This window comes from Nocardia abscessus NBRC 100374 (assembly GCF_000308455.1).
Lineage (GTDB): Bacteria > Actinomycetota > Actinomycetes > Mycobacteriales > Mycobacteriaceae > Nocardia > Nocardia abscessus.
Map to the genome: position 1 here is coordinate 1 of NZ_BAFP01000268.1, position 50,391 is coordinate 50,391.

90 protein-coding genes (1 of these 90 only partly in view) are annotated in these 50,391 nt (G+C 66.0%); 89 read left to right on the forward strand and 1 reads right to left on the reverse strand.

The genetic code is table 11. The features are described 5' to 3' along the window. Positions 1-33: 33 nt before the first annotated feature. Positions 34-1,494: a recombinase family protein gene (locus tag ON19_RS33875; RefSeq protein ID WP_083899837.1), complete on the forward strand. Its 1,461-nt coding sequence runs from the start codon at positions 34-36 to the stop codon at positions 1,492-1,494. Positions 1,495-1,882: 388 nt separating this feature from the next. Beyond that, positions 1,883-2,287: a hypothetical protein gene (locus ON19_RS43055; protein WP_043702405.1), complete on the forward strand. Its 405-nt coding sequence runs from the start codon at positions 1,883-1,885 to the stop codon at positions 2,285-2,287. Here ON19_RS43055 and ON19_RS44900 read toward each other — a convergent pair. Then, on the reverse strand, positions 2,188-2,517 hold the full coding sequence (locus ON19_RS44900; protein ID WP_083899838.1) for a helix-turn-helix domain-containing protein: 330 nt from the start codon (positions 2,515-2,517) through the stop codon (positions 2,188-2,190). The genes ON19_RS43055 and ON19_RS44900 overlap by 100 nt on opposite strands. Positions 2,518-2,694: 177 nt before the next feature. Here ON19_RS44900 and ON19_RS44905 point away from each other — a divergent pair, with 177 nt between their 5' ends. The 87 genes from ON19_RS44905 to ON19_RS39465 all read left to right on the forward strand — a co-directional run. Beyond that, positions 2,695-2,937, forward strand: coding sequence for a helix-turn-helix domain-containing protein (locus ON19_RS44905; RefSeq protein WP_083899839.1), 243 nt, complete (start codon positions 2,695-2,697; stop codon positions 2,935-2,937). Then, entirely contained in the window at positions 2,934-3,098 is a 165-nt protein-coding gene (locus tag ON19_RS42500) for a hypothetical protein (protein ID WP_157229971.1), read from the forward strand. Before ON19_RS44905 ends, ON19_RS42500 begins: the two co-directional genes overlap by 4 nt. Positions 3,099-3,196: 98 nt before the next feature. Continuing rightward, positions 3,197-3,946: a phage antirepressor KilAC domain-containing protein gene (locus ON19_RS33885; RefSeq protein WP_157229972.1), complete on the forward strand. Its 750-nt coding sequence runs from the start codon at positions 3,197-3,199 to the stop codon at positions 3,944-3,946. After that, positions 3,943-4,143 carry a hypothetical protein gene (locus tag ON19_RS33890; protein ID WP_043702410.1) on the forward strand — a complete coding sequence of 67 codons (201 nt, stop codon included), beginning with the start codon at positions 3,943-3,945 and terminating at the stop codon, positions 4,141-4,143. Before ON19_RS33885 ends, ON19_RS33890 begins: the two co-directional genes overlap by 4 nt. Continuing rightward, positions 4,140-4,427 (forward strand): hypothetical protein, encoded by a 288-nt coding sequence (locus tag ON19_RS33895; RefSeq protein WP_043702412.1) that lies wholly within the window; start codon positions 4,140-4,142, stop codon positions 4,425-4,427. Before ON19_RS33890 ends, ON19_RS33895 begins: the two co-directional genes overlap by 4 nt. Before the next feature lie 88 nt (positions 4,428-4,515). Continuing rightward, on the forward strand, positions 4,516-4,977 hold the full coding sequence (locus ON19_RS42505) for a hypothetical protein (protein WP_157229973.1): 462 nt from the start codon (positions 4,516-4,518) through the stop codon (positions 4,975-4,977). Continuing rightward, positions 4,974-5,435 carry a hypothetical protein gene (locus ON19_RS33905; RefSeq protein WP_043702418.1) on the forward strand — a complete coding sequence of 154 codons (462 nt, stop codon included), beginning with the start codon at positions 4,974-4,976 and terminating at the stop codon, positions 5,433-5,435. The genes ON19_RS42505 and ON19_RS33905 overlap by 4 nt, the downstream gene beginning before the upstream one ends. Beyond that, positions 5,432-5,869, forward strand: a complete 438-nt coding sequence (locus ON19_RS33910; RefSeq protein ID WP_043702421.1) for a hypothetical protein — start codon at positions 5,432-5,434, stop codon at positions 5,867-5,869. The genes ON19_RS33905 and ON19_RS33910 overlap by 4 nt, the downstream gene beginning before the upstream one ends. Before the next feature lie 72 nt (positions 5,870-5,941). Beyond that, the gene (locus ON19_RS33915; protein WP_157229974.1) at positions 5,942-6,463 is read left to right on the forward strand and encodes a hypothetical protein; all 522 of its coding nucleotides are present in this window, start codon (positions 5,942-5,944) and stop codon (positions 6,461-6,463) included. Beyond that, positions 6,460-7,065: a hypothetical protein gene (locus tag ON19_RS39435; protein ID WP_051169584.1), complete on the forward strand. Its 606-nt coding sequence runs from the start codon at positions 6,460-6,462 to the stop codon at positions 7,063-7,065. Before ON19_RS33915 ends, ON19_RS39435 begins: the two co-directional genes overlap by 4 nt. After that, the gene (locus ON19_RS33925) at positions 7,062-7,286 is read left to right on the forward strand and encodes a hypothetical protein (RefSeq protein ID WP_043702426.1); all 225 of its coding nucleotides are present in this window, start codon (positions 7,062-7,064) and stop codon (positions 7,284-7,286) included. Before ON19_RS39435 ends, ON19_RS33925 begins: the two co-directional genes overlap by 4 nt. Continuing rightward, positions 7,283-7,447: a hypothetical protein gene (locus tag ON19_RS42510; RefSeq protein ID WP_157229975.1), complete on the forward strand. Its 165-nt coding sequence runs from the start codon at positions 7,283-7,285 to the stop codon at positions 7,445-7,447. The genes ON19_RS33925 and ON19_RS42510 overlap by 4 nt, the downstream gene beginning before the upstream one ends. Continuing rightward, entirely contained in the window at positions 7,444-8,136 is a 693-nt protein-coding gene (locus ON19_RS33930; RefSeq protein ID WP_043702429.1) for a hypothetical protein, read from the forward strand. The genes ON19_RS42510 and ON19_RS33930 overlap by 4 nt, the downstream gene beginning before the upstream one ends. 8 nt (positions 8,137-8,144) lie before the next feature. Further along, positions 8,145-8,357: a toxin-antitoxin system HicB family antitoxin gene (locus ON19_RS33935; protein ID WP_157229976.1), complete on the forward strand. Its 213-nt coding sequence runs from the start codon at positions 8,145-8,147 to the stop codon at positions 8,355-8,357. After that, positions 8,354-8,617 carry a hypothetical protein gene (locus ON19_RS33940; RefSeq protein ID WP_043702433.1) on the forward strand — a complete coding sequence of 88 codons (264 nt, stop codon included), beginning with the start codon at positions 8,354-8,356 and terminating at the stop codon, positions 8,615-8,617. Before ON19_RS33935 ends, ON19_RS33940 begins: the two co-directional genes overlap by 4 nt. Further along, positions 8,607-8,828, forward strand: coding sequence for a hypothetical protein (locus ON19_RS33945; protein WP_043702434.1), 222 nt, complete (start codon positions 8,607-8,609; stop codon positions 8,826-8,828). Before ON19_RS33940 ends, ON19_RS33945 begins: the two co-directional genes overlap by 11 nt. Beyond that, positions 8,815-9,003: a hypothetical protein gene (locus tag ON19_RS33950; protein WP_043702437.1), complete on the forward strand. Its 189-nt coding sequence runs from the start codon at positions 8,815-8,817 to the stop codon at positions 9,001-9,003. The genes ON19_RS33945 and ON19_RS33950 overlap by 14 nt, the downstream gene beginning before the upstream one ends. Further along, positions 8,996-9,178: a hypothetical protein gene (locus ON19_RS33955; RefSeq protein WP_043702440.1), complete on the forward strand. Its 183-nt coding sequence runs from the start codon at positions 8,996-8,998 to the stop codon at positions 9,176-9,178. Before ON19_RS33950 ends, ON19_RS33955 begins: the two co-directional genes overlap by 8 nt. Beyond that, complete coding sequence (locus ON19_RS33960; RefSeq protein ID WP_043702442.1) at positions 9,175-9,390, forward strand: hypothetical protein; 216 nt, start codon at positions 9,175-9,177, stop codon at positions 9,388-9,390. Before ON19_RS33955 ends, ON19_RS33960 begins: the two co-directional genes overlap by 4 nt. Continuing rightward, entirely contained in the window at positions 9,387-9,536 is a 150-nt protein-coding gene (locus ON19_RS42515; RefSeq protein ID WP_157229978.1) for a hypothetical protein, read from the forward strand. The genes ON19_RS33960 and ON19_RS42515 overlap by 4 nt, the downstream gene beginning before the upstream one ends. Beyond that, on the forward strand, positions 9,533-9,895 hold the full coding sequence (locus ON19_RS42520) for a hypothetical protein (RefSeq protein ID WP_043702444.1): 363 nt from the start codon (positions 9,533-9,535) through the stop codon (positions 9,893-9,895). The genes ON19_RS42515 and ON19_RS42520 overlap by 4 nt, the downstream gene beginning before the upstream one ends. Further along, a complete protein-coding gene (locus ON19_RS33970) occupies positions 9,892-10,428 on the forward strand; it encodes a WhiB family transcriptional regulator (protein WP_043702446.1) in 537 nt (178 codons plus the stop codon). Before ON19_RS42520 ends, ON19_RS33970 begins: the two co-directional genes overlap by 4 nt. Further along, complete coding sequence (locus ON19_RS33975; protein WP_043702449.1) at positions 10,425-10,658, forward strand: hypothetical protein; 234 nt, start codon at positions 10,425-10,427, stop codon at positions 10,656-10,658. Before ON19_RS33970 ends, ON19_RS33975 begins: the two co-directional genes overlap by 4 nt. Beyond that, entirely contained in the window at positions 10,655-11,581 is a 927-nt protein-coding gene (locus ON19_RS33980) for a hypothetical protein (RefSeq protein ID WP_063709527.1), read from the forward strand. The genes ON19_RS33975 and ON19_RS33980 overlap by 4 nt, the downstream gene beginning before the upstream one ends. After that, positions 11,578-12,474 (forward strand): ATP-binding protein, encoded by an 897-nt coding sequence (locus ON19_RS33985; protein ID WP_043702451.1) that lies wholly within the window; start codon positions 11,578-11,580, stop codon positions 12,472-12,474. Before ON19_RS33980 ends, ON19_RS33985 begins: the two co-directional genes overlap by 4 nt. Then, positions 12,471-12,824 carry a hypothetical protein gene (locus ON19_RS33990; RefSeq protein WP_043702454.1) on the forward strand — a complete coding sequence of 118 codons (354 nt, stop codon included), beginning with the start codon at positions 12,471-12,473 and terminating at the stop codon, positions 12,822-12,824. The genes ON19_RS33985 and ON19_RS33990 overlap by 4 nt, the downstream gene beginning before the upstream one ends. Further along, complete coding sequence (locus tag ON19_RS44235; RefSeq protein WP_227955067.1) at positions 12,824-13,333, forward strand: HNH endonuclease; 510 nt, start codon at positions 12,824-12,826, stop codon at positions 13,331-13,333. The genes ON19_RS33990 and ON19_RS44235 overlap by 1 nt, the downstream gene beginning before the upstream one ends. Next, positions 13,330-14,349 carry a DNA cytosine methyltransferase gene (locus ON19_RS39440; protein ID WP_063709528.1) on the forward strand — a complete coding sequence of 340 codons (1,020 nt, stop codon included), beginning with the start codon at positions 13,330-13,332 and terminating at the stop codon, positions 14,347-14,349. The genes ON19_RS44235 and ON19_RS39440 overlap by 4 nt, the downstream gene beginning before the upstream one ends. Then, on the forward strand, positions 14,346-14,813 hold the full coding sequence (locus ON19_RS43210; RefSeq protein WP_063709529.1) for an SLOG family protein: 468 nt from the start codon (positions 14,346-14,348) through the stop codon (positions 14,811-14,813). The genes ON19_RS39440 and ON19_RS43210 overlap by 4 nt, the downstream gene beginning before the upstream one ends. A 262-nt stretch (positions 14,814-15,075) precedes the next feature. Beyond that, positions 15,076-15,267 (forward strand): sigma factor-like helix-turn-helix DNA-binding protein, encoded by a 192-nt coding sequence (locus ON19_RS34010; protein ID WP_043702456.1) that lies wholly within the window; start codon positions 15,076-15,078, stop codon positions 15,265-15,267. Next, positions 15,264-16,070 (forward strand): helix-turn-helix domain-containing protein, encoded by an 807-nt coding sequence (locus ON19_RS34015; protein WP_043702459.1) that lies wholly within the window; start codon positions 15,264-15,266, stop codon positions 16,068-16,070. The genes ON19_RS34010 and ON19_RS34015 overlap by 4 nt, the downstream gene beginning before the upstream one ends. Next, the gene (locus tag ON19_RS34020; protein ID WP_051169585.1) at positions 16,058-17,377 is read left to right on the forward strand and encodes an AAA family ATPase; all 1,320 of its coding nucleotides are present in this window, start codon (positions 16,058-16,060) and stop codon (positions 17,375-17,377) included. The genes ON19_RS34015 and ON19_RS34020 overlap by 13 nt, the downstream gene beginning before the upstream one ends. Then, positions 17,374-17,859: a PDDEXK family nuclease gene (locus ON19_RS34025; protein WP_043702462.1), complete on the forward strand. Its 486-nt coding sequence runs from the start codon at positions 17,374-17,376 to the stop codon at positions 17,857-17,859. The genes ON19_RS34020 and ON19_RS34025 overlap by 4 nt, the downstream gene beginning before the upstream one ends. Next, complete coding sequence (locus ON19_RS42525) at positions 17,856-18,152, forward strand: hypothetical protein (protein ID WP_157229979.1); 297 nt, start codon at positions 17,856-17,858, stop codon at positions 18,150-18,152. The genes ON19_RS34025 and ON19_RS42525 overlap by 4 nt, the downstream gene beginning before the upstream one ends. Then, a complete protein-coding gene (locus ON19_RS34030; protein WP_043702464.1) occupies positions 18,149-18,412 on the forward strand; it encodes a hypothetical protein in 264 nt (87 codons plus the stop codon). The genes ON19_RS42525 and ON19_RS34030 overlap by 4 nt, the downstream gene beginning before the upstream one ends. Then, positions 18,409-18,861: a hypothetical protein gene (locus ON19_RS34035; protein ID WP_157229980.1), complete on the forward strand. Its 453-nt coding sequence runs from the start codon at positions 18,409-18,411 to the stop codon at positions 18,859-18,861. Before ON19_RS34030 ends, ON19_RS34035 begins: the two co-directional genes overlap by 4 nt. Beyond that, complete coding sequence (locus tag ON19_RS41065) at positions 18,848-19,408, forward strand: DNA N-6-adenine-methyltransferase (RefSeq protein WP_083899841.1); 561 nt, start codon at positions 18,848-18,850, stop codon at positions 19,406-19,408. The genes ON19_RS34035 and ON19_RS41065 overlap by 14 nt, the downstream gene beginning before the upstream one ends. Further along, positions 19,405-19,536, forward strand: coding sequence for a hypothetical protein (locus ON19_RS44240; RefSeq protein WP_255218443.1), 132 nt, complete (start codon positions 19,405-19,407; stop codon positions 19,534-19,536). The genes ON19_RS41065 and ON19_RS44240 overlap by 4 nt, the downstream gene beginning before the upstream one ends. Next, positions 19,526-19,816 (forward strand): hypothetical protein, encoded by a 291-nt coding sequence (locus tag ON19_RS34040; protein ID WP_043702471.1) that lies wholly within the window; start codon positions 19,526-19,528, stop codon positions 19,814-19,816. Before ON19_RS44240 ends, ON19_RS34040 begins: the two co-directional genes overlap by 11 nt. Continuing rightward, positions 19,813-20,190: a hypothetical protein gene (locus ON19_RS34045; protein ID WP_043702474.1), complete on the forward strand. Its 378-nt coding sequence runs from the start codon at positions 19,813-19,815 to the stop codon at positions 20,188-20,190. The genes ON19_RS34040 and ON19_RS34045 overlap by 4 nt, the downstream gene beginning before the upstream one ends. Continuing rightward, entirely contained in the window at positions 20,177-20,374 is a 198-nt protein-coding gene (locus ON19_RS34050) for a hypothetical protein (protein ID WP_043702477.1), read from the forward strand. The genes ON19_RS34045 and ON19_RS34050 overlap by 14 nt, the downstream gene beginning before the upstream one ends. Then, complete coding sequence (locus tag ON19_RS34055; protein ID WP_043702479.1) at positions 20,371-20,574, forward strand: hypothetical protein; 204 nt, start codon at positions 20,371-20,373, stop codon at positions 20,572-20,574. Before ON19_RS34050 ends, ON19_RS34055 begins: the two co-directional genes overlap by 4 nt. After that, positions 20,571-20,807 carry a hypothetical protein gene (locus ON19_RS34060; protein ID WP_043702481.1) on the forward strand — a complete coding sequence of 79 codons (237 nt, stop codon included), beginning with the start codon at positions 20,571-20,573 and terminating at the stop codon, positions 20,805-20,807. Before ON19_RS34055 ends, ON19_RS34060 begins: the two co-directional genes overlap by 4 nt. Continuing rightward, positions 20,804-21,055 (forward strand): hypothetical protein, encoded by a 252-nt coding sequence (locus ON19_RS34065; RefSeq protein ID WP_043702483.1) that lies wholly within the window; start codon positions 20,804-20,806, stop codon positions 21,053-21,055. Before ON19_RS34060 ends, ON19_RS34065 begins: the two co-directional genes overlap by 4 nt. Continuing rightward, on the forward strand, positions 21,052-21,414 hold the full coding sequence (locus tag ON19_RS34070) for a hypothetical protein (RefSeq protein ID WP_043702485.1): 363 nt from the start codon (positions 21,052-21,054) through the stop codon (positions 21,412-21,414). The genes ON19_RS34065 and ON19_RS34070 overlap by 4 nt, the downstream gene beginning before the upstream one ends. Beyond that, complete coding sequence (locus ON19_RS44245; RefSeq protein ID WP_255218444.1) at positions 21,411-21,542, forward strand: hypothetical protein; 132 nt, start codon at positions 21,411-21,413, stop codon at positions 21,540-21,542. The genes ON19_RS34070 and ON19_RS44245 overlap by 4 nt, the downstream gene beginning before the upstream one ends. Continuing rightward, the gene (locus tag ON19_RS34075; RefSeq protein ID WP_043702488.1) at positions 21,539-21,727 is read left to right on the forward strand and encodes a hypothetical protein; all 189 of its coding nucleotides are present in this window, start codon (positions 21,539-21,541) and stop codon (positions 21,725-21,727) included. Before ON19_RS44245 ends, ON19_RS34075 begins: the two co-directional genes overlap by 4 nt. Then, a complete protein-coding gene (locus ON19_RS34080) occupies positions 21,724-22,116 on the forward strand; it encodes a hypothetical protein (protein ID WP_043702490.1) in 393 nt (130 codons plus the stop codon). The genes ON19_RS34075 and ON19_RS34080 overlap by 4 nt, the downstream gene beginning before the upstream one ends. Continuing rightward, positions 22,113-22,376 (forward strand): ArsR family transcriptional regulator, encoded by a 264-nt coding sequence (locus tag ON19_RS34085; RefSeq protein WP_043702492.1) that lies wholly within the window; start codon positions 22,113-22,115, stop codon positions 22,374-22,376. The genes ON19_RS34080 and ON19_RS34085 overlap by 4 nt, the downstream gene beginning before the upstream one ends. 23 nt (positions 22,377-22,399) lie before the next feature. After that, a complete protein-coding gene (locus tag ON19_RS34090) occupies positions 22,400-22,780 on the forward strand; it encodes a RusA family crossover junction endodeoxyribonuclease (protein ID WP_255218445.1) in 381 nt (126 codons plus the stop codon). Between the two features lie 406 nt (positions 22,781-23,186). Beyond that, the gene (locus ON19_RS34095) at positions 23,187-23,720 is read left to right on the forward strand and encodes a hypothetical protein (protein ID WP_157229981.1); all 534 of its coding nucleotides are present in this window, start codon (positions 23,187-23,189) and stop codon (positions 23,718-23,720) included. Next, positions 23,717-24,097 (forward strand): hypothetical protein, encoded by a 381-nt coding sequence (locus tag ON19_RS34100; RefSeq protein WP_043702499.1) that lies wholly within the window; start codon positions 23,717-23,719, stop codon positions 24,095-24,097. The genes ON19_RS34095 and ON19_RS34100 overlap by 4 nt, the downstream gene beginning before the upstream one ends. Positions 24,098-24,197: 100 nt before the next feature. Further along, positions 24,198-24,623 (forward strand): hypothetical protein, encoded by a 426-nt coding sequence (locus ON19_RS34105; RefSeq protein WP_157229982.1) that lies wholly within the window; start codon positions 24,198-24,200, stop codon positions 24,621-24,623. Further along, positions 24,620-25,060, forward strand: a complete 441-nt coding sequence (locus tag ON19_RS34110; protein WP_157229983.1) for a DUF6221 family protein — start codon at positions 24,620-24,622, stop codon at positions 25,058-25,060. Before ON19_RS34105 ends, ON19_RS34110 begins: the two co-directional genes overlap by 4 nt. Then, a complete protein-coding gene (locus ON19_RS34115; RefSeq protein WP_043702507.1) occupies positions 25,057-25,407 on the forward strand; it encodes a hypothetical protein in 351 nt (116 codons plus the stop codon). The genes ON19_RS34110 and ON19_RS34115 overlap by 4 nt, the downstream gene beginning before the upstream one ends. After that, the gene (locus ON19_RS34120; RefSeq protein WP_043702510.1) at positions 25,404-25,592 is read left to right on the forward strand and encodes a hypothetical protein; all 189 of its coding nucleotides are present in this window, start codon (positions 25,404-25,406) and stop codon (positions 25,590-25,592) included. Before ON19_RS34115 ends, ON19_RS34120 begins: the two co-directional genes overlap by 4 nt. Continuing rightward, on the forward strand, positions 25,589-25,753 hold the full coding sequence (locus ON19_RS42530) for a hypothetical protein (protein ID WP_157229984.1): 165 nt from the start codon (positions 25,589-25,591) through the stop codon (positions 25,751-25,753). Before ON19_RS34120 ends, ON19_RS42530 begins: the two co-directional genes overlap by 4 nt. Beyond that, a complete protein-coding gene (locus tag ON19_RS34125; RefSeq protein ID WP_043702512.1) occupies positions 25,750-26,259 on the forward strand; it encodes a hypothetical protein in 510 nt (169 codons plus the stop codon). Before ON19_RS42530 ends, ON19_RS34125 begins: the two co-directional genes overlap by 4 nt. A gap of 151 nt (positions 26,260-26,410) precedes the next feature. Further along, a complete protein-coding gene (locus ON19_RS39445; protein WP_051169586.1) occupies positions 26,411-27,112 on the forward strand; it encodes a hypothetical protein in 702 nt (233 codons plus the stop codon). 439 nt (positions 27,113-27,551) lie between these two features. Then, entirely contained in the window at positions 27,552-27,779 is a 228-nt protein-coding gene (locus tag ON19_RS34135; RefSeq protein WP_043702514.1) for a hypothetical protein, read from the forward strand. 123 nt (positions 27,780-27,902) lie between these two features. Further along, entirely contained in the window at positions 27,903-28,037 is a 135-nt protein-coding gene (locus tag ON19_RS44250; protein ID WP_255218446.1) for a hypothetical protein, read from the forward strand. Next, positions 28,030-28,674: a hypothetical protein gene (locus tag ON19_RS34145; protein WP_157229985.1), complete on the forward strand. Its 645-nt coding sequence runs from the start codon at positions 28,030-28,032 to the stop codon at positions 28,672-28,674. The genes ON19_RS44250 and ON19_RS34145 overlap by 8 nt, the downstream gene beginning before the upstream one ends. Continuing rightward, positions 28,671-29,054, forward strand: coding sequence for a DUF6221 family protein (locus tag ON19_RS34150; RefSeq protein WP_043702523.1), 384 nt, complete (start codon positions 28,671-28,673; stop codon positions 29,052-29,054). Before ON19_RS34145 ends, ON19_RS34150 begins: the two co-directional genes overlap by 4 nt. Continuing rightward, positions 29,051-29,356, forward strand: coding sequence for a hypothetical protein (locus ON19_RS34155; protein WP_157229986.1), 306 nt, complete (start codon positions 29,051-29,053; stop codon positions 29,354-29,356). Before ON19_RS34150 ends, ON19_RS34155 begins: the two co-directional genes overlap by 4 nt. 182 nt (positions 29,357-29,538) lie before the next feature. Beyond that, positions 29,539-29,868, forward strand: a complete 330-nt coding sequence (locus ON19_RS41070) for an HNH endonuclease (protein WP_083899842.1) — start codon at positions 29,539-29,541, stop codon at positions 29,866-29,868. A gap of 129 nt (positions 29,869-29,997) precedes the next feature. Then, a complete protein-coding gene (locus ON19_RS34170; protein WP_043702529.1) occupies positions 29,998-30,441 on the forward strand; it encodes a phage terminase small subunit in 444 nt (147 codons plus the stop codon). After that, positions 30,442-32,067 (forward strand): terminase large subunit domain-containing protein, encoded by a 1,626-nt coding sequence (locus ON19_RS34175; protein ID WP_043702532.1) that lies wholly within the window; start codon positions 30,442-30,444, stop codon positions 32,065-32,067. An 11-nt stretch (positions 32,068-32,078) separates the two neighbouring features. Beyond that, positions 32,079-33,548: a phage portal protein gene (locus ON19_RS34180; RefSeq protein WP_051169588.1), complete on the forward strand. Its 1,470-nt coding sequence runs from the start codon at positions 32,079-32,081 to the stop codon at positions 33,546-33,548. After that, positions 33,545-34,573, forward strand: coding sequence for a hypothetical protein (locus ON19_RS39450; protein WP_051169589.1), 1,029 nt, complete (start codon positions 33,545-33,547; stop codon positions 34,571-34,573). Before ON19_RS34180 ends, ON19_RS39450 begins: the two co-directional genes overlap by 4 nt. Before the next feature lie 66 nt (positions 34,574-34,639). Further along, positions 34,640-35,335 carry a phasin family protein gene (locus ON19_RS39455; RefSeq protein ID WP_157229987.1) on the forward strand — a complete coding sequence of 232 codons (696 nt, stop codon included), beginning with the start codon at positions 34,640-34,642 and terminating at the stop codon, positions 35,333-35,335. Between the two features lie 15 nt (positions 35,336-35,350). Further along, a complete protein-coding gene (locus ON19_RS43490) occupies positions 35,351-36,088 on the forward strand; it encodes a head decoration protein (RefSeq protein WP_051169591.1) in 738 nt (245 codons plus the stop codon). A gap of 14 nt (positions 36,089-36,102) precedes the next feature. Then, positions 36,103-37,137, forward strand: a complete 1,035-nt coding sequence (locus ON19_RS34205; RefSeq protein ID WP_043702536.1) for a major capsid protein — start codon at positions 36,103-36,105, stop codon at positions 37,135-37,137. Continuing rightward, positions 37,134-37,469 carry a hypothetical protein gene (locus tag ON19_RS34210; RefSeq protein WP_043702539.1) on the forward strand — a complete coding sequence of 112 codons (336 nt, stop codon included), beginning with the start codon at positions 37,134-37,136 and terminating at the stop codon, positions 37,467-37,469. The genes ON19_RS34205 and ON19_RS34210 overlap by 4 nt, the downstream gene beginning before the upstream one ends. Next, complete coding sequence (locus ON19_RS34215) at positions 37,469-37,852, forward strand: hypothetical protein (RefSeq protein ID WP_043702541.1); 384 nt, start codon at positions 37,469-37,471, stop codon at positions 37,850-37,852. Before ON19_RS34210 ends, ON19_RS34215 begins: the two co-directional genes overlap by 1 nt. A gap of 6 nt (positions 37,853-37,858) precedes the next feature. Beyond that, entirely contained in the window at positions 37,859-38,215 is a 357-nt protein-coding gene (locus ON19_RS34220) for a hypothetical protein (RefSeq protein ID WP_043702544.1), read from the forward strand. Continuing rightward, positions 38,215-38,481: a hypothetical protein gene (locus ON19_RS34225; RefSeq protein WP_043702547.1), complete on the forward strand. Its 267-nt coding sequence runs from the start codon at positions 38,215-38,217 to the stop codon at positions 38,479-38,481. The genes ON19_RS34220 and ON19_RS34225 overlap by 1 nt, the downstream gene beginning before the upstream one ends. After that, positions 38,478-38,879 (forward strand): hypothetical protein, encoded by a 402-nt coding sequence (locus tag ON19_RS34230; RefSeq protein WP_043702550.1) that lies wholly within the window; start codon positions 38,478-38,480, stop codon positions 38,877-38,879. The genes ON19_RS34225 and ON19_RS34230 overlap by 4 nt, the downstream gene beginning before the upstream one ends. Positions 38,880-38,947: 68 nt before the next feature. Further along, the gene (locus ON19_RS34235) at positions 38,948-39,532 is read left to right on the forward strand and encodes a phage tail tube protein (protein ID WP_051169592.1); all 585 of its coding nucleotides are present in this window, start codon (positions 38,948-38,950) and stop codon (positions 39,530-39,532) included. 105 nt (positions 39,533-39,637) lie between these two features. Next, positions 39,638-39,949: a hypothetical protein gene (locus tag ON19_RS34240; RefSeq protein ID WP_043702551.1), complete on the forward strand. Its 312-nt coding sequence runs from the start codon at positions 39,638-39,640 to the stop codon at positions 39,947-39,949. A gap of 176 nt (positions 39,950-40,125) precedes the next feature. Then, positions 40,126-40,320, forward strand: a complete 195-nt coding sequence (locus ON19_RS34245) for a DUF5361 domain-containing protein (RefSeq protein ID WP_255218449.1) — start codon at positions 40,126-40,128, stop codon at positions 40,318-40,320. Then, the gene (locus tag ON19_RS34250) at positions 40,317-44,504 is read left to right on the forward strand and encodes a hypothetical protein (protein WP_157229988.1); all 4,188 of its coding nucleotides are present in this window, start codon (positions 40,317-40,319) and stop codon (positions 44,502-44,504) included. The genes ON19_RS34245 and ON19_RS34250 overlap by 4 nt, the downstream gene beginning before the upstream one ends. Then, complete coding sequence (locus tag ON19_RS34255; protein WP_043702559.1) at positions 44,501-44,710, forward strand: hypothetical protein; 210 nt, start codon at positions 44,501-44,503, stop codon at positions 44,708-44,710. The genes ON19_RS34250 and ON19_RS34255 overlap by 4 nt, the downstream gene beginning before the upstream one ends. Beyond that, positions 44,707-45,606, forward strand: a complete 900-nt coding sequence (locus ON19_RS34260; RefSeq protein WP_043702563.1) for a hypothetical protein — start codon at positions 44,707-44,709, stop codon at positions 45,604-45,606. Before ON19_RS34255 ends, ON19_RS34260 begins: the two co-directional genes overlap by 4 nt. Positions 45,607-45,644: 38 nt before the next feature. Continuing rightward, on the forward strand, positions 45,645-47,246 hold the full coding sequence (locus ON19_RS34265; RefSeq protein ID WP_043702565.1) for a Gp37-like protein: 1,602 nt from the start codon (positions 45,645-45,647) through the stop codon (positions 47,244-47,246). Positions 47,247-47,278: 32 nt separating this feature from the next. Then, entirely contained in the window at positions 47,279-48,328 is a 1,050-nt protein-coding gene (locus tag ON19_RS34270; RefSeq protein WP_043702568.1) for a hypothetical protein, read from the forward strand. Next, positions 48,328-49,401, forward strand: a complete 1,074-nt coding sequence (locus tag ON19_RS34275) for a hypothetical protein (RefSeq protein ID WP_043702570.1) — start codon at positions 48,328-48,330, stop codon at positions 49,399-49,401. The genes ON19_RS34270 and ON19_RS34275 overlap by 1 nt, the downstream gene beginning before the upstream one ends. An 8-nt stretch (positions 49,402-49,409) precedes the next feature. Then, on the forward strand, positions 49,410-50,391 hold the 5' portion of the coding sequence (locus ON19_RS39465; RefSeq protein WP_051169593.1) for a hypothetical protein. The gene runs 62 nt beyond the window's last position; 982 of the gene's 1,044 nt are visible here — the first part of the coding sequence; the start codon lies at positions 49,410-49,412; the stop codon falls past the right edge of the window.

Here is a 50,391-nt window from a genome sequence, read left to right on the forward strand (position 1 = left end):
AGATATCTGTCAATAGGGGGGTATTCTCGCTGTGTGACAGAACGAGTACGGGAAGCCAGGCGGGCGCGCCTCGAGGTTGCCGCTCAGCTGCGAGCCGTGATCTACGCGCGGGTGTCGAAGCCTGGTGAGAAGTCGGTCAAGGATCAGGAGAAGGTCGGCCGCCGCGACCTAGCCAACCTCGGCGCGGTGGTCGTGGCTGTGTTCAGTGACAAACTGTCCGCCAGTCGGTATCGCCGCGTCCAGGAGCGGCCGGGGTTCATTCAGACGAAGAACTTCATCGGCGCCGGCAAGGCCGAGTTGCTGTGGACCTTCGCCAACAACCGGGCAGCCAGAGACCTCGACGACTACGTTCCGTTGCGTCGGCTGTGTATCGAGACCGGAACCTTGTGGCGGTACGGCAACCGCACCTACGACCTGTCGAAGCCTGCCGATCGCCGTGCCGCGAACGCGGATGCGATGAGGGCCGAGGAGCAGTCCGACGACATCAGCGAGAACGTCAACCGCGGTGTGCAGGAGGCGCTCGAGGACGGCAAGCCGCACGGGAAGCTACCGAAGGGGTATCGGATCATTCGGGATCCAGACACCGGGAAGTCGCTCAACCGGGAGCCAATCCCCGCTCAGGCGGAGATCATTCGGCTGGCGGCGCAGCGGGTTCTGAACCGGGAGTCGTTGCGGTCGGTGAGCGCTGACCTCGCGCCGCGGTGGGAAGCCGTAGGGGGGAAGGGGAGATTCGACCCACGTTCTCTGCGTGATCTGCTGATCAATCCGACCTACGCCGGGATGCGCACCTACAAGGGCAAGGTGTCCGGGCCGGGTACGTGGGAGGGGATAATCACGCCGGAGCAGCACAAGCGGCTGCGTAGCGAACTGATGCACCCTAGCCGGGTCACGGCGCGGGGATCAGCTCCCGCTCATCTGCTCAGCTACATCGCCCGCTGTGGCGTCTGCAATGCGCACATGGAGGCCAAGGTTCCGTCGCCTGGGGGGCCGAAGACGAAACCGTACTACGGCTGCCCGAAGTGGCATGTGAGCCGTGCGATCGTTCGCGTGAACGTGCATGTGGAGGAGCTGTTGATGCAGCTGTTCGAGCGGCCGGACACGCTGGCGTTGTTCGCTGCGAATGCATCCCACGATGAGGTTTCGATCGATGACGAGCTGGCGACGATCGACCAGCTGCGCACCGAGATCACGGAGTACGTGAAAGACGCGGCCCGGACTCGGATGTCGGCGATCGCGGTTTCGACGTATGTGGAGGAGTTGGAGCGGCAGATCGAGGAGGCGCAGGGGCGTATCAACGCGATGAGCGCCGCTGTGGATCCATTGGTGGCCGACAGCATCGCCCCCGATGCCCGGAGGCGGTGGGCGAGACGCGGCCTCATGCAGAAGCGCGAGATCATCCGTCGCTCGGTGGAAGTGAGGATCGTCCGGGTTGGTAGTCGCGGACCGTACAGCGAGATCGGCGTGGAGGTGCGCCCGCTGTTCGCCGCAGCCTGAACTGCGGGGCGTTACTCACGACACGGTAACGATTCGGACTTTTCGGAATATTAGCTACGGCAGCGTAGTCCGTGAACTACGCATGACCGGTGCATGAATCGCCCTTGACTCAACAGTGCCATATCGTGGGCATTCATGGTCTGGGGTGTAGCCATTACCGTGCGTACCACGAGTCGAACCCTATGGCTTGCTGCATATTTGCCCATGATCATCCCCGTTACCGGCCGGAAATACATGCACGAATCCCTCTGAATCCTCTAGGCTGCCCGACCTGCGCTCATTATGATCTGATGCACGGTTGATAAGTAAACGATCAGGGCAGGGTCTGGTAGCTGAGGGGTGACGATGTGAACACGGATGAGGCAGGCTCGTTAGCAGGGGCAGCCCTATGACCAGCATGGAACCCGAGTTAGGTTCGACGCCAGACGATCTCGCCAGGCTGGTCGGCATCGAAATCTCCCCACCGTGCGGAACGGTTGCCGTGCGGGGCGATTGGTTCATCATCGGTACGGTGATCGTGCACGTGCACGGGAGTCCCGTGGAGGCCGTCCCGCGTGAGGGCATCCGCGACGACGAGAAGCAGTTCCTTTTGGTGATGGCGGAGCGAGTCTGCTTCGCCGGGCGGGCCGCTCTAGCTGGCTGGAAGTACGACTCGAGGGTCGGGTGGGCGACCGACGTGAGAGTGCACCGCGACTATGAAGACCGCCTGCGCCGCCGAAGTTCTTCCATGTGCTCCTCGGAGGGCGGCACGGTATTGGCGATGGCAGGGTCCATCGACCCGTCCGGCAAGTAGACCGGATCGCGCTTCTTCTGCGCCTCGGCGGTGCGCCGAGCTGACGCCATGAATTCCTCTGGGGTCATTCCGAACGCTTGAGCGAGCCTATCGAGCTGCTCCATGTCAATCGCAACGAGTCCTCGCTCCATCCTGCTCAGAGTCGGCCGAGGGATGCCGGCCAGCTCGGCGAGTACCTTCTGGTCGAGCTTCTTCGCCGCGCGCTGTACGCGCACTTCGGTAGCGACCATCAGAGTCAGTTCTCCGACGCCGCGAGGGTTCGTAGCCACCCGTTGAGAGTAGGACAGGGTGTGCCAAATGGAAAAGAGGTCACTTCCAGAGGCGGTAAGGGTGTCCTAGCAGCAACAAGTCGCAAGATTGCGCGCTGCACCCTTGCGAATGTGCCAAATGAGCGTATCGTGATTCATATGGCACATCAGCCCGGCTGGTCTCAACGAGTAGCGACTGGCCTACGAAGCGCAATCACAGCGTCCGGCCTATCGGTCCGCTCTCTCTCTGAGATCACCGGCATTCCTCTCTCGACGCTCAACAGGCGCGTGCGGGGCTTCGCCCCCTGGGACACAGCGCAAATCGAGGCTGTCGCTGAAGCCATTCAGTGCGACCCAAAGGATCTCATACCTTCCGACGACGCGGAAGCGGAGGCGTCGTGAGCAAACCACGTCCCGCCGTCGACCCCGCTATGCAGGCGTGGATCGACGAACAGATGAAGCACTTCCCCCAGGGCTCGATGGCTCCGGCCGTACAGATGCTGCTCGCGTTCGAGCGCTCGGACTGCGACAGAGCCGCCGCACAGAAGGGAGCGGCGGCATGAGCACCCTTGTCCCCGCTCGCGATGCCTCTCCGTTCGACGCGATCAAGCGCACCCGTCCGGACGGCTCGGAGTACTGGTCGGCTCGCGACCTCTGCAAGGTGGTCGAGTACGAGACGTGGCGGAACTTCGCCGCCGCGATCGACCGCGCCAAGATCGCCGCGCAGAACTCCGGAGCGAACCCTGATTCGGAGTTTGTGCAGGTCGGTCAGCTTGTCGACGTCGGCAACCTGGGCAAGCAGGAGCGCGAGGACTACGAACTGTCCCGCTTCGGTGCCTACCTGACGGTGATGAATGGCGACCCCCGCAAGCCCGCAATCGCCGCGGCGCAGGCGTATTTCGCGATCCGCACTCGTGAGGCGGAAGTGACCGAGCTGGAGCCTCGTCGGCAGGCCGAGCTTGTCACGAAGGCGGATCTGGCCCGCATGGTGCTGGAGATCGAGGAGGAGAAGGCGGTCATGGCCGCTGCTCTGGAGTCGGCCGCCCCGGCTGTCGCCTACCACGATCGGTATGTCGCGAACGACGATGCGGCGACGGTGAAGGTGTGGGGAGCGCAGCATGGTCTGACGCAGCCGCAGGCGTTCGCGCTGCTGGTGGACAGGAAGCTGATCTACCGGGTGTTGATCGGTGAGCGCTGGTCGGAGACCGAACAGCGGAAGATCGCCGAGCACGAGTACCGCGCGTACGCCAAGTATCTTGACTGGTTCGACCTGCGTCCCCAGCATGAAGCGCCGCGGCATCACAACGGGCAGGTGCGCCAGACGCTGTATGTCCGCCAGCAGTTCGCGTTGCAGGTCGCCGAGAAGTGCGGACTCTCCGGGCAGCTGCGCCTCGATGGCGGTGCGGCATGAGCGATCAGTTGATCACCGCTACCTGCATGGTCTGCGACACCGGCATTCACTGGTTCGAGTGCCCAACGGGCGGCTGGTGGGCGCACGACGTGCATCCCGCCGACCACCATGACGCCGCGACGCTGGTCGAGGTCGAAGAGGACATGACCAACGACGGCCTGTGGATCACCGTCGGCATCAAGGGCGGTGCGGCATGAACCCGTGGGGCGAGTCGGTTTCCGAGGCGATCGATCCCGAGCGTGAACGCCGAGTCGATGCCATCGTCTGGCGGCGGCTAGGCAAGCGGTTCCGTGAGTGCACGCCGCAGGAGATCCAGCAGCTGATCGCCGTGATCAATGCGGAGGCTGCCGAGGATCATCGCCGCGCGCTCGCGGCCGAACGGACACTCGCCGCCGATCGGGCGATGATCGACCAGTACAACGCCTCCGTTACCGATGGCGTGAACCAGGCGGAGCAGTGGGCGAACGGCGGTGCGTCGTGATCCTCCTCCTGACTCCTGTCGCCGTCGGCTTGATCCTCTCCTTCCCTGTGCATCTTCTCGTCGCTCACGCGATCAAGAGGGGGCGGAGATGAGCCACGTCAACGTGACGAGCTGGTCGGTACGGAAGAGGCACCTCGCCGAGCCGAATGCCGGGTACACGCTGTGCCACACCGTGGCCGTCCGGCCAGGGGATAACTGCGTGGGCCAGCCGCTGAAGCAGTACCACATCAACGCCCTGCCTCTGTGCAAGAAGTGCGAGAAGTCAAGCTCCCTCGGCGCGGTCCCCCCTGCCGCCGAGGGTGGGCGTCCCGGCGGTGATGGCAGCGGACCCCTCGCCGCGCCCCGCCGGGACATGCCCGACGAGCAGACCGCCGCACTGCGGCGCTGGTACGACGCGCTGTTCCTGATCGCGAGTAACCCCTGCTCGAACGGTGATCCGGCAGTGGCCTGCCCGGACGAGTTCGGCGCCGACCGGAAGCGGTGGTGCAGCTACTGCATCGCTGCCGATGCCCTGAATCCCCGCGTGCCCGACGAGGGGGTGCAGCGATGAGCGACCGCGAACACATCGCCGAAACGCTGGCCCGCGCGGCATACACGAAGGGCCGCACCACCGGCCCCGAGTGGGAAACGCTGGACAACGCTTGGCTTCGCGACCACTACCGGGCGATGGGCGAGTACTACGCCGACGCCCTCGCCGAGGCCGGTCACCTTCCGGAGTCCATCGGGTTCCTGTTGCTGGCGAAGCAGGGGAAGAACCTGCGCATCGTCCGGGATCTCACCGGCGCCGCAGGGGCCGAACAGCTTCAAGCGGAGTGCCAGGAGCACGCCGCCGCGAACCCAGAGTGGTACGGGAAGTTCGAGTACCTGACCGCTTCTGTCTCCCTCTGCGCGGCAGCCCCCTCTGCCGCTGCCGAGGGCGGGACGCACCCGGAGGGCTCCGGCGAGCTGCAGAGAACCGCTGTCGAGACCGAGGGTGCGTCCCAATCCGGCGGGGGTGAGCAGCAGTGAGCGACAACGTGAGCCACTTCCCCGGCTCGGATCTCGCTATCCGCACACTCCACGCGGAGATCGAACGCCTGGCGTCCATCGCGTCGCAGGCGTACATCTCCCGTACCCCGCTGCGTATCGAGCACACCACCGACAGTCACCGCTCGGAGATGCAGTGGTGGCACGACGACAACGGCCTGAAGATCTTCACCTGCGACGGCGGGGTCTACGTCTCCTCGACGCTCCAGTTCCAGTACTGGCCGGACTGGTACGCGCTGTCGAACCAGCAGGTTCGGACGATCGCGAACGCACTGTGGTCGGCCGCAGCTTACGTCGAGCCTTCTTCCCCTGATTCCTCACCACAGCCTCACCCGCTGCGTAGTGAGGCTGCACGCCCCGAACCGTCACGTGATGGCGATCTCGGCGGTCCGGGGCGTGCCACCAACTTCCCCTGACAAGGGAAATGGCCGCCGGAGCCCCACTCCGACGACCACCAGAAAACAACACGCGAGAAAGAAGTCTACCCCATGAAGGTCATCCATTCCCCTGCCTGCCAACGGAAGCTGGCGGACTGGTTCCGAGAGCCCTACGACTCCATGCCACGCCGACTGGCCTCTTTCGCCTACGACCACACCGATCTCGAGATCCGCGACCTGCTGTTGACGATCTTCGATGAGGACCCGGCCGACTCCGATGCGGCTGTGGCCGCGCGGGAGCTGTGGCCGCTGCTGCTGCTCCGCGAGCCCCTGCACTCCCCGGAGGAGTTGCGGGACGAACTGGACTCGCTGGCCGGTGAGTACGTGGCGCTGAAGCAGCGGACCGAAGCGTTGGCGGCGCGGTTCCGGGCGCTGGAGCCGTGGTCGGAGATGTGGAACCGCTACCCGCACGACGACCCCGAGTTCGGTGGACTGAACATCGACTGGACCGCGCGGGGGTTGGGGGCCGCTGCGTCGATGCTGGGCGGTTTCGTGGCCGAGAGCATCGAGGACGCGCGCGGGTACGCGGCGAAGATCCGGGTGTACGACGAGTCCGAGGCGGCGGTCCAGTGATCGACGACTACGCGGATTCCTACCGCAACTTCCTCACCTACGCCGCAAAGCTCGAGATGACGATCCTGCACGACGAGGGCCTGTACCGACACCTCCAGTTCGGTACGCGCGGTGCCTGCGGCTGGTTCGAGCTCGTCACCTGGCCGGGCAACCTCGCGATCAATGGCGATATCGGGAACTACGTCTTCGCCCGCCTCGACGACATGTTCGAGTTCTTCTCCGGCAGTAGCGAAGGCTCGATCAACCCGGGCTACTGGGACGAGAAGATCCGCGCGGGCCGGAAGACCATGGTGTTCTCGGATGAGGAGTTCCGTCGCCAGGTTGTCGAGTACTTCTGGGAGCGCCGCGACGACTACGACGGCGAACGGCGGGAGTTGTTCAAGGCGATCCGTGAAGACGTCCTGGAATGCTCCTACTGCATCGAGGACGCTCACGCGAATTTGGAGCGCTTCGAGTACGTGCCGGTGAGTGGCCGGAAGACCTTCCAGTTCCGCGATACGTGGGAGTGGAACCTCCGGGACTGGGACATCCACTACCTGCGCGCCTGCCACGCCATCGTCTGGGGCATCAGCAGGTACCGCGCATTGGCGGTGACCCGATGATCTCCGGCCGCGCAACTCTCGCCTGCATCTCCTACGCGATGTCCCTCGTCGGCCACCCGGGCTTCGACATCGCCCGCGACCTGATGCTGCTGTCGCAGCGGGAGTGGCGGGGGTTCCTCGCCGAGACGGCCGCTACCTATCCGCTGGGTTCTGCGGAGCACGAGGTGGCGGTGGAGTTCCAGCGGCTCATCCGCACCAACGGGGCGGTGATCGCGGCATGAGACTCCCGCATCTTCCTCACCCGCATCTGCCGCAGCTGTGGCATCGCGGCTTGTCCGCTGACGACCTCACCACCTCCGCTGCCGTGGCCCGGTGGGCGGAGTGGACACCGACACACACCTGGATGGCCGAGCACGGCCGGAACGAGGGGGAGACCCGATGACCGAGGAACTGATCGCAGACGCCCAGCGCCTGGCTGAAGACGTCTCGCAGCGCGCCGACTACGGGGGCGTCTTCCAAGCCATCCAGGCCGGGATCGAGCACATCCTCGACTCCCGCGACGAGTGGCGGAGGCTCACCCGTGCGGAGCTGATCGACAACCTGATGGCCGTCCACCACGCCGGACTCACACCGCAGATCTCGGTGGCTGTGGTCGGGCTGGCATCCGACGTGGGGCGTGACCTTCTGCACGAGCGGGGTCGTCTCGCCGCCCGGGTCGCCGAGCTGGAGCGGCAGGTCGAGCAGGCCCGCGAGGGCGGCAAGTTCCTGGGCGAGGCCATCGCAGAGCTGAACGACATCGCCCTCGACGCCACCGGAATGCACGACGCCATCGATGAGAACCGCAACGGCGATTGGCAGGCGGTGTGGGAGAACGTCTCCGACCTGGGCGAGCGGCTTCGGGCGGCTCAGCGGCGGATCGCGGACCTCCAAGCCATGAACTCCGGCGCCGAGCACCGCATCGACGAGTTGGAGTCGGACCTTGTCCGCATCGCCAAGTTAGAGGCCGAGCGGGATTCCGCGCGTGCCCAGTTCGGTCTCCTGTTCGACTTCCTCGCTGAGCGCGGCGCGTCCTTCGACACCGAACGAGGGAAAGTCGTCGCGGTCCGGATGCCCTCGAAGGGGGAGAAGTAGTGGCGTCCATGACTTTCACGGTCCGGATTCCGGAGCAGGAGCACGCAATGCTCACCAGCCTCGCCGCGCTGCAAAAGGTGAGCGTCGCCCAGTTGGCGCGGCAACTCATCGCCGACGGTATGCGGCGGCTGCTGGACCCGGAGGAGATCGAACGGCGCATCGCCGAGGAGAAGGCCGTCCTGTTGGAGGCGGCCAAGCGCATGAGGGAGGGGGAGAAGTGACCGTGTCTGACTCCCTGGATCGGCGCCGCGCTATCGCCGCCCACCTCAACAAGATCCCCACCTCCTGCCCGGCCGATGTGCACGAGTGGACGGAGACCGGGGAGGTCGCGTTCGAGGACGACTACGGCCGGATCACGTTCAGTCCGCAGCCGGACACCTCCAGCGGCGTCTACTGCGCGCTGGCGGCGGCGGTGCACAAGCACGGCTGCTGCTACTGCGGGAAGTTCCGCACCGGGCTGGAGGTGTCCGATGGCCGCTGAGCATCTGCCCTGCGCTTCGACGCAGTACGGATTCGCCTGGGGTCCGGCGGAAGTAACTCGGCTGACAGAGATCGACGGCCGCGTGGTCGTCGGCATCCGCACCGCCACCGGCCAGGAGATCACGGTCTACGTGTCCGCGACCGGCCGTTCCGTTCGGGTGTTCAAGAAGGGCCACGGCGAATTGAAGGCGGTGTCCGATGGCCGCGCGTGAGCCCTGGTTCCGCCCGTACGAGGCCGCCGCCGAGCGCGCCGACCGGCGACATGCCGAGGAGCTGCCGGTGCACGAACTGGCCCTGGCCTCCGCTGCCGAGCACTGGTTCGAGGCCATGACTCCGTTCTCCCTGCTCGACACCGTCGCCGAGGCGATGGGAGACGACGATGCGTGACTACTGGTACGGGCGCATCGAAGCCGTCCAGCGGCGCACCGGGTTCCGGATGCACGTGTGCCTGTACGCCTACTGCACCTGCCTGGACTGCCACACCGACCCGGAGCTGCGTCGCCGGACCGCGATCGACCGCAGTGAACCGCAGGCGCCGAAGGTGATCGGGGGTGCGCTGTGACCTTGCTGAACGAACTGCTCGCCCGCGCCTGGGAGCTGGTCACCATCGGAGTCCTGCTCGGTGTCGGCATCTGCGCAGTCGCCGGCCTCCCGAGCGAATTCTCCGGAGCCCCGGCCGAACCCGAGGACGAGCCCGAGGAGTTCGACGACACCGCTGCATGGGACCGCGGACACGACCAGTGGGTCGACGAGCAAACGGGGGTGTCGTGGTGAGCGTGAAGTTCAAGAACGGCCGCGTCGCGACGGAGGAAGAACTCGACGCCATCGCCAGGGCTTTCGGGTTCATGTCGTGGCAGGAGATGGAGCGCACGTGTCGCTATCGCGATGCCCGGCGCGCACGTGATGGGAGGAAGTCGTGACCGACACCAATCAGCTGATCGTCAACTTCCGCGGCGGCGTGGGGGAGCTGAAGCCCGACAACCCGGAGGAGCAGGCGAAAGCGCGGCTCACCGCGGCGCACTACGCCGAGAACGCCGAGGAGCTGGGGACGTTCCTGGACATGCTCGGTCTGCGTGAGTATCCGGTGAAGAAGCAGAAGCGCCCGAAGCATGTGCCCGGCAATCTGATCCGCAACCCCGGCAACTGCCGGAAATGCGGGGTGAGCATGGTGCCGAAGACCTCCGCCAAGCCTGGAGATGTCCATTACGGGTCTCGTGGGCTTTGCGCGCGCTGCTATGCGGCCTTCCGTCGTGCCGCGAAGAAGAAGGCAGCGAAGTGAGCGGCGAATTGCGGCGCAAAGCCGCCTGCCGGGACATGGGCACCGAGCAGTTCTTCCCGGCCACCGACAGTCAAGCCGCTGAGGCGATCAGGGTGTGCGTGCGCTGCCCGGTCCGGGAGATGTGCGGCAGAGAAGCCGACGACATGGGGGACCGGTACGGCATTCGTGCCGGGTTCCGGATGTGGCTGGAAAGCGACCGCGACAAGCTGCGGGAGTACCTAGGACGGCCGCCTCGGCTCAAGCGGGGCCGGGCGTGCCGCAGTTGTGGGGTTGCGTTCGAGACGCGTTCCCGGCGTCTGCTCTGCCCCTCGTGCTGCGGGCTCGTCCCTGCCGAGGGGCCGCGCGAGAAGGTGCGTGCGATGCAGCGGGCTGGTCTGACGAACCCGGAGATCGCCGAGCTCACGGGGGTGAAGCACGGGTCACTGAACGGCCTGCTCTACGGCAAGGTCGACGGCAAGGCGGTCGCGCACATCGCCAAGGACGCGGCCGAACGGATCATGGCCGCGCCGATCCCGCAGCGAGTGGCGCCATGACCTACATCCACGACTTCGCGGAGTGGCGTTACGCGCTGCCGGACAACGGATTCTCGGAAGCCGTGTTCGAACTCGACCCGGGTGGACGGATCCGCCTGATCGGCAACGAGATCGACCACCAGACCAGAGACCGCTACGGCGTGTTCGGCGCCGACTACTCCGCCGACGACATCGACATCTTGGCCGACCGCCTCAAGGCGATGGCGGCCCGATCGAGGGGAACCCTTTGACCGACTACAAGATCAAGCGCAACTACCTGGATCAGCCGTGGGTGATGCCGCCGGGCAGGGGCCCACTGACCGGGGAATGGCGGGATGGCAAGGACCGCCGGGGGAAGCCGAAGCGCTGGTGGCACTCTCCCGATGCGGTGCCCTATGCCCGCATGTCGGCGATCGCGAAAAGCCTGGACACCAAAGAGGGGCTTGTCGATTGGGCTGCGGCGCAGGCAGCTGTCGGGGTGATGCTCGATCCGGCGGCGCGCTCGGAGATCGTCACGCTGATCAACGAGTACGACGGTGACCCCTGGAACGCCGACGAAGGCGGGGTCGCGCACTCCGGGAAGGACCGACTCAAGGCTGCTGTCGAGCAGGCTCGCACCACGGCCGGGCAGCATGTCGCCGCGTCCGCTGGGTCGGAGTTCCACAAGCTCGGCGAGCTGGTGAACCGCGGGCAGGAACCGCGGCTGGTCCAAGACCACCTGAAGCCGCTGCTGGCCGAGTACAAGGCCGCGGTGGCGCCGATCCGGTTCCTGCGGCAGGAACTGTTCGTCGTCAACGACGAGCTGCGCCGCGCGGGATCGCTGGACTACCTGTTGCAGCTGCCGGACGGCCGTGTGCTGGTGTCGGATTTGAAGACCGGCAAGTGGGATGTGCGCTACCCGATGTCGGTGACGACGCAGATCGCCGGCCTGGCCACCGCCGTGGTCTACGACCAGGAGACGGGGGAGCGGCGGCCGATCCATCCCGACCTGGACACGACCACCGGGCTGTTGGTGCATTTCCCGATCATGCTGCCTGATCCGCGGGTCCGGTTCTACGAACTGGACCTGGAGCTGGGCGTGCGGGCCGCCCGGATCGCCCGTGACATCGAGGACTTGAGGAACGCGTTCAAGCGCAAGGGCGCCGAGCCGCGCCCTTTGGAGGTGCTGGTATGAGCCTGGAATTCGAGGAAGCAACGAAGGAAGCGCAGAAGGCCCGTATCGCTCTCACCGGTCCGGCGGGCAGCGGAAAGACCTTCACCGCCCTAATGCTGGCTCATGGCCTGGGCGAGAACATCGCCGTGATCGACACCGAGCGCGGCAAGGCGTCGCTGTACGTCGGCCGCAACGGGTGGCGGTTCAAGACCATCAAGCCCACCTCCTACTCCCCGCTGTCTCTGGTCGAGCACCTCGGCAAAGCGGAAGGCGCCGGGTTCGACGTCGTCATCATCGACTCCCTCTCGCACTACTGGGAGGGCATCGACGGCATGTTGGAGCAGGTCGACAAGCGCAGCGGGGTCAACAAGTTCACTTCCGGCTGGAAGGTGGTGCGCCCGGAGGAGCGGCGCATGATCGACGCCATCCTCGCCTACCCGGGGCACGTGATCATCACCCTCCGTTCCAAGCAGGAGTACGTGCTGGAAACCAACGACCGCGGCAAGCAGGAGCCGAAGCGTGTCGGGTTGAAACCAGTGCAGCGCGACGGCATCGAGTACGAGTTCGACCTGATCGGCGACATGGATCTGACGAACACGCTCACGGTGTCCAAGTCGCGCATCGAAGGCGTGGAAACGGGCACCGCCTTCGAGAAGCCGAACATGGAACTGGCGGCCACAGTCGCCACATTCCTGGCCGATGGCAAGCAGATCCCGTCGGTGTCGGAGTACCGCAGCCGGGCACTGGAACTCGATTCGGTCGACGATCTGAGGAAGTTGTTCGAGGAAGTCTCGGGCCATCAGCTCGACGGCGCCCCGATGCTGGACGACGGCGGGTTCCCCACGGTGCTGGGTGACTTCATCCGCAAGCGTGCCTCGCAGGTGAAGATGCGCAACCCGGAGGGCGTGGCGTGATCGAACACAACCCGGTTGCCATCGAGAACGCGATCCGCGACTGCGCCAATCGTATTGCGGCGGGCGTGGCCACCTGCGACAAGGCATACACGGCATTCCTCGAAGCTGATCGAGCCTACGACAGGGCGTTCGCCCACGCGTACCTGAACGCCATCGGTGCCGCGCACGAGCGCAAGTACCGCGCCGAGATCAAGACGCAGGCGGAGCGGGAGCGGCGAGACGTGGCCGACGCTGCGTACCGCTTCGCTGACCGCACAGCGCGGGCACTGGAGGCTGAGCTGCGCGCCTGGCAGTCGGTGAACAAGTCGGTGGTCAGCATGTTCGGTGCCGCCGGTCGGGGGGAGTACTGATGACCGTCCACCCCAATCCCCGCAACCTGGTCCGCCAGATGCTGCCGAAGCGCCAACCCCGCACCAAGCGGCCCGCCAAGGCATTGGTCGATTCGGTGATCGCGGAGATCCGCCGCGCGGAGACCACGGTCGCCCAGGGCGCCCGTGTACTCGGCTGCGACCCGGACTCGCTGGGCCGCCGCGTGTGGAAAGAAACGAAGCGCGACGTGTTCGCCCGAGACCTCGGATGCGCGCTGTGTGGCGCGGTAAACCGGCTCGACGCGCAGCATCGCCGCGCCCGCAAGTCCGGTGGCACGTCGGACCCGGCGATCTCGTTCGGGATGGACAACCTGATCACGCTCTGCCGTGAGTGTCACGACCATGCCGAGCAGAACCCGGACTGGGCGCGTGGGCTCGGGCTGCGTCTCGACAACGGTGAAGTCCCCGCTGAGACGAAGGTCTTCCGCCGCGGCCGGTGGGTGCTGCTGTCCGATGACGGCCGTGTCGAGCCGATCGGGGGTGAGCAGTGATCGACTGGACCGATTTGTTCGGCGGTGGCGGTGGGTCGAGCGAAGGAATCCGCCGCGCCGGCCAACGCGTGGGTATCTGCGCCAACCACTGGCCCATCGCGGTGGCGACCCATCAGAAGAACCACCCGGACACCGAGCATGTCACCGCGAACCTGTCCGAGACCGACTTCCGTACCTTCCCCCGTACCACAGCGTTGTGGGCGTCTCCGTCGTGTGTGTGGCATGCCCGCTCCGGTGGGCGCAAGCAACCTCCAGCGGAGGTGGAGCGGTTGCGGCAGGACGCGGGTGCGATCGACCGGGCTACAGCGTTTGCGGTGATCGCCGCGGCGGAGGTCCACCGGTACGAGGCGATCGTGGTGGAGAACGTCGAGGAGTTCACTCGCTGGAGCCTGTTCCGTTGGTGGCTGGACGGTCTCGCCGCTCTCGGGTACCGGCACCAGTCCGCGGTGTTGGATGCCGCGGCGGTCCCGGGCGCCGTGGCCCAGGTGCGGCGCCGCTGGTTCGGGGTGTTCACCCGCAACGGTGAAGTCGACCTGTCTCTGCCTCCGGTGCAGACCCCGGCTGCCGTGTCGATCCTTGATCCTGATCCCGGCCGGCCGGTCACGCGAAAGCTGTACGTGTCCCCGCAGATCGAGCGGATCACCGAACGTGATGTGCCGCATCTGGTGACCTACCGGCGCAACGCGAACCCGCGGCGGGCCGACCGGTTCCCGTTGGCGACCGTGACCGCGGGCGGTAACCACCATGCCGTCGCCACCGTCACCACCGACGGCGTGTTCCACCGGATGCTCACCAACCGTGAACGCGCACGGGCTCAGGGGTTCCCCGACTCCTACCAGTGGGTGGGGAATCAGACGCAGGTTCGACAGATGATCGGCAACGCCGTGGCTGTCCCGGTCGCTGAGTTCCTGGCCCGCCGGATCGCCGCCCATCTCGATGGAGCCGCGCCTGCCCGATCCGACGATCAGTACGCGCTGTTCGGTTCCGTCTCCCCGATCGAAGGAGGGGCGGCGTGACCGACACCTTCCGTCTCCTGACCACCAGCTCCCGCAGCTGGCCCGACCCCCACGCCTTATGGGGTGCGATCGGGTCGGCGATCGCAACCCGTCTGCCCAACGGAGGCGTGATCACGGTCGTGCACGGCGGCTGCCGTACCGGCGGCGACCATCACACGCACTTGTGGTGCCAGCATCCGATCTGCGACCCCGACTACCGCGTGGTGGAGGAGGTGCACCCCGCGGACTGGGAGCGGTACGGCAAAGCCGCGGGCCCGATCCGCAACCAGGAGATGGTCGACCGCGGCGCCGACCTCGTCCTGGCGGCCCCGCTGCCGGGTGCACGGTCTCTGTCTCGGGGCACGTGGGATTGCGTGGACCGGGCGAGGAACGCAGGTTTGCGGGTGGAGGTCGTGGCACCGACGGATGCGCCTCGGGTGGCCTGGGATGAGCCGGGACTGTTCGAGATCGGGGAGGTGCGGTGATGACTTCCGTTGCAATGACCGCACATTCGTTCGAAACAACACGCCGTGGCGGCTCGAGTGCAGACCGTTTGCCCGGTAAAATGAAGACGGCCCCGGGTGGGACCGAAAGGTGTTGGAAGCACCGATCGGAACCGCGAGCCCAGGGCCTACCCCTCACCGCTCTACCGGAAAGGGGGTGCTCATGAGGATACCCATACCCTCTGACTCCTCGCCTGCCGATCCGCCAATCGGCGTTTCTGAGCCTCGCACCTATCTGGTCGACATGCTCGATTCCATCCGCCGCCAAGAGCAGGCTGTCGCGCTGAGCAAGGTCCGGTACCTGCTGCTCGGCGACCGCTACGGAATGACGGCCGCCGAGATGGCCGAGGCCGTCGGCATGTCCGAGTCCGGTGTCCGCTCCGCCATCGCTCGCGCCAAGTCCAGCCCCGGCGAAGAGGACGGGGTGAGCCAGTGACCGAGAACGACGAGTTCGATGTCGCCATCGACGGCTACTTCGCGATCGTCCCGGAGTGGGTGATCGACGCCGAAATCTCCGACCGGGCTGTGCGGCTGTATGCGCGGCTGCGTCGGCACGCGGGACCTTCGTTGACCGCGGCTCGGCCGTCGCGGGCGAAGCTGGCCGTGAAGCTGCGGACGTCCGTGAAGTCGATCGACCGTGCGCTGCGTGAGTTGGAGGACGTCGGCGCGGTGACGATCCGTCACCGGTGGAGCGACCCACAGGGCAAGGAATACGTGTTCGCCAGGGACCTCGATCACCCCATCCCGGCGCCGTCCGGGTACGTGATTCACAACGTGCCATCTGTACCGAATCGGGAGGGGGGTGGCGTCACTGGTGACGCTACCCCTAGGGACACCGGTGACCAGACGGTAGGGACACCGGTGACGCCACCCGTAGGGACACCGGTGGGGGTAGGGGTAGGGACACCGGTGACGCACGAAAGAGAGTCCTTCGAAACAGAGGTAAAAGATCTTGGGGCGCCTTCGGCTTCACACACTTCCGAGTCCCACTCGAAGCAACGAAAGCGTCGCGCCACTCGCCTGCCCGATGACTGGGCACCGACTGACACGCACCGGCGGTACTGCGGGGAGCGTGGGATCAATCTGGAGCACGAGGCGCACAACTTCCGCCTCCATGCCGAGGAGAACGACCGTCGCGCTGTGGTGTGGAACGCCGCGTTCGCCCGCTGGCTGATGAATGCCCGCCCGACCCGCACCGCCACTGGCACGAGTGAGACGGGGCGGCTGTGGCAGGACTAGACGAAGGGCTGGAGAACCCCTACGACCCGACCGCGGAGAAGGCGCTCATCGGCGTGACGCTGATGTCGCCGGAGCTGTGCCGCCAGCACTTCCTCGCGATCCGGCCGGATGACTGGTACGTCCCGTCGTCCCGGCACATCGCGATCGTGATCGCGGAGATGCTGGCCGCCAACCGCCCGGTCGACCCGAACACCGTCCTGGTCGAGGCGCAGTCTCGTGGCCTGGTTCCGGCGCGGATCAACCCGGCGGCGGTGTTCGACGCGGTGCAGGCGGCGTGGATGCCGGAGTCGGCGCCGCTGCTGGCGCAACGCATCCGGGATCTGTCGGCGGCTCGGAAGCTGTCGGAGGCGGCCACCAGGCTGGCGCAGCGGATGGAGGCGGCGTGGTCGTCTGGTGTGGACCGAGCTGACATAGCCAGCGCTGTGTCGGAGGCGCGGCGGGCGTGCGACGAGGCGGAGCAGATCGCCGCCGACCTCACGATCGCGCCGCCGACCCCGATGGGGGAGTTTCTCGCGGTGCAGGACGAACGCAGCTGGCTGATCCCCGGCCTGCTGGAGCGGATGGAACGCATCGTGCTCACCGGCGCGGAGGGTGGCGGCAAGACGGTGCTGTGCACCCAGCTCGCTACCTGCATGGCGGGCGGCACCCATCCGTTCACCGGCGAACCGCTGGGCTCGGGGGATAGGCACATCCGTGTGCTGGTGGTGGATTGCGAGAACTCGCCGGCGCAGTCGCGGCGCCGGTTCAAGTGGATGATCGGCCAGGTCGACGCCGCCCGTCACAAGCATGGCCTGTCGCCGGTGAACTGGTCGGAGCGGATGTTCATCGACATGCGCCCGGCCGGTATCGACCTGCTGTCGGGTGCGGACGCCGCATGGTTGGAGCGGGCGATCGTGGAGACGGCGCCGGATCTTCTGGTGCTGGGCCCGCTGTACAAGCTGCACCACGCCAACCCGAGCGACGAGACCGCAGCGCGTGAACTCGTGTGGGTGCTCGACGGTCTCCGGGAGCGGCACGGTTTCGCGTTGCTGACCGAAGCGCACGCCGGTAACGCGACCGACCCCAACGGGGACCGGATGATGCGCCCCCTCGGGTCGAGCCTTTTCCGGCGGTGGCCGGAGTTCGGGTTCGGTCTGCTGCGATCCAAGACCGATCCCGGCGGGTCACGCGCGTCGGTGGTGGACGTCGTGTCCTGGCGCGGTTCTCGTGAGGAGCGGTCGTGGCCGTCGAAACTCCAGCACTCCCACATCCTGCCGTGGATGCCCGCGGACCCGGACTACTACGCGACATTGCCGAGGACCGCATGACCGAAACCATCAAGCCGATCGAAACCCGCTACGGCGGTTGCCGCTTCCGCTCCCGCATCGAAGCGAGGTGGGCTCGGTTCTTCGACTACCTCGGCATCGGCTGGGAGTACGAGCCGCAGGGCTTCGACCTGCCTTCAGGCCCGTACCTGCCGGACTTCCTGCTCGACCTCGGCGACGGGGTGTGGTGGGAGGTGAAGGGCGCCGCGCCCACGCCTGCCGAGCGCGACCTGTGCTGGGAGCTGCTTCAGGCAACCGCGCGGCAGGTGTACCTCGTGCACGGCGGGATTCCTCGGGATGCTCTGGACCCGCCGCGGATCGAGCACGCTGGCGGGACGCCTGTCCGCTGGTTCATCCGTCCAGGCGTCATCGGGTTCATCCCTCACATCGGCACTTTCGATCAGACCGGGACCAACCATCCCCTTCTGGTCGCTGCATTCCGCGCGGCTCGGTCTGCGCGTTTCGAGTTCGGAGAAAGTGAATGAGCACGAAGCCCTTGCGGATCATCCGGGTACCGCAAGCCCCCGCCGGGCCGTCAGCGGCCGATCCGGCCCCCAGTAATCCGCATCCTGGTCCGTCCTCCTGCCCGAGGTGTGGCGCCTATGTCGCCGACGCGGATCTTCATGCGGCGCATCACGACCGCGCCGACGAGTGGGTGAAGCGGGTGAACGCCGTTTTGAACGACACGATGCGCCTTCTTCTGACCCGGGAAGGCATTCCCACGGCTGAAGAAACTACCCCCACTGATGGGGAATCCCAGATCGGAGACACCAAATGACCGACTCGATCACCAACAAGCACGGCACGGAGATCCGTGTCGGACAGGTGTGGGCCGACAACGACCCACGCAGCGAGGGACGCACCCTGAAGGTCGTCGCGATCGAGATGGGCTTTGTCCGACGCGCGGTGTGCGAGCCCGTGACCGAGATCGGGGGGAAACCGGCGAAGCCCGGACGCACCGTCCGCATCAAGGTGGACCGGATGTGGCCGACGTCCACCGGTTACCGGCTCGTGTCCGAGGGCGGTGAGGCTCTGTGAGCCCTCAGACCACCCGGAGACACCAGACCCCGACTGTTCGGCCCGCCACGGAGCCAGGAGGCGGCAAAGCAGGGCACCGTGACGCCCTCGCCTCGCTCGTCCTGCACTCCGCCTTGTCCCGACCCGGCAGCGGCATCGTCTCCAATGAGCACGAGGTCGCCGAAGCCATCCTCGCGGCTGGCTGGCGTCCACCCGCCGAGCGGATCGAGACCCCCGAAGGTCTGGCCATCCTGCCCACCGGCTCGGTGATCCGTTCCTGCAACGGCACCATCTGTTCGATCGACCACGGTGGGGCAGGCGAGTGGCGTGGGATGCACACCGTCCTGGATTTCGCGGCCACGTTCAGAATGACCGTCGCGGAGGTCGCCAAGGATCTGCCGGAGTCGTTCCCCTGGACCGTCCTCCACGCCCCCGACATCCCCGAAGGGCCCGGCGATGGGAACAGTTAATGCCGGTCTGTTCACTTCAACCACCGACGAATGGCCGACTCCTCAACCACTGTTCGATGCGCTGAATGCAGAGTTCCGATTTTCGCTGGACCCCTGCGCTAGTCGTGAAAATGCGAAGTGCGCGGCCTTTTTCACGCGCCGAGATGATGGCCTGGCGCAATCATGGGCGCCGCACACGGTGTTTATGAACCCGCCCTATGGCCGCGAAATGAAGCATTGGATTGCCAAGGCGCACATGGAGTCCCTTGTCGGAGCAACGGTTGTCTGCTTGATACCTGCCCGCACTGACACTGGGTACTGGCACGACCATGTCATGCACGCCGCTGAGCTGCGGTTCATCAAGCGTCGGCTCCACTTCTCGTGCGCTCGGCACGACGAGCGTCGTGAAAACGGCGAGGCGACAGCACACAACGCGCCTTTCCCCTCGGTTGTGGTGGTTTTCAAACCTGAGGCCGAAGGGCTGAAAGTTTCCGCGATCGATCGTGAAGGACGCCGGATTATCCAAGGGCCTTCACTGTTCGACATCACCGAAAGGCCCGCCGAATGAGCGACACCTACGACCCCGAAGAGTTCGGCGTCATCGCCCCGGCGCTAGCCGAGTGCGACGACGAGGAGACCGTGATGGCCGATAGCGACGGCTGGGATCCGTTCGGAGGCTTTGACGATGGCGAGTGACCGCGACACCCCGCAGGCCGAGCGCGCGAACAAGCCTGCCTGGGCTTGGTCGTCTGTCGATGATCCGGACCCGCACTACTCGAAATGCGACCGATGCGAAGCGTTCGCCCGATGGTCGATAGCCCAGGCAGAAGGAACCTTCGACATACGCGGCGACCTTGAGTTCATCACCCGATGGTTCGCCTGCGGTACCCACCTCAACCGAATCCTCACCGACGAAGAGTGGTGGCTCGACATGGTGCACGTGTACGACCTGACCAAACCCCCGGAGCGGGCATGACCAACAACAGATCGAGTGACCGCGAAACCCTCCGCATCATCGACCGCGCACTGTGGGTCGACCACGGCACCGGCAGCCTGGACGCCCTCACCCCCGAACTGCCGATCTGGGCGGATGAGTGGGCGGAACGCATCGTGGCAGCCGTCAACGGACGCCGGGTGATCACCGACCCGGCCGAGTTGGACGCGCTGCCCGAACTGTCGATCGTGCTCACTCACAACACCATCGGCTGGCAGATGACGGATCGCGACTACGACGGCGGGGCCATCTGGGAAGCGGGCACGGCCGGTGAGAGCAGCGCCCAACTGCTGGGCCACGGGCCCGTGACCGTCCTGTGGACCCCCGAGAACGGAGACACCGATGGACAGCACTGAAATCGACCGCATCGCAAACGATGTCGTTCGGACCGTCCTCACCTACGGGCTCGAGTTCAGCGACGTGTACGAGCACGACGACTGTGCGGATGCTTCGCAGGGCGACTTGCGGGCGATCCATGCCCGTGCGTCCTCAACCCTGCGGAAGCTCGCGGCGCAGTTCCAGGACGGAGACACCGAATGAGCTACCCGAAGGTCTGGTCCCCGAAGTGGCTGCGCGAATGCCTGTGTAGCCAGCAGTTCCATGCGCCGGATTCCCGGACGCGGGATGTCATCCAGCACCTCATCGACGTGCTGGACGAGCACCGGCCACTCGCCTCGAACGGCAAGCACGGCGATCTTCACACCCCGACGTGCGGATGCGATGAGGAGGCACGTCGATGACCCGCCAGTGGATCAGCGAGAAGAACCACGACTGGGTGATGGTGTGCGACCAGCCCGGTTGCCCCACCACCTCCGAACCGTTCCCGACCTCCCCGCCGCTGGAGTTGTTCCAGAAGCGGGGATGGTTCACCGCGAAGCTGTTCGGCGACATCTGCCCGGCCTGCCTGGCGAAGGGTGTGCAGCCGAAGGGCGAACCGTTCCGGGCGCGGAAGAAGGCGGAGGTCGACGCGTGAGCGACAACTGGATCGAACCCCGCGAGGTCATCGATCTTGTCGAGCGGTACGTCAGCGCGGAGCTTCGCGCCGCCAAGGACTACGAGAACCGGACCCCACTGGACAACTCCGGTGTGTGCTCGCTTCACCAGCTCGCGCGTGACATCTACGAGCAGGGCGTCAAGGACGGAATGGTGCAGGAGCAGATGCGGGACACGCGTGCCCGGCAGCGGGAAATCGACGCCGAGAAAGCGAAGGCCACCGAATGAGCACCCGAGAAGTCCTCGCCCGCGTCATCTCCGACCATCAGCTCACCGGCCGTATCAGCATCGGCTGCACTGCCTGCCCCGGCCTGGAGTTCATGACCAGCGTCGAGCACGCCGAGCATGTGGCGGACATGATCGCCGAACAGTTCCTGGTCGTCCCCCAGGGTGAGGTCGTCGGCCTGGAGTACGCCTGGGAGCATCGTGGACCGTCTGGGGTGAACAGGTGGGGCGCCGCCGACGCGGAGGTCGCCCGACTTGCCGCCCGCGCACGTCGTTTCGTGCTCGGGGAGGGCTTGGTGCAGCCGGTGTTCCGCTCGACGCTGGCGTGGTCCCCGCTGCCCGAGAACGGAGAGCAGCCGTGAAGACCACCGACGAGGCCGCCGAACTCGGCGGCTGTGGCTACGAATGGGACCACACCGTCCGGGTGGGCGAGAGCGTCTGCCAGGAGTGCGGCGCCGAGGTGTTCGATGAGGACGGAGAGCGGCCGTGACCCCCGCCGAGTGGATCGCTGAGCAGACCGCGCGCCTGAACATGCTCGAGACATGGCGCGGCGAGGAGAACTACCCCGGTGACCGCGAGGTTCTGGAGGCGGAGATCGAAGAGACCCGCCGTGTCCGGGATGACTTCATCGAGTTCGCCGCGCACACCTACCGGCTGGACGGAGAGACCCGATGACTGACCAGACTCCATCCCTCGACGAGTTCCGCCGGGTGTACGAAGCCGACAACAATGCGTGGTGGCGGCTGGAGTGCGGCCACCACATGAACCTCTTCGACGCAGCGCTGGAAAAGCTCGATGCGATGCTGGAGTTGGCGCGCGACCGCAAGGACGACCTGGTGATTGCGCAAGCTCGCATCGCCGAGCTGGAGGCGCAGTTCGACCGCGTGAGGAAGGTGCACGAGCCGATCGAAGCCCTCAACGTCCGCTACCCCGGCGGGCGTCTCACTCAGGTGTGCTCTGGGTGTGGCACCGACGCCGGCAACTGGCAGATGTACCCGTGCCCGACCATCCGCGCGCTGGATCGGCCCAGCACGGCCGCCGAGCTGCGGGAGGTGCAGCCGTGAGATACACCCACGGCGCTGGTCCCGTCGAGCAGGCGATCCTGCGCCTACTCGCTGACGGCAAACCACGCTCCGCTCGCCAGATCATCACCGCCCTGCACCTCAACAAGAGTTCGGTGTACTCGGCTCTGTCAGTCATGCGGGGGCAGGAGTTCCGGCATCCCGCCCTTGTCTCGATTCACGCCGGGCCGCCGACTGTCGACGTGCAGGTGTGGACCATCACCGGGGTGGGGCGGCTGACAATCCGGAAGGGGTCCAAGTGATGGGCCGCCTGTTCATCCCTGGCGTGCCAGCACCGCAGGGCAGCAAGAGGCACGTCGGTCACGGCCGCATGATCGAGTCGTCCGCCGCGGTCGGCCCATGGCGTGAACGCGTGGCCCTCGCTGTGCACAACGAGCATTGGCCGCTGCTGTCCGGTCCGGTCGTGGTGGATCTGACGTTCGTGATGCCACGCCCGAAGTCCGCCCCGAAGACCCGCACCCCACCGGCGATCAAGAAGCCCGATCTGGACAAGCTTGTGCGCGCGATTTTCGATGCCTTGACGGGTATCGCGTTCGATTCCGACGCGCAGGTGGTGGAGTTGCACGCGAGCAAGAGGCTTGCCGATCCGGGGTGTCAACCGGGAGTGTGGATCACCGTCGCAGACCTGACCGCCGAGGCGGCGTGAAATGCCGTGTGACCTGGTAAAATTGAGCGTGGCCGGGGGTCTGTACACCACCCGGCCACGGACCGAATCTGCACGACGAGAAGAGAGATTCAGCCAATGACAAATCCTACCGAGCCGCCCATCCTCGAGGAATTCATCGAGGCGAGACTGACCGAGCGCGCCGCCGACCTCGAGACCATCAGGCGAGCCCTGTTCAATGCCGAGATGGATCGGCGCGGCACCGGTCCCGGCTCCGCCAGCTTCGGCAGCGTCATGTCGCGCCTGAGGAGACAGCGACCAAGCTGCTCGCGTTCCCACGCCGCGTGTATGACCTCTGGGACCGGGGTCAGGTGGCGCTCGCCGCGATCTGGTCTGACCATCCCGACTTCCGTCCCGAGTGGATGTCCGCAGGGGAAGGAGCTCGACCATGACCGATGCTGCTGATCCCGGTCCATATCGAGTGAACCTCTACGGGGAGTCGACCGGCCCTGAAGGCCAGTATCTGGTCTGGCACAGCGGAAGCCGCCTCGAAGTCGAGACCGCCGAGTCGTTACAGGAAGCGCTCGAGGACGCGCAGCGGCACGAGTCGAGTGAGTACTCGATCTTCGAACACATCGAAGGCCCAGCGGGAGATGTCCCCGCGCGCGATGTGCAGCGCTGGCTGGACAAGCTGAGCCGCGAGGAGAGCAACCGGTGGCTGGCGCGGCGGGAATCCGACCGCGGAAGGGTCCGCTACCGCGTCGTTGTACGCAGCCTGGACGGCGAGCATGAGGGTGTCTATGAAACCACCTTCAGCGAAGTTGCCGCTCTCTCGTATGCCCGGGAGTTGAACCTGCCCGGTCGGGTGCGGGTGTATTCGACGATCGTGGGCGACTTCAAAAGCTTCAGCAAGGACGACCAGACCACGGTCTTGGATTACGGCGATGATATCCCGCCCGCCGAGGAAGGAACGCACCCATGAGCTGGGACGCCACCCTGATCGATGACCGCGGTCACGTCGAAGGCGACTGGAATTTTACGCATAACTGCAACCGGATGGCGAACGCGATCGTCCACCCCGATGAGGCCACCGACCTGCCCGTCGGCAAGGAAGTCCTGTTTCCCAAGGCGGACGGTCGCGAGTGGCAGTCCTGGTGGGAAATCCTGGACGGGATGGAGGGCAAGGAAGGGGCCGAGTTCCTCACGAAGATCATCGCCGGGTTGGAGGCTGAGCCTGATCGGTTCCGGGCCATGAATCCCGCGAACGGTTGGGGCAGCTACGACGCCTTCCTCGAAAGGCTGAAGGAGATGAGGGACCGGGTTCCCGAATGGCCCTGCTCATGGCGGGTTTCGGGATGACGACGAGAGAGATTCAGCCAATGACAAATCCTACCGACCGCCACCCGATCGGCGGTGACCTGTAGTGGGTACGTACACCGAGGTTTTCGTCCGCGCCCACGTGAAGCGCGACGCCCCTGCCGAACTGCTGGACTGGCTCGACCACATCGCGAACGGCGATGACACCGTCAAGAACGGCGAGCCCGACCCGTGGCAGCCGTATGACAATCATCCGTTCTTCGATGAGGCGCGCGGCTGGGAGCGAATGTTCTGCTCGGGCGGCGCGGTGTATCAGATCAGCCGACGTGTTCAGTTCAAGCGAGCCCAGGCATCGTATGAGCGGCATGAGCTGATCTGCCACGCTTCCGCGAAGTATGTGCCGGTCGATGAGTTCTTGGAGTGGATCTCGCCGTGGCTGGACCACTCGCCGGGCGACTTCCTCGGCTACTCCCTGTATGAGGACTCGCGCCCGGATGGCTGGTACGACAAAGGCCCGGATCAGGAGCGCCCGACGCTGATCTTCATGCCGGAGAAGGTGGCGCCATGACCTCTGATACCCCGTTGTCCCGCCTGCGTGCCGGGCTCGACCGAGACGAACAACTCGCACGGGCAGCGGCCGAACGCGCGGCAGAATGGCGCTCAGACGGCAAAGGCGTGGCTGGTGGACCGTTCACCCCCGCCGATCCCGAGTGGGGGATGGAGGAGTCCGGTACGCACACCATCGTCTACGACGAGGGCTGGCCGCTGGCGTCCGAAGCGCATCACATCGCCCGCCAATGCCCCCAGGCCACACTGGACCGGGTGGAGGCGATACGGGAGGTGATCGCCGACTATCAGCGCAGGCTGCCGTCCGACGATGATCCCGCATTGGAGGATCCAGAGTTCCGCGCATCATGGATGGGGTATCGGATCGCTGGCGAGCTGTTCCTGCGCGCCCTGGCCTCCATCTATCCCGAGCCCACCGACGAGACGGAGACCCCGTGACCGACGAGGTTCGATGCAGCTTCGAACTGCGCAGCCCCGCACCCGATCACCCCGGCATGTTCAACTACACACGCCTGTGGATAGACAGCTACCACCAGGACGGGTCGATCCACACCGCCCATCCGCCCACAGTCGGCGACACTGTTTGGCTTGTCGCCCACGACATAGCTGGTGAAACCTATCGGGTGATCGCGCGAGACTGGTCGTATCCCGCGTATGGGTCGAGTGATTGGCCGCGTGGCCAGAAGGATTGGAAGCGGGGGCCGATTCTGCGCTGCCTGGTCGAACTCGCAGAGGGCTTCATCCAGGATGAGGCACCGTATGCCGACGAGACGGAGAAGCCGTGAGCGACATCCTGAGCAAGGAACAAACCGAAGCCTTGGTGAGGCTGAGCCGCAACCTGAACGCATGGGGAGAGGAGTTCGCCGCCAAGATGAACGCCCTCGGCCAAGCCTGGACGACGAGCGTCCGAGCCGCTGTTGCCGACGCGGTGCTCAAGGCCGAGGCCAAGCGCGACGAGGAGAAGCCATGAGCGACAAGCCCTACAGCGGCGACTACATGCGACTCCTGGGCGGAGGTGAACGCGTGCGCTGGGTCGACCTCGACGGCACGACGTTCACCGGCGTCATCCAGGACCCCGTCATCGTCGAGAACGGCGTATGGACGATCACGATTGGGGAGGAGAAGCCGTGAGCGACATCGCGAGTGAGTACGTCATCCGGACAGATGGCGAGTCCACTGGTCCCGCTGGTCGGTATCTCGTCTGGAGTACCGGCTGGGACAAGCTGGAAGCGAACCCGTGCGAGTCTTTGCAGGAAGCCCTTGAGATGGCATGGGAAGCCGACCGTAGCGAGTACGACTCCTTCGACTGCATCGAAGGCCCGGCCGGTGTCGTTCCGGACCTCGGCGTTCAAGCCTGGATCAGGGCCAGAGTCCGCGCCGCCGCTGGGGCCCTTAAGGCTGCCGCAGCGGCCGACGAGGGCACGGTGGCGTACCAGGTGAGACTGCGCCACCCGGACGGGCGTCGATCCGCCGAGTGGGAGAGCTACAAGACCGAGGAGGAGGCGCGCGAGGGTGCGGCCCTGGCTGGACCGCCCGAGCGCGTGCAGATCAAGGTCGTCGAGTGGCGCCGCTCAACGGCGGGCGTGTATCACCCGGAGAACGAACGCATCATCAAGGACTGGGGTTCGTCGGACTGATCCGCTACCGTGTATCCCTGACAACCAGTTCGCATCGCTGCCGCACTGGCAAGGCCACTCCTTCTAGCGGGGTGGCCTTGGTGCTTTCCGGGGTTTGACCTGGATGTGTGGCGACTCGAGTTCCGCGGCGAAGATCGATAGACTGCTATCCATGGGCAACGTGCGGTCGTTGGATAATCCGAACCACATGTTCATCGACCGTCAAGAGGTCAAGCAGCTACGTGAACTGCTGCATGGGATTCCAGCGCTCGCGCTCGAACTCGGCATCGCCGTCACGAAGCAGGCACGGCTCGGCGAGGTAGGCCGCTCCCGCAAACCGCGCCGGCCATCCGAGCAGCCTTTGCCGTACCACGTCGGCGCTGCTGAAGCGGCTGATGCTCTGCACAATGAACTGTCGGGCTGGGTGCGGTTGACATGCGAGCAGCGCGCCATCGACTACACCGGCCCAACGTCCACGCCAGGGCTCGCACGATGGCTGGAGCGCAACATCATCGCGCTGGGCATGACCGAAGGCGCGGAAGCCGCCTACCCCGGCCTCAGGGACGTTGTGCAGGCCGCTGAATGGATCGTCTGCCCTCCGCAGCGTCCCGTAATGGACGTGGACCATGAGAAGGTCGCTCGCGCCCGCGAACTGCGGCTCAACGCCATGGGGATCGTCGCACTGGCCAAGGAACTCGGCGAGGAATACCGTCACCTCACGCCCGGCCGCATAAAGGTGCTGAAGCGGTCCGAGAAGATCAAGCCCGTACCGGGCCCGTGGCATCCAGGCTGGCCGAAGTTGTACGTGGTCGGAGAGGTGTTGGACGCCCATCTGTCGGTGCCGATCCGGCAGCGACACGCTGAGGCGAGCTGACCGGCCCGACTTCTTAGCACCCCCGCCGGATGCTACGCTGAGCGCGTTCGCGCGTGTTGTGTCCGCGCTTCCCACAATCCTTTTTCAGATCCATTCGGCAATTCGCCCCGTCAGGCGTCTGACCTGCGGGCATCTTTTTCAGCCGTGAGGAGCCCCTCTGTGGACCTGTACTCCCTTATCCGTCTCCTGCTCCATCCCGCCCCCCTGCGGACGCTGGAGTACGTGGCACCGATCGGGTTCCTGCCGCTGTGAAGTACTGGCTGGCCCGCTATCTCCGCCGCTGGGCCGACCGTCTCTACCCACTCCCACCTCCTCAGGTGGAGTTCGAGGCCATCCACTTGCCCAACAGCCGCACCACCGTGTTCCGGGACAAGCGAACCGGGGAGATCACTGGTTGTTGCGGTACAGCGCCATCTGAGCACCGAGAAGAGGCCAACTGATGCGCAAGAGGATCGCAGGCTGGTTCATCCGTACCGGGCAGCGCATCTACCGGCCGACGGTCGAGGAGATGGCCGCCGAGGTCAAGCAGATCGTGTTCGCCGACGGGTCCAGCTGCCCGCTGAAGCCCGCCATGACAGTCAACAACTACGGCATGGACCCGGCTGCCGCATCGGCAGCGGTAGAGCGCCAATGGCGGCGTCGGGATCTCGGACGCGGCCGTCGGTGAGCAACCTAGCCGACATCTGGGACGCCCTCGTGCTTCGTTTCACCCGCTTCCTGATCCGCCGTTTCCATGTCGACATCTACCGCTAAGCGCTGGCTTGAGCGCCGCCACCTGATCCTTGGGTGGTTGTGGATCGTCCTCGCTGCCCCCGCCCTTCTGTGGTGGAAGGACAGCGTGCTGTTCGTGATCCTGCTGTCGCTGTACGCCAACGCTGAAGCTTCATTCGCGGCGCACAACGCGAAGAAGCGATCCGATGACTGAAGGGCAGGGTGTGAGCGAAGAGAAGGTCGTCCGAGAGGCCAGGTTCCGCGGCCACGAAGGACGCGACCAACGCACACCCCCGCCCGGGTACGAGAAGATGGGCGGCGAGTTCGTCTCGCCCGAGTTCAAGGCGTTCATCCAGGCCGCGATGGAGGGCAAGCTTCCGACGCCGGCGAACGTGCCGGAGCAGGACCCGAGAGTGGTGGCCCTCGCTCAAGAGCTGATGGTCATTCATCTCCCGGAGTGGCACGCTCCCAACGGCAGGAAACTCGCCGGACCGACGTCGATGCAGATCGGCGGCGCTATCCGCGTAGCGGAGTACCTGATCCAGCGCGGCGTCGAGTTCCATCCCGAGAACGCCACCATCCGCTGGATAGCCACACCAGGCGTCCCCTCGGGAGCCTCTGACCAGGGCAAGCACCTGTACCGCAACGAAGACGGGTCTTGGCCGGAGATCCCGGACGCCGAAGAGTTCTGGGACATCGACGATATCGAGGTCAAGCAGCTCAACGACGGTCGCTGGTGCGCGTTCCACCCCCGCGGCATCGAATGCACCGACCCGTCCAAGACCGAAGCCTTCGCCATGTGTGTAGAGCGTGTCCGCGCGAAGGTCGCAGAACTGAAGGGCGAGAAGTGATCGACATAGAGGACTTCATCGCCGCGCGCCTCGCCGAGGACGAACAGCAAGCACGCTGGGCGGTAGAGGGCCCCGCTCGCATCGAACCCAATTGGGACGTGATGCGATACGAGCAGGACGGCACGCACGCGACCACTGTCGCAGACTCCTCGGGCGTCTTCCTCGCGCCTGAACTCGGACGGCTGTCCGACCACATCGCCCGCCACGATCCCGCTCATGTGCTTCGCCAGTGCACCGCGATTCGGTTGCTGATGCGTGATGCGGGAAGTCTCGCCGTAAACATCGGCACGCCCAGTTCGGAGATGGACGCGATGTTCGCGCCGATCGCCGCGATCTGGTCCGACCACCCCGACTACCAGAGCGAATGGAAGCCGCAGTGATCCGCATCAACGACCGCCAGGACCCCCAGCAGGGCTCTCAGGTGATCTCCGGCGCCCAGCTGGTCGACACCAGCGATCCCCGTTCTCGGGTGTTCAGCGTCGAGCAGGGAGAGTTCGCCGCCCGCCTTCAGGGCACGGTGGCCGGCGACCGGTTCCTGGTGGCGATCGGTGACCCCGATGTGGAAGAAGGTGTGGAGCCGGACGTCTGGTACGGGGTGGTGGAGCGGTGGCAGCCCGCAGGGAGCAAGGTGCTCGTAACCGCTCGCGCGGCACGCAGCGTCGAAGAGTCTGTCCACTGGTAAGCGCGACGTTTCCGCTGGTCGCATCGAATTCATCGGTATGTTTTGTGACAGGAGTGAATAATGGCCGGGTTCTTGTTCGGACTGCTCTGGGAAGCCATCACGTGGGACAACTTCCGTATCCCTCACGCCATCATCGGTGCCGTCACTGGCTCGGCCGGTAGCTGACCGCCGCCGGGTAGGCAATGCCCAAGGCGTCGCGCCGTTGCCCATCACCGGGCTGCGCCAACCTGATCAAGCACACCACCTACTGCCCCGACCACACCACGTCATGGGTAGTTACCAACCGATGGCAGCGCCCACCGGGCTGGGATAAACTCAGGGAATCCATCCTCGAGCGCGACAACTGGGTGTGCTACATCTGCGGCAACCCCGGCGCCGACACAGTGGATCACCTCACCTCACTCGCGAGAGGCGGCACCAATGCACCCAGCAACCTCGCTGCTGTGCATGACCGCACGCCACCGCACTGCCACCGCGCCAAGACCAACCGTGAGCGCGCCGGCAAGCTCTGACCCCACCGCCTAGGCCCGGGACCCCCCTCCCCGGGCCGGCGGCCATACAGGGGCGTTCTGCACATTTCCCTCCGTACGACCGAGGGGGTCGCGCCCGCCACGGGCTGGCCCCGCGAAGGAGGTGCCGTCATGGCTGCTTCGAAGCCGTCGGGCCTGCGGGCCCGCCGCAACAAGACCTCCACTCGGGCGACACTTCGCGCGGTGGAGAACCCGGACATCCCAGCGCTTCCCGATCATGTGGACTGGCACCCTGCGGTGCTGGCGTGGTGGGAGGACTGCTGGTCTTCGCCGATGGCGCCGGAGTGGACCGAGTCGGATCGGCACACGCTGTTCCTGGCTGCTCGCCTGATTCAGCAGGTGTGGGATGACGACACCTCGGCGGCGTCGCGTGTGACCTCGGCGGCGGAGGCTCGGCACCATCTGCGCGAGTGTGGCCTCACCCCCATGGCCCGGCGTTCGCTGCAGTGGGAGATTTTCCGCGGTGAAGAGGCGGAGGAGCGGACCAAGCAGCGCCGCGCCGCCCGGAAGCCGTCGGCCGCGCCGGATCCGCGGCAGGCCGCGCGCGGCGCGTAAATGCTCCGCATCGTCCCCCCGCTCGAGGACGAGTCCTTCCCAACCCTCGGCGATCAGGTTGTCGAGTTCATCGAGGAGAAGGCGGTCTTCGGGCCCGGCAGTCTCAAGGGGCAGCCTGCGCGGCTGAACTCCGACCAGAAGCTGTGGATCTACCGCGCCTATGAGGTGTTCCCGCAAGGCCATCCCCGCGCTGGTCGGCGACGGTTCCAGCGTTGCGGGCTCAGTGTCCGGAAGGGTTCGGCGAAGACGGAGCTGGCGGCATGGATCGCGTTCGCTGAGCTGCACCCGGACGCGCCGGTGAGATTCAACGGGTTCGAGAAGGACGGAACCCCACGTCTGGGCCGACCGGTGGCCGATCCGTACATTCCGATGCTCGCCAACACTCAGGAGCAGGTCGCCGAGCTGGCGTACGGCGCGCTGATGGTGGTGTGCGAGGAAGGCGCCGACCCCGAGTGCTTCGACATCGGCCTGGATCGCATCATCCGCATCGGGCACGACAGCCGGGCAGACGGAAAAGCGGTTCCGTTGGCCGGCGCGCCGAACGCCCGAGACGGTGCGCGCACCACCTGCCAGATCCTGGATGAGACCCACCGCCTCTACCTGCCGAATCACAAAGCGGCGGTAGAGACGATGATCGCCAACTTGCCGAAACGGCCGCTCGAGGATCCGTGGATGGCCTCATTCACCACTGCGGGTCAGCCGGGACAGGATTCGGTCGCGGAGGACGAGTTCTTCGAGGCCGAGAAGATCGCCCGGAATGAGGTAGAGCGCCCGTCGTTCTTCTTCTTCCACCGCCAAGCCTCCGACGGCTATGACCTGGACCGGTACGAAGACCGAATCCAAGCGATCACCGAAGCCTCCGGCCCGGATGTTGCGGAGTGGTCGGATATCGAGGGCATCGCAGGGCAGTGGGACCGGCCGAAGGCAGACAAGACCTACCTCGAGCGAGTCTGGACCAACCGGTGGACGCAGATGGCTGCGCAAGCGTTCGACGTCCGGAAATGGAACACGCTGCAGCTGACCGGCGAGGTGATCCCGGTCCGCTCAAGAGTGACGATCGGCTTCGACGGCGCCCGGATGCGCGACGCCACAGCGTTCGTAGTCACCGACATCGCTACCGGCTTCCAGGAACTCGCTGGCTTGTGGGAGCGGCCGGACGACGCCGAGGAGGACTGGGAAGTCCCCGAAGCGGAGGTAACCGCGAAGCTCGACGAGCTGATGAAGCGGTTCCGTGTCGAGCGGCTGTATTGCGATCCGCCGCACTGGAACAACACCGTCGGTGAATGGTCGGTGCGCTACGGCGACGAGATCGTGCAGGAGTGGTGGACCAACCGCACCCGGCCGATGGTGAACGCGATCGGTGACTTCACCGAGGCGATAGACACCGGCCGGATCTCCCACAACGGCGACCCGGACCTGGCCCGGCATATCGGCAACGCGGGCAAGCGCGTGACGAACTTGCTGGACGAGCGTGGGGAGCGGATGTGGATCCTCGGAAAGCTGCATCCGACGAGGAAGTTCGACGCGTGCATGGCCGCGATTCTGTCGTGGCGGGCACGGATGGATGTCGTGGCGAAACCACCCGAGAAGAAGACCCGCGGCCGCAGGGCCGCCCGGATCCGGTGAGGCGGTGAGCGGTGGAAGGCGCTGATGAGGTCGGCTCGCCCGCCTGGTGGTTCGAGAAGCTGATGCGAGGGTTCGACGCGCGCGTGCCGCAGCGTTGGAATCCCGATATCGGGTACTACGCCGACCCTCGGGACGCTGACAGCCGCCGGGATCGCCTGGAGCGGTTGTGGGCGTACTACATCGGGCGTGCGCCGCTGCCGCAGGTCGCCTCGGAGTACACCGAGGTGTTCCGGGCGGTGATGCGCAAGGCCCGCTCGAACTATGCCGGCATGTGTATCGCGGCGATGCTGAATCGGATGGCGCTGAACAGTGTTTCCACTGGTGTCGACAACGTGGGTGGGGATGATCTGGCGAATCAGATCGCCGAGGTGTCCAACCTCGAGGCGGAGATTCAGGATCTGTTCGCCTACCTGTTCGTGATGAGCGAAGCGTATGCGATGGTGGTCGCTCCGAAGCGGGGGAGCACGGCGGCGCCGTTGATCAAGGCGCTGGATCCGCGCAATTGCATCGGCGACCCGCACCCGGACAACCCGCAAGTACTTCGCGCGTTGCTGGTGCGCAGTTATGACGCGATGTTCGACGAGGACAAGGCGACCCTGTTCCTTCCCGGGAAGATGTTCCGGGCGAGGAAGCCGGCCAACCAGTTCGGTGTCAGCTTCTCGAAGTGGGAATGGGACGGCGAACCCGAAGACGTCGTGGGAATCGACGAACTCGGTGGTATCCCGGGCATCCGGATCGACAACAAGGATGGACAGGGCGAGTTCGAGCCCCACCTGGATCTGCTGGACCGGATCAACGACACCACGTTGCAACGGATCGTCATCGCCTGGTACCAGTCGTTCAAGCAGCGCGCGGTGGAGGGCGACCTCGAAGGCGACGACGACGAGCCGTTGACGCTGGAGGAGTTCAAGGAGATCTTCTCCGCGGATCCGGGCGCGTTGTGGCGGGTTCCGGCGGGCGTGAAGTTCTGGGAGTCCACCCAGGCTGACCTGACGCCGATCATCAACGCCAAGCGTGACGACGTGCGCGAGTTCGCCGCGGTGACGACGACCCCCATGCACCTGATCAGCCCCGACTCGGCGAACCAGTCCGCCGAGGGCGCGAGCCTGGTGCGGGAGGGCATCAACCATAAGGTGAAGGACCGCCGCGCCCGGGTAGCGCCGAAGATCAAGTTGCTGTTCCGGATGGCGTTCGCGTTCGCGGGCCAGGCCGAGCGGGGCGCGAAGGTCAAGCTGGATTGGGGTGCGCTGGAGAGCAACAGCCTCGCTGACAAGGGTTCGGCGACCGCGCAAGCGAAGGGCGTGCTGTCCACGAAGCGGATCCTGGTGGACATCTGGGGCATGACGCCCCAGGAGGCGGAAGAGAACATCACCGAGCTCGCCGCCGAACAGCTCCTGAGCATGGCGACGGCGCCGACCACTCCTGCGCAACAGAACCAGAACCAGCAGCAGCCTGAGCGGCCTGAACAGGTCCCGGCGTGACGCAGCCGACGCAGCCGCAGCAGACCAGCTACGCGGACGCGTACGCAACGGCCGCGGCCCTGTATGTGGCCGCGCAGGCGGCACAGTCGTCGAATTCCGAAGAGGACGGGTTCGCCTCACTGGCGGCGATGATCCGGGCCGCCACGGCGGCCATCGGTCGAGCGCAGACCTCGGCGGCCGAGCGGATCACGCAGCGGTGGCGCAACACCAACCCGTACGACGACCGTGAGGTGGCGAACTTCGCGGTCGACGCGGGCCGGGTGATGACATCTACGCAGCAGGTGGTTGCCAGGGTGACCGCGGCCAGCCAGACCGCGGCGTTTCAGGCCGCGGGCGCGCGGATCGTGGTCGCACAGCGTGTCCCTGACGATGTCCGGACTCTTGCCGCTCCAACACCGGAAGCGGTCGAGGAGCCTCGGCACCGCACCCGTGTTCATGTCACCTATGACGACGGTAGCGAGCGCACCGTGGCGCGGGAGGAAGCGACCAACGCCCGGGTGTTCGAGCGCGTCGCGGAAACCTACCGCTACAGCCGATCCCGCGGCCGGACGCACGCGCAAGCGACTCACGCGGCGGAGAACCGGGTCGCGACGATCGTCGACGGCAACTTGCAAGCCGTCCGCGCCCGCGTCGAGTACCAGGCGATGACCCAGACGCAAACCGTCGACCTTGACCGGACTGTTGTCGGGTATCGCCGCATCATCCACCCAGAAATGTCCATGGGTGGCGTGTGCGGCATGTGCGTGGTCGCCGCGGACCGCATGTACACCGTCGAGACCCTGAAGGCGATCCACTTCCTGTGCAAATGCACGGTGCTGCCGGTCTTCGAGGACTACGACCCCGGCCGGTTCCTCAACCGCCAAGACTTGGACGCCTTGTACGCCGCCGCGGGCGGAAACACCAACCGACGGCTGAAGCGCACCCGGTACAAGGTCGTCGACCACGCCGAGCTCGGCCCGATGCTGGTCCCCGAAAAGGGATCTCCGGTGCCGTACTTCCCGGTCCCCGCCGATCCGGCGGTCTAGACGTTCCGCCTGACGGCGGCCGGCCCCGACAGGGGCAATCCATTCACTCTCCGACAGGGAGACTCGATGCCCCACCTGCCCATCCATCCTGTTACCGGCCTGCGTGCGCTCGGCATGAGCAAGCGGGGCCCGATCTGGCCCGTCCTCGGCGGTTCCGAGGATGCACCCGACGCCCCGGAGACTCCGGATGCGCCGGAGATGACCCCGCACGGCTTCCCGAAGAAGACGCCGGTCGAGGACATGGCACCCGAGCAGCAAGCCGCCTACTGGAAGTACCACGCCCGCAAGCATGAAGGCGCCGTCAAGGCGTACGGGGGTAAGACCCCGCAGCAGATCGCGGAACTGGAAACCCAGCTTCAAACGCTCCAGTCGGAGCGGATGAGCGCCGAAGAGAGGGCCGTCGCAGACGCCGTCTCTCAGGCACAGGAGGCGACGCGCGCAGAGGTCGCGCAGGAATGGCAGGGCAAATACCGGACCGCACGCCTGGAAGCGATCGCCGGTCGGATCCTCACCGATGAGGAGCAGCTGAAGTCGTTCATGGACATCGTCGACACGGCGAAGTTCGTCGGCGAGGACGGCGAGATCGACGCGGAAGCGGTGACGAGGCATCTCACCACCATCTACGGCCAGCCCCGCCAGTTCGGCTCGGGCCTGCCGCAGCACCGCGATTGGGGCCAGCACTCCACCAGGCCGCCGGGCGCCTCCGGCATCGAGCAAGGAAAGGCCGCGGCCGCACGCCGGCACGGCACCAAGACCACTTAACCGAAGGAGGAACGCATGTCCACGGACATTGCGCTCGTCACCACCACCTACCAGGTGGACAACAAGCAGTGGTTGCTCGCGCGCCACGGCACCGATCACAGCCCCAACGTGACCCTCGACATCAGCCTGTTCTCGCAGAACAACGTGGACGAGGTCCAGACGGTCACCATCACCGGATCGCCGACCGGCGGCACCTGGACTCTCACCCTTTCCGGGCAGACCACTGCTGGCATTGCCCACAATGCGGCCGCGTCGGCGGTGCAGTCTGCTTTGGTGGCGCTGTCCAACGTCGGCGCTGGTGACGTCACGGTCACCGGCTCGGCGGGTGGGCCGTACACCGTGACCTTCGGTGGCGCTCTGGCCGACCGGAACGTCGCGCAGATGACCGCCAGCGGCGCCGGTCTGACCGGTGGCTCCTCGCCGTCGGTTTCCGTCACGACAGCTACGGCGGGCGTCACCGGTCACTACCCGAACGGCTACATCCCGTCGGGTTGCGTGATTGGTCAGGTCACCGCTACCGGCCTGTTCGGCCCGTACGACGATACTGCCAGCGACGGCCGCGAGGTCGCCTACGGCATCACCTTCGCCCCGGTTCAGGCGGTCCGCCAGAACGGTTCGGTTGTCGATAAGGCCGGTACCGGCGCGCTCGTGCACGGCATCGTCTCGGCCAGCAAGCTGCCGTTCCAGACCGGCCCCGGGTCGATCGACACCAACGGCAAAGCAGACCTGAAGAACATCCGGTTCGAGGCGTAAGGGAGAGCTGAACAATGGGTCTTTTCCTCGACGGCCCCGTCCCGTTGGACGCGACCGCAACCTATACACAGAACATCCCGACGCCCTCGAACCTGGCGTTTTCGAACCTGTTCCCTCGCAGGGACTTCGACACCGACACGGTGGACTTCGTGGAGATCGTGAAGACCAACCGGGCCGCGAAGTACCGCCACTGGGACGGTTCGCCGTGGGTGTCGGCGCGTGACACCGGTTCGGAGAAGCGTGTCAAGATGCTCCCGCTGGGCGGTCAGCTGTCCCAGGGTGAGTACGAGCGGCGTCAGATCGAGTTCGCCAACATCGGCGGCACGATCCAGGCGAAGCTGGTCAACGCGGTCTACAACGACCTCGACAACCTGACCATGCAGGTCTTCAACCGGGTCGAACTGGCCTGGGGCGATGTCCTCACCGATGGCGTCATCAACATCAACGAGAACGGCGTCCAGCAGGAGGTCGACTTCGGCATCCCTGGCGATCAGGTCGTCGCGCCGGGCACGTTGTGGTCCGATATGACGAACTCCACCCCGCTCACCGACCTCATCGCCTGGTCGGACGTGTACGAGGCCACCAACGGCACCACGCCGGGCCGGATCGCGACCTCCCAGCAGGTGCGCCGCCTGGTGGAGCAGAACAAGCAGATCATCGACGCCGTCTACGGTGCCACTCAGGGCAAGACCCGGGTCACCACCGCGGAATTGAATGGCCTGCTCGAGAGTGAAGGGCTGCCGACGTTCGGCACCGACTACAACAGCAACTTCGATGTCGATGGCACCTCCACTCGGGTGCTGGCGGCGAATAAGCTGCTGTTCCTGCCGGACAACCTCGGCGACCTCGGGTTCACCGCGTGGGGCACCCCCACCACGGCGATGGAACTGCAGTCCCGCAACGTTCAGCTCGAGACCGCCTCCGGTGTTGTCGGCGTGATCGTGCGCGAGGACGGCATCCCGTTCCGCAAGTTCACCTACGTGGACGCGGTCGCTCTGCCCATCCTGGCGCAGCCGAAGAAGCTGCTGGTTGCGACGGTGATCGCATGAGTCGCCTGAACGTCTACGTCTACGTCACCGACGACATGGGCACCGTTCATGCGTTCGGGCCGGATCATGTGGTACCCGACTGGGCGCGCAACAAGATCACGAACCCGAACGTGTGGGCTGACGCAGAGAAGGCCGCCGACGAGTCCGCGGCCATCGACTCTGCCGACGAGCCGGCCACCGAGAACCCGGACGGCCCGCCGCCGCAGGGCGGCCCCGGCGCATCCCGGCAGAAGTGGGCGGACTATGCGTCCGCTCACGGTGTCGAGGTCGAAGCTGACTGGAAGCGTGAGGACATCATCGCCGCGTGCGAGAAGGCCGGAGTGCCGGTCTGATGTTCGCCACCGCGGACGACGTGCGCGCACGATACGAGGGAGTCATTCCCGAGTCGCGTGACGCATGGCTTGCGGCGAAGATCGAGGACGCTGAGAACCTCCTGATCAGCCTGGTGCCGTCGATGGCTACCACCAGCGACGCCGCCAGGCTAGCCAGGGCGAAGGCGATGGTCTCCGACGCGATCCTTCGCGTGTTCCGTAACCCGTCAGGGGCTTCACAGGAGACAGCGTCGGTGTTCAGCGTGTCCCGTGCGAAGGGACCGGACTCCGGGCTGCTGTATTTCCCGGAAGACGAACTCGACGCCCTGCGCGGCATCGGCAAGCGAGCCAAGTACGGCACCATCCGCACCACGCCCTGGAGGGTGGATGTCTTCGGCCGGTGAGGCGTGATGCAAGCCTCGCAGACGGTGGAGTACCACGAATACACCCCCGGCGGGCCTGACCCGTACCGGAACCCAGCGACATTCGCGCCGCCGCTGGATCAGCCCGGCACCGAAGTGCTGGTCTACGGGTGGCATGTCCCCTCCACTTCGGATCCGAAACTCGCCGGCCATCCCGACAGGGTGATCGTCGACGTCGAGCTACTGGTTCCGGCGGGATTCGTGCCAACGCCGAAGAGTCGCATCGACCTTCCGGCGGGTCCAGCGGGACGGTTCGAGGTCATCGGAGATGTGCAGGACTGCAACCACGGCCCGTTCGGGTGGCAGCCCGGCTCGGTAGTGAACCTGAGGAGGGTGAGCGGCTGATGGCAGCACCGAAGGTCCGCTGGAAGCGAGAAGTCTTCACCAAGATCCGTCGCTCCGAGCAGGTCGAATCCGCCCTGTACGACATCGCGGTCATCGGCGCCCGAGCCGCCAACGAGGCAAGTGGCGGCGGGTACATCGCCCGAAGTGGTGAGGGCCCGACCCGTGCCCGCGCGGCGGTGATCACCGCAACCGCAGCCGCGATCCGCGACAACGCCCGCAACCACACCCTTCTGGGGCGTGTCGTCGACGCGATGCAACAGCGATGATCCCGGTCACCTTCCCCGACATTGTGATCACCTTGGCGGATTACCTGGCGTCTGCTCTGGCAGCGCGCGGGGTGACCGATCCCGTGGTCGCCGAAGTGCCGGACCCGCGGCCGGACCGGTTCGTTCGCGTCGTCAGGATCGGTGGCCCTCGGACCAACCTGATCACCGACACCCCCCGAATCGTCGCCGAATGCTGGGACACCTCAGGTGCCGGTGCGGCGGAGCTGGCTTCCGTCACTCGGGCGTTGATCGTCGCGGCCGCGCCCGGCTATCTCGGGTCTGCGTGGGTCGGGAAGGCCATCGACCGCGGCGTGTCCTACTCGCCGGATCCCGACACGGGCACCCCGCGCTACCTCATCACCGCCGAACTCGTCATGAACGGCGCCCCGCTGTCCTAGCCCCGCGCTAGGTGGACAACTGAATAACTCCCCTCGGGCCTGCGCAAATCCCAAGGGAGACATCCACAATGGCTCTGCCAACCACTACCAAAATCGGCGCGGGCACCTACGACACCGTCACTGGCGGAATCCTCGTCGCCCCGATCGGCACCACCGTGCCTACCACCGCTGCCGCGACTCCCAACGTGGCGTTCAAGCCTCTCGGATATGTCTCCGAAGACGGCCTCGAACCGCAGGGTGAGCGGACTGTCAACGCGATCCGCGACTGGAACGCCGACATCATCGCCCAGCTGCAGACTGAGCACTCCGTGCGGTTCTCGCTGACCCTCTACGCAGCGTGGGACTCCGACGTCCTTACTCAGGTGTTCGGCGCGGACAACGTCACCGTCACCGCGGCGACGGCGTCGACCGGCACGCTGATCACGGTCGAGGAGACCGGATCGGTGCTGCCGCACCGGGCGTGGATCTTCGACATGGCCCACGACCTTCGCAAGCTGCGCATCGTGCTGCCCAACGCGAAGATCACCGAGGTCACCGAGCGTCCGTACGTGGCCGGTGAACTTGCCGGTTTCGCGATCACCGTCGAGGCGTTCAAGGACTCCACCGGCGTCAAGGCCTACCGCTACTACGACGACGGCGTGTTCAGCGCCTAACCAGACCCCCAGTGATGGCGGGTCCACCTATGCGCAGGCCCGCCCGCCATCGCTGGGGCCTCACCCCAACGTGCCTGCGCTCCGACATGAAAGAGGTCTGCGCACATGCCCACTGCACGCAGTAAGGCGCTCACCAACGGCAAGGATCAGAAGCCCAAGCGGGTCAAAGACCCCTACGTCACCGAGATCAACGGCGTCAAGGTGGAGCTGCCGTCGCTCACCTTCCTGACCTACCGCGAAACGTTCGAGCTGGCCGGCCTCAGCGAGGCGGAGTACATGAACGAACTGTGGCGGCGGCACCTCAGCGAGGAAGCCTATGAGGCGGTGATGGACGCCGACCCCGATGTGGTCGACGACATGATCCTGGCCTGGCGCGCACACTCGGGGGTCTCGCTGGGGGAATCCAAAGCCTCGTAATTCTGATCGAGGCATACCCGACAGCGATCGAATCCGATCTGATCGACCGCGGGCTGCACCTGCGTGACCTCGGCACCAAACGGCTGTCCTGGGGTGAGCTGCGGTCGATCCTCGCTTGGCTGAAACCCGACGCGGCCCTATCGAGGGCGTTCCGCGGTGATGACTGGCCGTGGGGGCTGCAGGAGATGCTGCTCGCCTCCGCGGTCGACTACTTGGCCTTGCTGTTCTGGTCGAAAACCAAGGCTGCGCAGCACAACCGCGGCCAGCCGAAGCAGATCCAGCGGCCCGGCATCGCGAAGCCCGAACGCATCGGCACGGCGATGTCCATCGATGACATGAACGATTTCCTCAGATGGGAGGTGTCTGCGTGACCGCTCCCGGCGAGGCCTTCGAACTCGGCGTCGGCTACCTGTCGATCCTGGGCGAAACCCAGAAGCTGGCACGCTCGGTGTATGGGGCGATGCGCGACGCCCAACGGTATGTGGACGCGCATCCGCTCAAGATCAAGGCCGACGTCGACGTCTCCCATATCGGGGCCATCCGCATCCCCGTCATCGCCGATACCGGACCGTTCGACGGCGAAGTGCGGGACGCGGTCCGGGACGCGCAGCGATACGCCCAGCGCAACCCGATCAGCATCCGCGCGAACATCGACGTAGCCCATGTCAGCAACGTCAGCGTGGATGTCATCCCTGACTTCAGCGACTTCGGCGACCGCATGTCGGTGGGGCTGGCGCTGGCGCAGGCCGGCAACAACTGGCAGGTCACCGTCGGGGTCGATGTCGACAGCGCCGCAGCGATCGCCCACATGGCTGCGCTACACGCCCAACTGCAGGCGATGGCCACCCCGATTACCCAGAACGTCGATGTGGACGTCGACCGAGATGGGATCTCGCGGGTGGCGTCGCTCGGCACATCCCTGGGCGGGCTCGCCACCGTCGCCGGTGGCGCGTCGGCTGTCGCAGCAGGCATCGCGGCGATCGGCGGCGCGGCTGGTGCGGCGCTGGGCGCGGTCGGGGCGCTCGGCGCTGGACTTGCCGCGCTCGGACCGGCGGCCGCCGCGGGAATCTCCACTGCGGCGGTCGGACTGCAGGGCGTGGGCGAGGCGTTCAAGGCGTTGTCCGCGGAAGGCAGTTCCGCGGGTGCGGATGCTCAGGCGCAGGCGAAAGCCATCGCCGCGGCGAACGAACAGCTCGAGTCCGCGCTCGACGGTGTGGAAAACGCGCAGCGCAACCTCGCCGACGCGCAGAAGGACTCCCGCGACGCCACCAGAGACATCGCTCAGGCGTACAAGGACGCCGCCAACGAGCTCGAGGACTATCAGCTCAAGCTCGAAGATGCGTCGCTGTCGGAGGCCGAGGCCGCTCTCGCACTCAGGGAGGCGCGCGACGAGTTCGCCAAGGCGCTTCCGAAGGACCGCGAGAAGGCCCTCCTGCGCCTGCAGCGCGCGGAGTTCAGGTATCGGCAGGCGCAGGAGAAGAACCGCGACACCCAAGAGGAAGCCAACGACGCCTTCGCGAAGGGTGTCGACGGCAGCGACAAGGTAGTCGCCGCGAAAGATCGCGCCGCACAAGCGGAGCAGCGGGTAGCGGACGCACTGAAGGCTGTCGAGAAGGCCAACGACCAGGTAGCCAAGGCGCAGCAGGCAGTAACTGACGCTACGAACAAGACGACCGCGGCGCAGAACAAGGCCGCCGAAGCGTTAGCGAAGCTCTCCCCGAACGCGCGGGAGTTCGTGCTCGCGACACGCGACCTCATCCCGATGTGGCGTGACCTGAAGAACGCCACCCAGGACGCACTGTTCGACGATGCAGCCGAGGGCATCACCCGCCTGGCGACCGCCGCCCTGCCCACCCTGAAAGCGGGCATGGTCGACGTCGCAGCCTCGATGAACGGGTTGACGAAGCAGTTCGCCGAATTCTGGGCCGCTCCACAGAACCTCGAAGGGGTTCGAGCAGTGTTCGCGGGCACCGCCGACTTCATCGACGGCATGGGCCCGGGGTTGCAGCAGGCCACGCAGGGCTTCCTGTCCCTGGGGCAGGCTATGGAGCCGGTCGCCAATCAGGTTGGCGCTCAGTTCGCGAACATGCTCGGCCAGATCGGGGAAAGCTTCACCGACGCTTTCAACTCCGGTGCGCTGACCGAACTGATCGGCAACTTCGGCAACATCCTGCAGGGCCTCGGTGAGGGCTTGAACCCGCTGATCGACGGGCTCATCGAGATGGGCAATATTGTTGGCCCGACGCTGGGACCGCTGTTCAAGACTCTCGGGGAATCGATCGGCGCTATTGCACCGTCGCTCGGTGGTCTCGGTGCGACGTTCGCCGAGACACTGACGGCACTGTTGCCGGATATCACGAAGCTTGTCGACGTCTTCGCCGCAGGCCTCGAGCCGGTTCTACCGGTGATCGGGGACCTACTGCGGTCGCTGTCCACGGCCATGCTGCCGCTCGTCGAGCCATTGAGCGAGGTCGCGCAGATCGTCGGGGATGTACTGTCCCAAGCGATTACGGCGCTTGCTCCGTCGATCGGGCCACTCGGTGAGGCGTTCGCGTCTCTGGTGGAAGCGGTGGCGCCGATTCTTCCCACGATCGCGGAGGTCGTGTCCGGCCTGATTCAGGCACTCGCGCCCGCGCTGACGACGATTTTCGATGCCCTCGGCCCAGTCATCGACCAGTGGGCGGACTTGATGCTGCCGGTGTTCAAGGACCTGCAACCGGTCCTCGCGGATGTGGCGCTGGCGATCGGAACCGCGATCGCCGACGCGCTCAACGACATCGCGCCGTACATCCCGGACATCGCACGCAGCTTCACCGACCTGTTTACCGCGCTGGTGCCGCTGCTTCCGCAGTTGGTGGACCTCGGCGTGAAGCTGCTCCCGCCGATCATGGACGTAATTGTGGCGATCCTGCCGCAAGTGCTCGACCTGATCGACGCGTTCACCTGGCTAGCGAACAACGTCATCGTGCCGATCCTGATCCCCGCGATCAAGGGGCTGTCGCAGTACCTCACCGACCAGTTCAACGCGGCCAGTGATGTCGTGCGCACCGCCAGGGACGTCATAGGACTCGCCATCCAAGGCATGTCCGCCTACTTCACTGATCTCGGCAAAACCGTAAAGACCGTGTGGGACGGGATCGTCCGCGAGATCGCCGAAGGCGTGAAGTCGGTCGGACAGATACTGCAGCTGGCGGGGAACTCTCCGGTCCCGTTCCCTGGCCGCGACAAGGCGCGCGAGTACGGTGAGTCGCTGATCGGCTGGGCCAACGCCCATATGGCCACAGGTGGCCTGCTGCGTGGCCCGGGAAGTGGCACCAGCGATTCGATGCTGATCGCCGCATCGACCGGTGAGTACATCGTCAACGCGAAGTCCACGGCGGCGAATCTGCCGCTGCTGGAGGCCATCAACGCCGGATGGGTGCCGCCGGCGCAGTTCCTGCACAACCTTGTGCCGGGATTCGCCGAGGGCGGAATGGTTCCGGGCAAGAAGTTCGCACAGTCCATGGACCCGGCCAAGTACCTCATGGGCGGTTTCTCCCGGACGGCGATCGACTGCTCCGGTCTCGTCGCGGCCGTGGTCAACGAAGCGCTCGGTCTCGACCCCTTCTCCGGTCGCATGTCCACGGTCAACGAGGGCGCTTGGCTGGCGGCCAAGGGAGCGAAACCCGGCCTCGGCCCGGCCGGGAGCATCAACATCGGCTGGTTCGACCGCGGAGGCGGGGCGAACGGCCACACCGCGCTCACCCTCGGCGACGGAACGAACGTCGAGTCCCGCGGCGGTGACGGCGTCGTTGTCGGCGCGGACGCTGCGGGTGCCAAGCACCGGATGTTCGACAAGCACATGCACATCCCCGCGGAACTGCTGCGCGGCGGCGACCTCGGCGGACCCGCCACGGGCGGGGGTGCCACGAAGGGTGGCAGGCCCGGCAAGCTCGGCGGCGGCACTGGCGGTAGCGGCGGGACCGGCGGCTCCGGTGGAGCGGGTTCGGGCGCGGGCGCACCAAGCGGCACCGATGGCACTGCGGGCGCTACTGATGTCAACGTCGTGAACTGGCCACCACAGCTGCTCGGCGGCCCCGCGACCACGGGACTCCCTGGAGTCGCCGGCGAGCCGCTTCCGGACGGGACGCTGTCGCAAACCGCCTTCGGGCCGGGCGCCCCCACGTCCACATCCCCGGCGGTGACTCCCAACGCGGGGGCCGACAGCACGCACCCGCTGTCGAACCTGCCGATCCCAGGGGCGGCCGACCTGTTCAACGGTCCGGCTCCCTGGTATCTCGCGGCTACTCCGGAGCAGGCGCTCGCCAACCTCGGCAGTCAAGCGGCGGGCCTCGCAACGAAGACCGGCTCCGACTTCGTGGGCCTGCTGCAGAACAACTGGCGGGAGATGCTCGACACCGGCCTGGCGGTTGCGGGCATGGGCGCGGGTGGGGGCGGTGCGCCGATGACGGTGAACAACTACGGCATGGACCCCATCAGCGCCGCAGCTGCGGTCGAGCGGGTCCATCGGCGGCGGACTCTCGCCAACCAGCGTGGAGGAGGTTTCGGCCGGTGACTCGTGAAGAATTCGCCGCCACGCTCGGGCTGGACGGGCAGCTCGCCGCGGACGCCTACGAGGTGTTCCGTGACGAGCTGCGCACACCGCGGAAGACGCTCGCCGCTCGGTGCGCCGATCTCGCCGAGGGACTGCGCCGGCTCGATCTCACCGAAGAGATCGTGTACGACGCCGTGCAAGCCCTGGCGAGGGAGCGCCGCCGGTGACCCCGCTGACCGACACCCGCACGAAGATCGTGTGGGTCGACGTCAACGGCCGCGCCTGGCATCTCGCCGGGCCGGGCCGGGGCGCTGAGGGCGTCATCATGATGGGCGACCCGAAGGGGTGGACGTTCCCGCCGCACACTCTGCTGTTCGATGAGGGCGCCAGGCAGGACGGGGCGACATTCCGCCGCGCGGTGGTGTCGAAGCGGGAGATGGACTTCAACGTCTCTATCGGCAATCACGTCGGGCTGCGGATCGTCGACATGCGGCACTGGCAGCAGGTCCACGATCTGTGGTGGCGTGGCTGGTCTCGCAACCAGCCCGGTCATTGGTGCGTGTGGACCAAAGGCAAGGGCTGGCGCAAGACGCCCCTGTATCTGGGTGACGCCCCCGAGCCCACGAACGGGCTCGACGCGGCGCTGAATCGCAACGAGGTCTACACCACCTCCGCGGTGGGGTTCGACCCCTTCTGGTCCTCGCTGGAGCGAGAAGTGTCCTGGATCAACAGCTCCGGGAGCAACCAGGGCGTACTGAAGCAGCGCAACGACGCGTCCGAGCCGGCATGGGCGCGCTACACCTGCAAGGGCCCCGGCCGGTACTCGATCCAGGACTACGACCCCGATGCGGACCCAGAGGGGGAGGTGCGGATGCTGCGCTGCCCCCTGCTCGCAGAGGGCGAGACATTACAGATCGACCTCCATCCCCGCAACAGGACCGCGCGGGTATACAACACCTCCGGTGTGTACCTGCGCAACGTCTGGGCGCAGATGGCGGGCCGCCGCATCCTCAACCCGATCCCCGCGTGGGGGAGCACGGAGATCGCGGTGACTGTCGAGGACGGCGACCTCGCGAGCGAAGTCGTCGGCACGCTGGTGCCGAAGAACGCGAGGCCACTGTGACCGCGCCTCCATGGGATGGGCACACCGAGGTCCGGCGCATGGATGCTCTGAGGAAAGCGGAGCAGGACGCGTGGCGGGATCAGCGGGCGGTGGTCCGCTACTACGACAAATGGATGTCGGAGGTAGGCGAGGAAGGCCGCTACCTCAATCTGACGTTCTCCCACATCAAGAACGGTGCGGGCGGGCTGCGGATGACCTGCCCGCCGGACATGGTGCATTGGGATCACTTCTTCCGCAACCCCGACGGCGAGGACGCGACCATCCCGATCACGGTCGAGACGGCCGGGCAGAGGTGGGACGGGTTCGTCACCCGGGCAGCGGAAGTGGTGGACGACCGCGGCAACAAGACCATCGAGATCGAAGCCATCCACTGCTGGAACCACATCGCCACCACCGTCTGCTGGGCATCCCCATTCGCCCCCCTGCTGGCGCAGTGGCCGCGGCACTGGTTCATGTTCGGTGGCGTTCGCACCATCATCCATCTCACGCTGATCGCGAACTACCTTCGCCGTCAGGCGTTCTGGTCCGCGGATCAGTGGAACGGCGCACCGGACTGGGCGGAGGTCGGGTCCATCGCGTGGCCGATCGCGGTGGGCGGCATCAATGTCCTCACCGACACCTCCCCGTTCGCCGCGGTATCGGTCAGATTCGAGCACGCCGACCAGGTGTTCCTGCCGCTGCTGCAAGACAACGGCGTCTGCCTCACTGCGCAATTCTTCCTGCCGGACATGGACGATGAGCAGCCGGACCCGGAGTGGTTCTACCTGGACCGGCCCACCGTCTACGTCACCACGGTCGACAAGTCCAACGTCGTCGGCGCCACCGGAACCCTGTTGGACGGCATCACCAGGTTCTTCGAGGACTTCTTCGACGACGGCGTAACCCCCATCCGGTACCCGGACTATTCCACCGGCGGGGATTACGAGCAGGCGTACGCCAACACCCCGCTCGGCAATCGTCGCTACTTCCCCTGGATCTGGTACTACGAAGGCGAATACAGCGGGCTCGGTGCCAGTGACATCAGCGTCCACAAGCCCCTCGCCACCCACGTGCTCGTCGGTGGTCGCTCGCCCGGCTGGGTGAACGCGAGCATCAGCTTTGCCATCAAGAACGCGCTGGCCTGGCTGGGTCTACTGATCGGCCTGCCCGGTCTCGACGCCCTGTACATGGGGCAGTTGGACGACGTGTTCCTCGCGTTCGCGGAATACGCAGACCAGGGCCGTATTCAGCGCGCGGGTCCGTTCGCCTTCCAGGAGCACTTCGTCACGGGTAGTGACAAGGCTTTCACCATCGACGGCCTGATGGCTGGCAAGCATGGCCTGCATCAGACCCGCGGCTACACCAGCCACAAGGTCACCGTCCACGACAACGCCCCGTACATCCTCGGGCCGAACGCGGACTTCTGGATCGGCGATCAGATCGGTTTCAAGCTGGGCGATTTGATCTTCGTCGACTACGTCACCGAAGCCAGCTACACCGACGACCGGACTACACCCGGCCGGTGGGAGATCACCATCGGCGACGGCGCCGACGAAGAGGACTCCGTCACGAAGGCGTGGTCGCGGCTGAGCCAGACCGCTGGCGCGATCAAGCAGATCTTCATGGATGTGGGCGCCGATCTTGATCTTCTGATCTTTTGATTCGCTAACGACTTTCGGAGGAGGTGTAGCCGTTGACCGACGTCAGCTTCCCGGCCCGAGTGACCATCACCGAAGAGGAAGACCTCGACGGGCTGCCCGTTATCACGGCGGACGTCACGCTCACACCGACCGCTGCGGCGTTGCTGCTGCCGGAAGGCCCCGAAGGCGACCAGGGTATCCCTGGTGAGCCGCAATCCCCGTTCATCAAGGTCGGCGAGATCGCCAACGTCGGCGCGCGGCCCGGCGGGCTGACGGCTACCGATCGCGGCAAATGGTGGCACCGCCTGGATGACGATTCGATGGACTTCTGGGACGGCGACTCCTGGGTGAACCCTGGCGCGGGCTCGGTGGGCCCGCAAGGTCCCGTTGCTCCAGCGAATACCCTGACCGCGCTGGATGTGGTCGCGGACGAGACGATCACCATCCCGGCGGTCGAGATCAAGCCGGTCAACTCCTCGACGCAGACGATCCAGCTCACCGTTCCGGCGGGGGACCGCGGCGCGACCGGCGCACCGGGCTCCAGCGGAACGATCACCACCTCACCGGACTACGACTCCACCCAGGGTCCGGTGAAGCGCAGCATGTTCGCCTACAAGCGGACCACTGGCCGATTCGCCCCGACCCCGCCCCCATGCGGGTACGGGCCGTGGCATTGGGCAGATACCGCTTTCGCCGCGGATGCTTCCGGCGCGGTGTCCGCGTACAAGGTACTCACCGCGTCGATGCCTGCGCTGCCGTTCGCGTGGCGCCCGCAGGTGTTCGGCGCGATCCAGCTGTACAACGACAACAGCGGCCAGTGCCATGCGTTCGTGTTCCCGCGGTTGTGGAACGAAACCGGAGTAGCGCTGGGTATCGGCGCCAACCCCTGGCAGACGTTCTGGGACATGGTCGAGATCACTGAGCACTACGGCAACCCCAACAGTGTGGGGATGAGCCCAAGTTCCGACTATGCGGTGGTCCCGGCGAATAGCGCCAGCCAGATCGTGGTGATGGTGGAACGCCAGGGGTCCACCACCGGAACGATCGGATACAGGCAGGCAGGAGCCGCTTTGACCGTGTACGCGATGCCGGTGAGCCTCTGATGACGACGGTAGGGGACTACTTCGACTCCACGCTGTTCCAGGGGATAAACGAGGGCGTCGGCAATCCGGGGATCGTCACCTCGCTGGAGGGGACGCCCGCGGACGGCAGCTACGAGAACCTGCACGGCGCGGTGGGTCCTGATGGCCCGCAGGGCGATCCGGGTACCCCGTTCCGCTGGCAAGGCGACGTCGCCGACCGCGCGGCGTTGGATGCGCTGATTCCACTGTTGAACTCGGCGATGTTCGGATTCAGCTTCCGGGTGTTGTCGGACAACAGCGTGATGTTCTGGACCGGAACCCGTTTCGTGCAATTCACCGACGCTTTCGGCGGTCTCGGGCAGACGGGCGAGGTCAACACCTTGACGATCGGCACCGTCACTACCGGCGCTGTCGGTTCCCCGCTGATCGTGTCCATCACCGGCACCCCACCGTCGCAGACGCTCAATCTCACCGTTCCCCGCGGCGGCACCGGACAGAAGGGGCTCACCGGCCCGCCCGGACCGCTGCGCAACAGCACGGACTACGACAACACGATCACCCACACCAACGGCATGATCCCGCTGTGGGACACCTCCACATCGAAGTGGACGCCGACCGAATGGCCGGGGTACAGGGGCCCGTGGAGTGTGCTCGAGGCGCAGTCCTGGGACAACCCCTCCAGTGGGTTCGCCGCGGACATCACCAACGTCGGCACGAACCCGAACACGATCGCCACGATCAACATCCCGGCCCTGCCGATTCGGTGGCGGCCCTACATCACTGGCGGCGCGACGATCTACTCCGTCCCGACCGACTGGTCCACGAGGGTGGACCTCGAGGTGCGCATCGGCTCCGCCTCCGGCGACATCGTCGCCCGCGGGGTGGGTAGTGCCGTGTACATCGAGTGGTTCGCGAGGATGCGGCCGTTCTTCGCTTCCACGTTCACCGCCGGTTCGACGACCGGCACGATCGCCCCCAGCACGGCCACGACCCTGTATGTCGTCATCCGTCGCAACCTCGGCGCAGGTAACTACAGCTACCGGCGAGCGGGCGCGAACATCACTGTCTGGGCCCATCCGGTCGAGGCACCCTAAGGAGCCATATGGGCATCGTCTACGACCGCGACGTCCAGATCACCATGGCGGGCATTGTGGAGAGCGAAGAACTCCCGTGCACCGTCAACTCGCTCGAGATCTACGACGACGAAGGTCGTTTGGAGATCCGCTCCGGACCGAAAGGGCCACAAGGCCCACAAGGTGACCCGTCCTACGGCTTCATCTTTATGGGCCGCGTCGAAGACCTCACGGAACTGAACGCGATCACCGTCACCCATGCCGACAAAGGCAAGGCGTGGTGGGTTGCCGACATCAACGAACTCCGGCTGTGGGACGGGCGGATCTGGATTCCGTTCACCGATGCCTTCCAGGGCACTGGGCATCAGGGCCCGCCGAATGTCCTGACCGGTGTGGCCGAGGTCGGCGCCACGGGCTCCTCGGCGCTCGCCACGCTGACCGGTGACTCCCCGAATCAGGTCCTGACAATCACGGTGCCGAAGGGTGCGACCGGCCCGGACGGCGACCCGGGTGTGGCCGGCCGAATCCAAGACGCGTCCGATGTGGATACCTCTACGGTGGCGCTGTCGGATCACATGGTGTTGCAGTGGGATGCGACCCTGTCGAAGTTCGTGCCCGCACCGTCTCCGACATGGCGGGGCCCGTGGACCATCGGTGGCAGCAGGTTCGCCGCGGCATCCAACTCCGCGGACGCACCCCGCACCATCGCGTCGATGACGGTGCCCGCGCAGCCGTTCGCGTGGCGGCCCTACGTCATCGGGCGTGTGCCCATGCAGATCCACGTTCAGGCGGTGGGGGACAGCCGAATCGACATCGAGGTCCGGTCCGGCGCTGAGGACGGCCCGATCGTCGCCTACGGCAGAGGGTTCTCCTCCGCGAACTACATCTGGACGAGACTCATCCCGAAATTCGAGTCGACCCTTTCCCCGGCGACGACCAGCGTCGCCACTGTCGCGGCCGGGCAGACCCAGACCTTCTACGTGCGCGCTATCAGGGCGTTCGGCACCGCCA

Excerpts from the sequence above, each read along its gene's own strand:
- ON19_RS43055 (WP_043702405.1), top strand. The coding sequence starts at position 1,883 with ATGACCAGCATGGAACCCGAGTTAGGTTCGACGCCAGACGATCTCGCC.
- ON19_RS44900 (WP_083899838.1), bottom strand. The coding sequence starts at position 2,517 with ATGGTCGCTACCGAAGTGCGCGTACAGCGCGCGGCGAAGAAGCTCGAC.
- ON19_RS44905 (WP_083899839.1), top strand. The coding sequence starts at position 2,695 with ATGGCACATCAGCCCGGCTGGTCTCAACGAGTAGCGACTGGCCTACGA.
- ON19_RS33890 (WP_043702410.1), top strand. The coding sequence starts at position 3,943 with ATGAGCGATCAGTTGATCACCGCTACCTGCATGGTCTGCGACACCGGC.
- ON19_RS33895 (WP_043702412.1), top strand. The coding sequence starts at position 4,140 with ATGAACCCGTGGGGCGAGTCGGTTTCCGAGGCGATCGATCCCGAGCGT.
- ON19_RS42505 (WP_157229973.1), top strand. The coding sequence starts at position 4,516 with ATGAGCCACGTCAACGTGACGAGCTGGTCGGTACGGAAGAGGCACCTC.
- ON19_RS33905 (WP_043702418.1), top strand. The coding sequence starts at position 4,974 with ATGAGCGACCGCGAACACATCGCCGAAACGCTGGCCCGCGCGGCATAC.
- ON19_RS33915 (WP_157229974.1), top strand. The coding sequence starts at position 5,942 with ATGAAGGTCATCCATTCCCCTGCCTGCCAACGGAAGCTGGCGGACTGG.
- ON19_RS33925 (WP_043702426.1), top strand. The coding sequence starts at position 7,062 with ATGATCTCCGGCCGCGCAACTCTCGCCTGCATCTCCTACGCGATGTCC.
- ON19_RS42510 (WP_157229975.1), top strand. The coding sequence starts at position 7,283 with ATGAGACTCCCGCATCTTCCTCACCCGCATCTGCCGCAGCTGTGGCAT.
- ON19_RS33930 (WP_043702429.1), top strand. The coding sequence starts at position 7,444 with ATGACCGAGGAACTGATCGCAGACGCCCAGCGCCTGGCTGAAGACGTC.
- ON19_RS33935 (WP_157229976.1), top strand. The coding sequence starts at position 8,145 with ATGACTTTCACGGTCCGGATTCCGGAGCAGGAGCACGCAATGCTCACC.
- ON19_RS33945 (WP_043702434.1), top strand. The coding sequence starts at position 8,607 with ATGGCCGCTGAGCATCTGCCCTGCGCTTCGACGCAGTACGGATTCGCC.
- ON19_RS33950 (WP_043702437.1), top strand. The coding sequence starts at position 8,815 with ATGGCCGCGCGTGAGCCCTGGTTCCGCCCGTACGAGGCCGCCGCCGAG.
- ON19_RS33955 (WP_043702440.1), top strand. The coding sequence starts at position 8,996 with ATGCGTGACTACTGGTACGGGCGCATCGAAGCCGTCCAGCGGCGCACC.
- ON19_RS33975 (WP_043702449.1), top strand. The coding sequence starts at position 10,425 with ATGACCTACATCCACGACTTCGCGGAGTGGCGTTACGCGCTGCCGGAC.
- ON19_RS33985 (WP_043702451.1), top strand. The coding sequence starts at position 11,578 with ATGAGCCTGGAATTCGAGGAAGCAACGAAGGAAGCGCAGAAGGCCCGT.
- ON19_RS44235 (WP_227955067.1), top strand. The coding sequence starts at position 12,824 with ATGACCGTCCACCCCAATCCCCGCAACCTGGTCCGCCAGATGCTGCCG.
- ON19_RS34010 (WP_043702456.1), top strand. The coding sequence starts at position 15,076 with ATGCTCGATTCCATCCGCCGCCAAGAGCAGGCTGTCGCGCTGAGCAAG.
- ON19_RS34025 (WP_043702462.1), top strand. The coding sequence starts at position 17,374 with ATGACCGAAACCATCAAGCCGATCGAAACCCGCTACGGCGGTTGCCGC.
- ON19_RS42525 (WP_157229979.1), top strand. The coding sequence starts at position 17,856 with ATGAGCACGAAGCCCTTGCGGATCATCCGGGTACCGCAAGCCCCCGCC.
- ON19_RS34030 (WP_043702464.1), top strand. The coding sequence starts at position 18,149 with ATGACCGACTCGATCACCAACAAGCACGGCACGGAGATCCGTGTCGGA.
- ON19_RS41065 (WP_083899841.1), top strand. The coding sequence starts at position 18,848 with ATGGGAACAGTTAATGCCGGTCTGTTCACTTCAACCACCGACGAATGG.
- ON19_RS44240 (WP_255218443.1), top strand. The coding sequence starts at position 19,405 with ATGAGCGACACCTACGACCCCGAAGAGTTCGGCGTCATCGCCCCGGCG.
- ON19_RS34040 (WP_043702471.1), top strand. The coding sequence starts at position 19,526 with ATGGCGAGTGACCGCGACACCCCGCAGGCCGAGCGCGCGAACAAGCCT.
- ON19_RS34045 (WP_043702474.1), top strand. The coding sequence starts at position 19,813 with ATGACCAACAACAGATCGAGTGACCGCGAAACCCTCCGCATCATCGAC.
- ON19_RS34050 (WP_043702477.1), top strand. The coding sequence starts at position 20,177 with ATGGACAGCACTGAAATCGACCGCATCGCAAACGATGTCGTTCGGACC.
- ON19_RS34055 (WP_043702479.1), top strand. The coding sequence starts at position 20,371 with ATGAGCTACCCGAAGGTCTGGTCCCCGAAGTGGCTGCGCGAATGCCTG.
- ON19_RS34060 (WP_043702481.1), top strand. The coding sequence starts at position 20,571 with ATGACCCGCCAGTGGATCAGCGAGAAGAACCACGACTGGGTGATGGTG.
- ON19_RS34070 (WP_043702485.1), top strand. The coding sequence starts at position 21,052 with ATGAGCACCCGAGAAGTCCTCGCCCGCGTCATCTCCGACCATCAGCTC.
- ON19_RS34080 (WP_043702490.1), top strand. The coding sequence starts at position 21,724 with ATGACTGACCAGACTCCATCCCTCGACGAGTTCCGCCGGGTGTACGAA.
- ON19_RS34095 (WP_157229981.1), top strand. The coding sequence starts at position 23,187 with ATGACCGATGCTGCTGATCCCGGTCCATATCGAGTGAACCTCTACGGG.
- ON19_RS34100 (WP_043702499.1), top strand. The coding sequence starts at position 23,717 with ATGAGCTGGGACGCCACCCTGATCGATGACCGCGGTCACGTCGAAGGC.
- ON19_RS34110 (WP_157229983.1), top strand. The coding sequence starts at position 24,620 with ATGACCTCTGATACCCCGTTGTCCCGCCTGCGTGCCGGGCTCGACCGA.
- ON19_RS42530 (WP_157229984.1), top strand. The coding sequence starts at position 25,589 with ATGAGCGACAAGCCCTACAGCGGCGACTACATGCGACTCCTGGGCGGA.
- ON19_RS39445 (WP_051169586.1), top strand. The coding sequence starts at position 26,411 with ATGGGCAACGTGCGGTCGTTGGATAATCCGAACCACATGTTCATCGAC.
- ON19_RS34135 (WP_043702514.1), top strand. The coding sequence starts at position 27,552 with ATGCGCAAGAGGATCGCAGGCTGGTTCATCCGTACCGGGCAGCGCATC.
- ON19_RS34145 (WP_157229985.1), top strand. The coding sequence starts at position 28,030 with ATGACTGAAGGGCAGGGTGTGAGCGAAGAGAAGGTCGTCCGAGAGGCC.
- ON19_RS41070 (WP_083899842.1), top strand. The coding sequence starts at position 29,539 with ATGCCCAAGGCGTCGCGCCGTTGCCCATCACCGGGCTGCGCCAACCTG.
- ON19_RS34170 (WP_043702529.1), top strand. The coding sequence starts at position 29,998 with ATGGCTGCTTCGAAGCCGTCGGGCCTGCGGGCCCGCCGCAACAAGACC.
- ON19_RS34175 (WP_043702532.1), top strand. The coding sequence starts at position 30,442 with ATGCTCCGCATCGTCCCCCCGCTCGAGGACGAGTCCTTCCCAACCCTC.
- ON19_RS39455 (WP_157229987.1), top strand. The coding sequence starts at position 34,640 with ATGCCCCACCTGCCCATCCATCCTGTTACCGGCCTGCGTGCGCTCGGC.
- ON19_RS43490 (WP_051169591.1), top strand. The coding sequence starts at position 35,351 with ATGTCCACGGACATTGCGCTCGTCACCACCACCTACCAGGTGGACAAC.
- ON19_RS34205 (WP_043702536.1), top strand. The coding sequence starts at position 36,103 with ATGGGTCTTTTCCTCGACGGCCCCGTCCCGTTGGACGCGACCGCAACC.
- ON19_RS34210 (WP_043702539.1), top strand. The coding sequence starts at position 37,134 with ATGAGTCGCCTGAACGTCTACGTCTACGTCACCGACGACATGGGCACC.
- ON19_RS34215 (WP_043702541.1), top strand. The coding sequence starts at position 37,469 with ATGTTCGCCACCGCGGACGACGTGCGCGCACGATACGAGGGAGTCATT.
- ON19_RS34220 (WP_043702544.1), top strand. The coding sequence starts at position 37,859 with ATGCAAGCCTCGCAGACGGTGGAGTACCACGAATACACCCCCGGCGGG.
- ON19_RS34225 (WP_043702547.1), top strand. The coding sequence starts at position 38,215 with ATGGCAGCACCGAAGGTCCGCTGGAAGCGAGAAGTCTTCACCAAGATC.
- ON19_RS34230 (WP_043702550.1), top strand. The coding sequence starts at position 38,478 with ATGATCCCGGTCACCTTCCCCGACATTGTGATCACCTTGGCGGATTAC.
- ON19_RS34235 (WP_051169592.1), top strand. The coding sequence starts at position 38,948 with ATGGCTCTGCCAACCACTACCAAAATCGGCGCGGGCACCTACGACACC.
- ON19_RS34240 (WP_043702551.1), top strand. The coding sequence starts at position 39,638 with ATGCCCACTGCACGCAGTAAGGCGCTCACCAACGGCAAGGATCAGAAG.
- ON19_RS34265 (WP_043702565.1), top strand. The coding sequence starts at position 45,645 with ATGGATGCTCTGAGGAAAGCGGAGCAGGACGCGTGGCGGGATCAGCGG.
- ON19_RS34275 (WP_043702570.1), top strand. The coding sequence starts at position 48,328 with ATGACGACGGTAGGGGACTACTTCGACTCCACGCTGTTCCAGGGGATA.